Here is a 56,347-nt window from a genome sequence, read left to right on the forward strand (position 1 = left end):
GGGCCGCCGCTGTCGTCGGCGGCCCGTCCGGCGGCTGCTCGACGCCGGCCGACGTGAGCGTTGACTCTCACAAATCGTGAGAGGAGACTCTCACATCATGGACTCCAATAATCGCCTGGGCGATATCGAGATCACCGACCCGCAAGCGATGCGGGCCTTGGCACATCCCGTCCGGCTGGCGATCCTTGACCATCTCCAGCGGCACGGGCCGGCGACCGCGACGCAACTCGCGCCCGACGTAGGAGCGACCCCGACGGTGACCAGCTGGCATCTGCGCCACCTGGCGGGCTTCGGACTGGTCCGCGACAGCGAGCCCGGACCGGACCGCCGCCAGCGGCGGTGGGAGGCGGTGGCGCGCGGTTTCCGGTTCGAGGCGCCACAGGACCCGGCGGACGAGGAGGGTCAGTCAGCCGCACGGGTGCTGTCGCGGCAGATGTTCCTGCACTGTGCAGACCTTCCGAGCCGGTGGGCTGCCGAGGTCGAACCCGAACTCGAACCGGCGTGGCGCAGACTGGCCGGGCTGGCCCACACCCGCGTCGTGGTCTCCGCCGAAGAACTCGCCGCCATCGAGGACGGGATCGAGCGCATTCTCGCGCCGTACGTCACTCGTGACCCGGCCGAGCGGCCTGCCGACGGCCGTGGCGTCCGGCTGATGCGCTACGTCCTGCCGGAAGGTGCCGAGAAGCAGACCGGGCAGACGCCGTGAACAACCCCGACCGGACCACTGCGATATCACTGTGGCGGGATCGACGGTTCCGCCGCTTCTGGGCCGGCCAGTCGGTCTCACAGTTCGGCGACCGGATCACCGAACTGGCCCTGCCCCTGATCGCCATCAGCGCCCTGAACGCTTCGGCCAACCAGGTGGCTTGGCTGACCGCACTCATCTGGACCCCGAACCTGCTCGCAATCTTCCTGGGGGCCTGGGTCGATCACCGAGCCCACAAACGCCGCCTGATGATCCTCGCCGACCTGGTGCGCGCCGCAGTACTGCTCAGCGTCCCGGCGGCCTACCTGTTAGGGGTGGTGACGCTGGGACAGTTGTACGCCGTGGCGTTGCTGATGGGCGCCGCCGGGGTGCTGTTCAACACCGCCTATCCGCCGTTCTTCGTACGCCTCGTGCCGCGCGCGTCCTACGTCGACGCCAACAGCAAACTCAGTGCCAGCCGGTCCGCATCGTATGTCGCCGGTCCGGCCATCGGCGGCGCCCTGGTCCAGGCGCTGACCGCACCCGTCACCATCGCCGTGGATGCCCTGACCTTCCTGGCGTCAGCGTTCCTGGTCGGCCGGGTCTCGGTCCACGAGTTCCCGGCTGCCTCCGGCAGCGCAGCGGCACCCTCGCTGTTGCAACGTGCCCGAGAGGGACTGTCGTTCGTCGTCCGTCACCCAGTGCTGCGGGCCGCTCTCAGCTGCGCGGCGACCGTCAACTTCTTCACCTTTGTCGCGGGCAGTGGGCTGATCGTGCTGTTCGCCAACCGGAGCCTCGGACTGTCGGCGGGAGTGATCGGCATCGCATTCGGGATCGGCGCGACCGGTTCCCTCCTTGGCGCGGTGTTCGCCCCGAAGGTCTCGCGACGGTTCGGCGTGGGGCGCAGCATCGTCGTGGGCGCGGTGCTGTTTCCGGCGCCGATCGCCATCGCCGCCGCCGCAGACGGCCCGCTCTGGCTCCGTGCCGGAGCCTTGGCCGCGGCCGAGTTCCTGTCCGGCTTCGGCGTCATGCTGTTCGACGTCAACCTCAACTCCCTCCAGGCCGCTGTGATCCCCGATGGCATGCGCAGCCGCGTGGCCGGCGCGTACAGCACGATCAACTACGGCATCCGCCCCGTCGGAGCCATCGTCGGCGGGCTACTCGCTACCTTCATCGGCCTGAGGGCGACCCTCCTCATCGCCGCTGTCGGCGGAGCCCTGTCACTGCTCTGGCTACTGCCCTCACCGATACCCCACATTCGCTCCCTGGCCCCGAACAACACTGCGGATACAACGGGCGACACGGACGACGACAATCGACCAGTACCTTGTTGACCCACCGGTAACGGTCCGACCGGGATTCAGGCAGAGGCATACCGAACCCGACGGACCGGCACATCCATGGCGGCAAGCGTAGGCGCGGGACGCAGTCGTGCCTGGTTGCCGGCCTCGGATCGCGAGACGTGTCGGTCAGGCAGGCGACAAGCCGCTGGTGTCCAAGTCCACGCCGAACGGCTCCGGCAGGCGCGGCACCACGTCGACGGGCTGCGGGCCGTCGACGTGGTGCAACCGAGCCGGCCGGGTTCGGAGAGCAGGGTGACGCTGCCCTGGATCCGGTCGACGAGGAGGTGGAGGGGGCGCCGTACTCGGCGTACCGGCGGCGATTCACGACCATCGGCGAACGGCCGGCTCGGCGAGCGTCTCCGGGTCAGTGCCAGTCGCTGATCTTCACGTCGCGCGGCTCGGGGGCACCTTCTCCGGTCTCAAGGAGCTGCTTGAGGCTCATCAGGAAGGTGCCCCACTTGGTGCTGCAGTGGTGCATGAACTCGACCGGCTCGCGCCAGCCCTCGTGCTTGAACAGCACGATCGTGTAGTCGCCGTCCTGACGGAGGTTCCACTGCACGCTGGTGCCGATCCACTCCTGCGGTCCGTCCACGACGTCCCAGCGGACGAGCCGGCCCGGATCGAGCTCGGAGACCTTCATGTCGAACCCGCCCGGCCCGAACCGGAACTCGATCACGCCGCCGAGGTCGGTCTCCCCCGACGCCTTCTCTGTCCACCAGCCGGACAAGCCGTCGAGGGTGGTGAGCGCGTCGTACACCTGCTCCGGCGAGGACTGCTCGACGCCGATGCGGTGAAGGATGTCTGCCATCTCCGTGTTCCTCTCTACTGCTTCTTCTCGGTCTCGTTGTTCGTGTCCTGGCCGCGCTGGATCGTCTCGGCGATGCGCTTGATGCGCTGGAGACGGGAGCTCCAGGCACTTCCGACGTCGGCGAGTTGGGCGACGGCGCGGGCGAGCTGGGCCTGATCGACGCGGAACTGCTTCTCGCGGCCGGCGGTGGTGGCGTGCACCAGGCCGACCCGGTCGAGGACGACGAGGTGCTTGGCCACCGCCTGACGGGTCACCGGCAGGCGCTCGCTCAGACTGGTCGCCGTCCCGCTGCCTTCGCTCAGCAGCAGGTCGAGCATCCGGCGCCGGGTCGGGTCACCGACCGCCGACCAGAGGTCGTCGTCCACCATCACACTTATGCACCCACTCCGACCTTCGCGGCGTACGCCGGGAGCCGCGGCAGGTAGAAGTCCCAGCCGGTGACGTGCTCGGCGTACTTGGCAGCGGCCTTCGCCTCGTCCCAGCCGCGCTCACGGAAGCCGCTCTCGGTCATCCGTAGGAGCGTCCCGGTCCCGGCGGGCCTGAGTTCGAAGACGACCAGGTTCGAGTTGCCCGGGGCTGCCGACTCCCCCTCGTCATGGGTCCATCGGAAGGAGAAGCGCCGCGGCGGCACGGCGTCGACGACCGTGAACTGCACCCAGGAGCCGCCCTGCGAGAAGTCCCCGAAGCCGATCCGCCCTGCTCCCCCGGGCACGGCCGGGAACTCCGCCTCGTCCGGCCACCACTCGCGTAGGTGCTCGGGACTGCTCACCACGTCGAAGACGACCTCGGGTGAGGCGTCGATGTGAATCTCCCGCTCGATCGTTCCGAATTCCATGCCTGCCACCTTCTGCAACGTTTGGTTGCACATCAACCTAGCCGACCTCCCCAGGAATGTGCAACCACTGGTTGCGCAATGGTGCCCCGGCTCCTGCCCAGGGCTTCCGAGTGGGCCTGCACCAAGCTGATCCGGATCGCCACTCGCAAGACCCGCCCAACCAGTACACCCGGCCGCCGGGCGGGCCCATGTCTGGCCCGGTCGCCGGTCCCGGCGGCGATGTCGCGGGTCCGGCGACCGGGGGCGATGGCGTTGCGATAGGGGTCATGAGTGCTCCAGCCGGGATGCGTGTGATGCTCCGGTGCGGACCGCTGGTGTGGACAGCGGATCGGGTCCAGAGCGGACTGCCTGTGTTGCTGTTCGCGGGCCGTATCTCCACCTCGTCCGGCAAGACCAGGAGCAGTGCTTCTGAAGTGCCGTGGGTGCAGGGATGCCCGCGGGTCGAGCCCCGCGGGGTGACGCGTCACCGAGCAGCACCACCAGGTGGTCCAACGGACCCGGGGGTGAACTTGATCTTCGTGGCGCCCTCGCCGAACGACATGCCGTGGGTATGGCGGAAGCCTGTGACTGGACTGGTTCAGGGCTCCGTCCTGCTGGAACGGGCAACCCACGGTGCGCTCGGGTGGAGGGCTCGTCTCCTGCGACGTAGACCGGAACCGATGCCCGGCCGGCGTCGGCCCAGTCCGTCGTACATGGCCGGGAACTCAACAGGGCTTCGGCGTGCAGACAAGAGTCCATGACTCACGATTTGCTTGATTCAATCGTCAGAACAGTTGATTCGAGCGAACAGATCCGCCATTGTGCTTGAAACAGCAGCACGACTTGCCGTTCACGTGGAAGAGCGGGGTGGTTCATGGACGGCATCAACCGCGTCATCCCGCGGGCGTTGCAGGTCGACAACCGCATCCCGTACGCCGAACTGGGGCGCTTCTTCGGGGAAGTCGACCAGAGGCAACCGAGCGTCCGCCCACAGCCTGCCCACACCAGCCGAGGAACCCTGCATGCTGCACGACGAGTACCGCACCATCGACTTCTTCACCGAGGACGCCCTTCCCGTACCGCGGGTGACACCGGCCGAGGCAGAGCGCATTGCCGCCGAGCACCTTGGCCTCACCGCTCGAGCCCAAGCGCTGGGCAGCCAGCAGGACGCCAACTTCCTGCTGCGCGCCGAGGACGGGACGGCCTTGGCGATTCTGAAGATCACCAACCCCGCCTTCAGCGCCCTGGAGATCGACGCCCAGGACACCGCCGCCGGCCTGATCGCCTCGGCCCACCCGGAGCTGCGCATCGCCACCGTCCTGCGCCACCCTGATGGCTCCCCGCGTCGCACGACGGTGGACACCGAGAGCGGGCCGGCCATCGCGCGCCTGCTGCGTTACCTGCCCGGCGGCACGCTCTCGGGACCACGACACCTCTCCCCGACCACGGTGGCAGCCATGGGCACGATCGCCGGAAAGGTCAGCACCGCCCTGCGGGACTTCCGGCACCCGGGCCTCGAGCGCGTGCTCCAGTGGGACCTGCAGCACGCCGAACGCGTCGTCGCCAAGCTCGCCGGGCACATCGACGAGCCCGACAGGCGCACCGCCATCCACGCTGCGACCGCCGACGCCTGGGCACACGTCCAGAGGCTTGCCGACGTGCTGCCGTCGCAGCCCGTGCACCTCGACCTCACCGACGACAATCTGATCCGCTGTCCCGACGGCCGTCTGCCCATGCCCGACGGCATCATCGACCTCGGTGACCTGACCACGAGCTGGGCGGTCGGCGAACTCGCCGTGTCGCTCTCCTCGATGCTCCACCACGACGGGATCGAGCCCCACCACGTGCTGCCCGCCGTACGCGCCTTTCACACCGTTCGGCCACTCTCCCAGGAGGAGGCGGAGGCTCTGTGGCCGCTCGTCGTCCTGCGCGCCGCCGTCCTGGTCGCCAGCGGACGGCACCAGGCCGCCGTCGACGAGGACAACGCCTATGCCAAGGCCGCGCTCGACCGCGAATGGCGCATATTCGAGCAGGCCACCCGCCTGCCCCTTCCGGTGATGATCCACCTCGTCAAGGACGCGACCGATGCGACCGATGCGACCGCTCGGGCCGCTCGGGCCGCTCGGGCCGCTCGGGCCGCTCGGGCCGCTCGGGCCGCTCGGGCCGCTCGGGCCGAGGCACCGGTGCACTCCCTCCTGCGGGACCTCGCGGCCGCCGACATCACCATCCTCGACCTGTCCACCGGCGCCGACTCCATGGACCACGGAGCCTGGCTCGAAGCCGGCATCGAGGACCGCCTGGCAGCCACCGCACTCGCGGACGGCGCGGTCGCGGTCGCCACCCGGTACGCCCATGCGCGGCTCACTCAGGCACCGGCGCTGTCAGCCGTCTCCGCAGCCACCGTGCCCACCGGCATCGACCTGTGGCTCGGCCGGGATGCCGTGGTACAGGCCCCCGCCGCGGGGAAGGTCCTCGCCTCGGTGCCGGGCCGTGTGGAGATCACGTGCGGCCCGCAGGTGCTGACGTTGTCCTTCCCCCGCGCGGTCCACCCGATGGTCTCCACCGGTGCAACGGTCCAGGCGGGCGAGGACGTCGCCCACCTCTCCTCCGGAACCTCGTTCCACATGGCGCTGCGCGACGCCGACGGCCCTGCCGTCCCTCCACTGGTCCGCCCCGAGTACGCCGCCGGCTGGCTCGCGCTCAGCGCCGACCCTGCCCCGCTCCTCGGTCTCCCGGCCACCGGCCGTACGCAGCACAGGGACCTGCTCGACCGGCGCGACGCCGTGTTCGCGACCGTCCAGGAGCACTACTACGCCAACCCTCCCCGTATCGAGCGTGGTTGGCGCCACCATCTCCTGTCCACCGACGGCCGCGCGTACCTCGACATCGTCAACAACGTCACCCCGTTGGGCCACGCCCACCCCCGCGTCGAACAGGCGGTCTCCCGGCAGCTGCGACGGCTCAACACCAACTCGCGATTCCACTACGCCTCGGTGGTGGAGTTCACCGAACGCCTCGCCGCTCTCCTACCCGACCCTCTGGACACGGTGTTCCTCGTCAACTCCGGTTCCGAGGCGGTGGATCTGGGCCTCCGGCTGGCCATCGGCGCCTCCGGCCGGCACGACGTCGTCGCACTGCGCGAGGCATACCACGGCTGGACGTACGCCTCCGACGCGGTCTCCACCTCACTCCAGGACAACCCGAACGCCCTCGCCACCCGCCCGAACTGGGTCCACACCGTGGACTCGCCCAATTCCTATCGCGGCCGGCACCGCGGGGCGGATGCCGTGCGCTACGGGCCCGAGGCAGTCGCCGTGATCGACGAGCTGGCCGCTGCCGGCCACCCGGCAGGAGCGTTCATCGGCGAGACCTTCTACGGCAACGCCGGAGGAGTCGCCCTTCCCGACGGCTATCTCGCCGACGTATACGCGGCGGTACGGCGTCACGGCGGCCTGGCCGTCGCCGATGAGGTCCAGGTCGGGTACGGCCGCCTGGGACACTGGTTCTGGGGCTTCGAGCAGCAGCAGGTCGTCCCCGACATCGTCTGTGTCGCCAAGGCCATGGGCAACGGACACCCCCTCGGCGCCGTCATCACGTCCAAGTCGGTCGCGGACCGGTACCGCGACCAGGGCTACTTCTTCTCCTCCACCGGAGGCAGCCCGGTCTCCAGCGTCGTGGGCCTCACCGTCCTGGACGCCCTGCGTGACGAGGACCTCCAAGGCAATGCGGTGCGCGTCGGCGGCCACCTGAAGCGCCGGATGAAGGCACTGGCCGACCGCTACGGCATCATCGGCGCCGTCCACGGCTCGGGCCTCTACCTCGGCCTCGAACTCGTCCGGGACCGCGTCAGCCTGGAACCCGCCGCAGAAGAGACCGCCGAACTCTGCGACCGCATGCTCGACCTCGGCGTGATCGTCCAGCCCACCGGGGACCACCTCAACATCCTGAAGATCAAGCCACCGTTGTGCATCGACACCACCGCGGCCGACTTCTTCGTCGACACGCTGGACCAGGCCCTCGCCCAACTCGGCCACTCCCACTGACGTCGTAGGCGCGCGCAGACGCCGCCCTCCTGCTTGAACGGACCGCATACGAAGCGGGATGGCGTCTGCACGCAGGCCCTTACGTCAACTTCATTGACGGTATTCGCGGAGGCCGGTTCTCCTCAGCGGCACCTCCGAAGGACCCGCACGCCTGACTTCTCCACCACCCGAAGGAACCCCATGGATCCCCTGCTCTCGCTCCAGGACGCCGATCCCACTCCGTTCTGGCTCGACGACCCACGCCGGCCCCAGGCAACCCCCGCCCTCGTCGGCGGCACCAGCTGCGACCTGCTGGTCGTCGTCGGCGGCGGCTACACCGGCCTGTGGACCGCCCTCGTCGCCAAGGAACGAGACCTCTCCGCCGACGTCGTCCTCGTCGAGGCCACCGAGGCCGGCGGCGCCGCCTCGGGCCGCAACGGCGGCTTCTGCGAGTCGAGCCTCACTCACGGACTCGCCAACGGCCTGGCGCGCTGGCCCGACGAGATCGGCGTCCTCGAGCGCCTCGGTCGCGAGAACCTCCAGGCCATGGAAGACACCCTCGCGCGCCACTCGATCGACTGCGACTGGGAACGCACCGGCTCCCTCGTCGTCGCCACCGAGCCGCACCAGGTCGACTGGCTCGCCGAGGAGGCCGAGACGGCCGCCCGCTACGGCGCCACCATCGACGTCCTGGACACCGACGCCGTCCGCGACGAGATCGACTCCCCGACCTTCCTCGGCGCCGTCTGGAACAAGAATGACATCGCCATGGTCAACCCGGCGCGACTCGCCTGGGGCCTCAAGCGCGCCTGCCTCGAACTCGGCGTCCGTATCCACGAACACACCCCGGCCCTCGCCCTGGACGAACACGGTGCCATCGTCTCCGCCCGTAACCCCTACGGCCGGATCACCGCCCGCCGCGTCGCGCTCGCCACCAACGCGTACCCCTCCCTCGTCCGCCGACACCGCCTCTACACCGTGCCCGTGTACGACTACGCGCTCATGACCGAACCGCTCAGCGCGCAACAGCTCGCCTTGGTCGGCTGGCGCAACCGGCAGGGCTGGGCCGGCACCGCCAACTACTTCCACTACGTCCGGATCTCGGCCGACAACCGGATCCTGTGGGGCGGTTACGACGTCGTGTACCGCTACGGTGCCCGCGTCCGCTCCGAGCACGACCGGCGCCCCAAGACGTTCGCCACCCTCGCGCGCCAGTTCTTCAGGACCTTCCCCCAGTTGGAGGGCATCCGCTTCAGCCACGCCTGGGGCGGCGCCATCGACGCCAGCACCCGGTTCTGTGCTTTCTTCGACACCAGCCACCACGGAAAGGTCGCCTACACCGCCGGCTTCACCGGGCTCGGCGTCGGCGCCACGCGCTTCGGCGCCGAGGTGATGCTCGACCTGCTGGCCGGCGAGCACACCGAGCGCACCGCCCTCGACCTCGTACGACACAAACCGCTGCCCTTCCCGCCCGAGCCCGTCCAGTCCCTCGGCATCGGCATCACCCAGCGCTCCCTCGCCCGCGCCGACCGCAACAAGGGCCGCCGGGACCTGTGGCTGCGGTCCCTCGACCGCCTGGGCCTCGGCTTCGGCACCTGACACAAGACCGGGATCGCTCCCGGCCTTCTGCCCGGCGTCTCCGTGGTTCAGGCAGGGCTTGCGGTCGCATGGTCGAGCATGTCCATGGTGGTGTCGGCCGAGTCGACGACCACCGGGTCATGGGTGGCGACGATGGTGACGCAGCCGTGCCGGTGTGCGGTGCGTGCGATCAGGCCGATGAGGCCTTCTGCTCGGGCTCGGTCGACGGCGGCTGTCGGTTCGTCCACGAGGAGGAGTTCGGGCCGGGTGAGGAGCGCGCGGGCCAGGGCGACACGTTGGCGTTCGCCGCCCGAGAGCTGGTCGGCGCGGAGCCTCCAGCCGTGCAGGTAGATATCGGTGCCCGGTGCGATGTCGGTCGTCCTACCCGTGACCGGACTCCTCCACCTGTTGTTCTGCCGCTTCCTCGGCCTCCCGGCCGAGTGGCACACCATCGAAGAAGAAGGGTTGTTTGATCTTGCATATTGACCTGATCATCACAGGTGCCAGGGTCCGACGCAGGGCTCACCGGCGGAGCCGAACGGGACAGTGGTCCATGGGCGCCGGCGGGCGCAGCGGGTACGGTCAGGCAAGACCTTGATCTCAAGGGAGATCGTGGCGGCGGTGGCCGCGTTCAGGAACAGTGGCACGTCGATTGGCGGCGCAGTGAGCACGGAGCCGTCCGTGACGCTCGATTCCACTTTCGGCACATTTGATTCAAGTGTGAAGATGCGGCATTGTCCTTGGAACAGCTGTGCGGCTTGCCGTTCATGCAGAAGAGAGAGGTGCTTCATGGACGACATCGACCAGGCCATTCTGCGGGAACTGCAGGTCGACGGTCGCATCCCCTACGCCGAGCTGGGACCGAAGGTGGGGTTGTCGCCCTCGGCCGCGAGGCTCCGGCTGCAGCGTTTGATCGACAGCAAGGCGCTCCAGGTCGTCGGAGTGACCGACCCGATGACCATGGGCCAGCAGACCATGGCGCTCCTGGGCCTGCACATCGACGGCGATCCCCGGGCGGTGGCCGATGAGCTGTCCCGGCACGACGAAGTCGTGTACACGGTCCTGACCGCCGGCGGCTTCGACCTGTTCGCCGAGGTCGTGTGCAGTCATCCTCGTGATCTTCTCGACTTCATCAATGACGTCGTACGGGTCGTCGAGGGTGTCGCGTCCGTGGAGAACTTCCCCTACTTCGCGATTCACACCCACCGCTTCTTGTGGCATGCCGACTGAGACATTGGAGCGTCACAGTCTGCCCACAGCAGCCCGGTCTCCATCGTCGTACGCCTCACCGTCCTGGACTCCCCGCGAGATGAGGACCTCCGGGGCAGTGGGGGCGAGAGTGGGGGGCCTGCACTCACACCGAGTCGACGTTCAACGGGCAGGTGGGATGCGAGCACGACGGCTCTGCCTCCTCCAAGCTCCGCAGCGACGGCTCAGTCCCTGATCGGCCCGTCGCGACAGCACCGCCGTGACGACAACCGAGTCGGCTACTGGACCCCCGCGGCACTGTCGCGGCTCGCCGCCCTGACCAGTAGGGGCCCGTCCTCCCTGATCCACGCGATGCCTCCGCTCGGCATCATCTGTGACCTCCGTCCGCGGCTGCCGCTGTCCGCCACCGAGGAGGTCATCGAGCCGCGGCGCCGCCCGGCCTGCCGCCTCTGCATGGCCCGCCGTCACATCCGCGGTCTCGTCATCCGCAGCACCCCTCACCATGAAGGCGTCGTGGCCGCACAGCTCAACAGAGCGACACCTTGCCGTTGTAACAAACACCGAGCGAGCGATGGTCATGTTGCTCGACGGCGAAGGTGACCCGGGTGCACACGCGTCAGACCCAGGGGCCGAAGACTGGAGCGACGGCTTCATCCTGGAAAACGGGCAGAACGACGAGTATCCCGACGAAGACACAGTGCTCCTCAGCGAGGCGTTCCGGATCGTCCGCCACATCATCGTCAAAGGCACCCCGCCCGCGGACGCGGCATGGACCGTCGACGTTGAGCCACGTGCCGGATGGACTCGCCGCTGCGCCGAACGACGAGGCGTGAAGCAGCCGTTCGTCCTTATCCACGCGGTTACCGTATCCGTGCTGCTGGCGGTCGGCCACCCCTGGTGACAGCGGTCCAGGGTGACCGCCCGGGGGCACACCGTACAAGACGCGTCGTCGGAAGGTGCCGGAGGAGCGTGAGGGCTTGGCCGCAGAGCTGAGATGGGAGTAGCCGGCCGTGCGGCCGTCGGCGGGCGCCACGCCGCTCTCCGCACGGCAGAGCCGTGTGACAGTACCGATGCACGGACGTGATGTCCTCCTGGCAGGGTGATCCCGATGGACACGTTTGAGGGAGTCAAGTGCCGTCTCACGGTGGGACGAAAGAGAGCTGCCGCCCCAATCGAGCTATTCCGTGCGGCCGTCGGGCCGATTCTTCTCCTGGCCGCGGTGCTGGCGGGCCTCGTCGGCTGCGCGCCGCCTTCCGGGCCCGAGCTTGTCGCGCCATCGGTCTTCTACGTCTCGCGCGACCCTCACAGCACCACCGAGTTGCACGTCGAGGAGAAGCAGGCGGCCGGCGTCACGGTCACCTTCGACGCCGGCGACTTGAAGGGGATCGCGATCATCAAACCGGCGATGGACCTCTGTCCCGTCCATCTGCCAGTCTTCCATTGCAAGGCGCAGGACGGGGCCCCCGCCCGGGGAGGGAACCACCAGTACTTCCACCTGAGTCCCGCGGAGGGCACCACGGCGGGTGACTCGGCGGTGCTGCGCTATCGGGTGACCTCGCCCGGCCTGCCCACCGTCACGGGAAGCTCCCTCATCGTGATCGGCAAGCCGGCGTTGGTGGTCGATGCACACCCCAATCGACTCGATGTTGACCCAGGCGGCAGCCTCGCCGTCTCACTGACCATACGCAACACCGGCGACGTGCCCGCCCACGGAGTCGCGCTCTTCATGGACACGCGAGACGGCCTCGCGCCGACCGACAAGCACAGCAACTGCCGTTACCGGGGCAGCACATCGACGTGGTGCCGCCTGCCGGCTGCCGATGTCGTCATCCCCCCTGGCGCGTCCTACCGGCTCGGCGCGCCAGAAGTCCTCAGGGCCGGCCGTGACGCCACGTACCCGAGCGTCTCGTTCCAGGCCGCCGCCCTCGGGACCGACTACGTACCCCCGGACCAGCTGGCGTCTCAGTACAGACCTGGCGACGGATCCGCGCTCCGCCTGGTACCCGCCGACGCTCGGGGTGCGGGTACGGCGGACAGAAGCTCGTCAGAACTGAAGGTGTCGGTGCACAACGAGACCGACTTGGTCGCCGTCGCGGGCACCGCCAAAGGACCGATCGGCAGCCTTGCCACGGTGCGCATCGGCGCGCGCAACGACGGTCCCGGTGCGTTGCCCGCCTCGGTGCGGATCGAGTTCACGGTGCCGTTGGGCACCACCGTCGTGTCCTCTCCCTACGCTTTCGAACGCGAGGAGGAACTGGTTGACCAGGACTGCCGCGCTCTCGCCCCGGACGGCACGCCCCTGACCGCTCCGTCCGCGAAACAGCCGAGGGCACGTCGGTACGTGTGTACGGCGCGGGTCGGAGCGGTGGGAGCCACGACGACCTTCCCCTTCACCCTCCGCATTGACAAGGACGTCGCCCACCACAGTGGGCGAGTCACCGTCTCCGACGGCGAGGCCGGGCGTCCCAGCCATGACGCCACAGCCGCCAATGACACCGCCAAGGTAGCCGTGGCAGTCTGGCCGGGTCCCTCCTGGGCCACTCCCGGCCACTACGTGGCAGCGGCGATCGTCCTCGCGATACTCGTCCTCGCCGCGGCCCTGGGTGCGTGGCGCTGGAAGCGCTCGCGCTGACCAGGCCCACACCATGCCGTTACGGCATCTGCTATGCCTCTGGCGCATCCGCGCAGGCCGCATCGAGGAAGCGGCGCAGCAGGGCCGACTGAGTGCCCCTGGTCGGAAGGTAGGCCAGGCGTACGGGGACCGGCGGCGCCCCGGTCAGTGGGAGGAAGCGCAACGCCGGGTGGTGGATGCGGCGTTCGGCAACCTCGGGGACGATGCCGATGCCCCGGCCCGCGGCGACCGATTCGAGCCACTCGTCGAAGTTCGCCGTCTCCACGATCCCGCGCGGGCCGTCCCCGTCCGGCCAGGACCAGGGGCCTGTGGTGCCACTGGCGGCGTTGACCACCAGGGTCCAGTCGGCGGCATCGCGCCAGTCCAGGTGGTCGACGCCGGCCGGTTCGGCGTCGCGGCTGCAGACGGCGACGCGCTGCTCGTCGTACAGGTGCACCGTGTGCACGGGCGGCTCCACCGGGCGGGTGCCGCGCAGCAGGGCGATGTCGACGGCCTGGCGGTCGAGGGCGTCGAGCGGGTCGTCGCAGCGGATCAGGTCGACGCGGGCGCCGGTGTCGGCCTCGAAGCGGGAGATGGCGCGCTGGGCCCAGGGGTCGGGAAGCAGCCAGCTGAAGCCGAGACGCAAAGTGGACTCGTGGCGCGCGGCGGCGAGGGCCGCGTTGAACGCGGCGAGGGTGCGCTCTGCGTGTACGAGGAACTCGGCGCCGGTGCCGGTGAGTTCGACGTGGCGCGAGGAGCGGTCGATCAGGCGCACGCCGAGGGCGGTCTCCAGCTGGGCGATGGTGCGGCTGAGGGCGGGCTGGGTGATCAGCAGCTCCCCGGCGGCGCGCGTGAAGGAGCGGTGGCGGGCGACGGCAGCGAAGGCGCGCAGGTGCCGCAGCTCGATGTTGGCCGGGGTGGTCACCACTGCCTCCCGCTATGCGTGGGGAGCATGGATGCAGCGTAACGGGCATTTCCCCGCGCCGCGCGGGCTGCCTAGCGTGGAAAGGGAAGCCATCGTACGAGGGAAAGTGATCATGACCGACGTGCTCGCGCCGCCCACCCGCTCCCGCTCACAGGCCACGTCGCCCTGGCCCACGGTACTGCGGGGCGCTACGGCCCTGGCCGCCGCAATGGGCGTAGGCCGGTTCGCGTACACACCGATCATGCCGCTGATGCATGCCCGGGCCGGGATGCCGGAGAGCATGGGCGCCTCCCTCGCCACGGCCAACTACATCGGCTACCTCGCCGGCGCCCTGCTCGGCATCGCCGTCCCCCCTCTGCTCCGCTCGGCCGCCGCACTCCGTACCGGACTGCTGGTCCTCGCGGCGACACTCGCCCTGATGCCCCTCACCCACGACGGCAGCGCCTGGTGGGCGCTGCGGCTCGTGGCCGGCGCGGCCAGCGCGCTTGTCTTCATGACCGCGACGAGCTCCATGCTGTCCCAGCTTGCCGCGCACGCCGAGCACATGACCGGCTGGGCGTTCGGCGGGGTCGGCGCGGGGATCGCCCTGTCCGGCCTCACGGTGGTCGCGGTGCAGCAGGCCGGCTCCTGGCAGGCGGCCTGGCTGTCCTGCGCGGCGCTCACCCTGCTCATGACCGCCGCCGCCTGGGGTCTGGTCCCACGACGGACAGACATCGCACTCCCCGCCGCCGCGGCTCTGGCCGCCGAACGGCCGCGTACCCACCGCTGGTTCCTCGCCCTGCTCACCAGCTACACCCTGGAAGGCACCGGCTACATCATCGCCGGGACGTTCCTGGTCGCCGCGATCCAGCAGGGCGCACCCGGCCGGATCGGCAGCGGCGCCTGGATCGTCGTCGGCCTGGCGGCCCTGCCGTCGTGCGCGCTGTGGATGCGCCTCGCCCGACGCTTCTCCCGCCCGGCCCTGCTGATGATCTCGCTGTCCCTCCAGGCCGTCGGCATCGCGCTGCCCGCGCTGCTCACCGGCAGCGCCTCCGCTCTCGGCGCCGCCGTCCTGTTCGGCGCCACCTTCATGGGCGTGAGCACCATGGCCCTGGCCATCGGCACCCATCTACAGATCCCGCGCGCCGTCGCTCTCCTCACCGCCGGCTACAGCCTCGGCCAGATCCTCGGCCCGGTCCTGGCCGCACCGCTGCTGCGCCACGGCTACCACCAAGCCCTTCTCCTCGGCGCCGCCCTGGTCCTCGCCGCCGCCTGCGCCGCGGCCGCCTGCTGCCTCCGCTTCCCGCACCACCTCGCCCAGCGAGCCCGGACCGCCTGATCCCCCCCGCCTTGCCAGAGGAGTTTTCGCCGTGCCCCGCGACCTGACATCCCTCAACGCCGATCTGCCCGTCTGGGCCGCCCCGATGGCCGGCGGCCCCAGCACCCCCGCCCTCGTCGTCGCAGCAGCCCGCGCCGGAGGGCTCGGCCTCCTCGCCGGCGGCTACAGGACAGCCGCCGAGCTCGCCGCCCAGATCGCCCAAGTCCGCGCGAGCGGCGTGGTATTCGGCGTCAACCTCTTCGCGCCCAACCCCGTCCCCGTCACCGCGGACGCTTACCGCACCTACGCCTGCGCCCTCCAGCCGGAGGCCGACCGCTATGGCCTCACCCTCCCCGCCGAACCCGTCAACGGGGACGACGACGCCTGGACGGACAAGCTCGAGCTACTCCTGGAGACCCCCGTCCCTCTGGTCTCCTTCACCTTCGGCCTGCCCGGGACCGACACCGTCCGGGCACTGCAGGACGTCGGCAGCCTCGTCGCCCAGAGCGTCACCACCCCCGCCGAGGCCCTCGCCGCCGCGGAGATCGGCGCGGACCTGCTGATCGTCCAGGCCTCGGCGGCCGGTGGCCACTCCGCCACTCTCACACCGGACCGTCCTGTCACCCCGATCCCGCTCCCCGACCTGGTCAGCGACGTACGGCACACCGTCCCGCTGCCCGTGATCACCGCGGGCGGCATCGCCACCCCCGCCGACACCGCCGCCGCCCTGCGCGCCGGCGCCCACGCCGCCATGGTCGGCACCGTCCTCCTGCGCACCCACGAGAGCGGCGCCTCCGCACCCCACAAGACTGCCCTCACCGATCCGGCGTTCGCGGGCACCACGCTGACCCGTGCCTTCACCGGCCGCACCGCCCGCGCCCTGCGCAACCGCTTCACCGACCGCTACGAACCCCTCGCCCCGCTCGGCTACCCCGCTCTCCACCACCTGACCAGCCCGTTGCGCAAGGCGGCCACCGCAGCGCACGACACCGACCTGATCCACCTGTGGGCGGGCACTGGCTACCGCCAGGCCCGCGTCGAACCCGCTGCCCAGACCCTCACTCGCCTCGCCGCCGAGCGGTGACGACATCCGAGCTGCCCCCGTGGAACGGCTTACGGGAACCGTCCGCCCGGGGCTGGCGGCGGATCTGATCGTTCTCGACCGTGATGTGACGGAATGCCCGGTGGCCGACATCAGCGACACCCGTATCGAGCTGACCCTGATGGGCGGCCGGGTCGTCCACGACGTGCACTCATCGGCGGTCCGGGCCGCGGTCGCACGACTCGACGGGACCGCCGCTTCGCCCCTCCCGGCGGCATACGCGGCGGTGCACGGCGGACGACACGGGGCCTGCGGCCACGGCGGCGACCGACCGTAGCGGTCCGGCCCCCGGGTGGCCGCGTCCAGCTCTGCGGGCCCACTCCTGGGCCCGCTTGCGGCAGGCATAGAAGGTGGCCCCACCTTCCGCCCAGGACCGTGCCCTGACCTGACGGTGCCAGTGCTGCACCGTCAGGTCAGGGCCGGGGCAAGCTGCGCAGGTGTATGCCGTGCCGGGCCCGCAGACGGCCGATCTCCCAGGCCGCGATGGCGGTGGTGACGAGCGCGCCGCCCAGCGCCAGCCACAGGGGCGCGTCGTAACCGTTATCCACGACGTGGAACCTAAACAGCAGTCCCCCCAGCGTCAGCTCCCATCCCTGTTCTTGCGTGGGTATCCCCGGCTTCAGCCGGGGAGGGAAACGCGTCCTAAGCCCGGAGGCGCGAAGCGCCGGAGTTCGCTCCGCCTCTGTCGTTGCGGTCAGATAGGCCGCTTCTGGCCTTCGATGTACTGGCGGATTACGGTCAGCGGTGCACCGCCGCATGATCCTGCGAAGTAGGAGCGGGACCAGAACACTGACCCCATGCCGATCCGGTTGATGCGGCCGGTGTACTCGGCCCGCAGGTACCGGGAGCTTACGCCCTTGAGGGAGTTGATCAGTTTAGACAGGGCGACTTTCGGCGGGTAGTGCACCAACAGGTGCACGTGATCCGCCTCGCCGTTGAACTCGCGTAGCTCTGTCTCGAAGCTGGCGCAGACCTCTCGCATGATCTCCTCGCACCGTTTGAGCATGGCGTCATCGAAGATGTCACGCCGGTACTTGGTGACGAACACCAAGTGTGCGTGGAGGGTGTAGGTGACGTGCCGTCCGGTGCGGATATCGGGATTTGGCTTCCAGCGTGGTGACAAACGCCAAGCGTAGTATGATCAAGCGAGCCAACGTGGAAGGGGGGTGGGTCGGATGATTCGTGCGTACAAGTTCCTTATACGGCCCACCGTGGGCCAGACGATCGCACTGGGCGAGATGCTGCGCGATCACTGCTCCCTCTACAACGGTGCCTTGCAGGAACGCCGTGACGCGTACCGGCACGTGTCGAAGACGAGCATCAAGTACGGGATGCAGTCCGCGCAGCTCAAGGAGATCCGGGTGCACGACCCGGAGCGTCAGGGCCGGTGGTCCTTCTCCTCCCAGCAGGCGACGCTTCGCCGTCTCGGCAAGGCATTCGCCGCGTTCTTCCGCCGCGTCAAGGCGGGGGAAACGCCGGGCTACCCGCGCTTCCGTGGCGTGAACTGGTTCGACACGGTCGACTTCCCCAAGGACGGGGACGGCTGCCGCTGGGACTCCACTCCGCACGACCCGGTCACCCGCGTCCGCTTCCAAGGTGTCGGGCACGTCAAGGTCAACCAGCACCGGCCGGTGGTCGGCAAGGTCAAGACCGTGTCCCTCAAGCGTGAGGGCAAGCGCTGGTACGTGATCCTGACCGCCGAGCAGACCGCGCCTAAGCCGCTTCCCGCGACCGGCTCTGTGGTCGGCATCGACATGGGCATAGCCAACTTCCTTGCCGACTCGGGCGGCGAGTTCATCGAGAACCCCCGGCACGGGCGGAAGGCCGCCGCGAAGCTCGAAGCGGCACAGCAGGCTGTCGCTCGGTGCAAGCGCCGCAGCAACCGGCGTAAGAAGGCCGTCCATAAGGTTGCGGACCTGCACCGAAAGGTCCGCCGTCAGCGCCTCGATCATGCACACAAGACCGCGTTGGGCCTGGTCCGCGAACACGACTTCATCGCGCACGAAGACCTTAAGATCCGCAACATGGTCAAGGCCCCCGCACCGAGGCCCGACCCCGACCGGCCGGGCAGCTTCCTGCCCAACAGGGCCGCCGCAAAGGCCGGACTCAACCACTCGATCTCGGATGCCGGATGGGGGGTGTTCCTGACGATCCTGCACGCCAAGGCTGAAAGTGCCGGACGAGACGTGATCGCTGTGGACCCCCGCAACACCTCCCGGACCTGCCCCGAATGCGGGCACGTCGCAGCGGAGAACCGGCCCACACAGGAGAAGTTCCACTGCGTCTCGTGCGACCACAGCGCGCACGCGGACACGGTGGGCGCCCTGAACGTTCTACGGGCCGGGCTGGTCCGTCGCGAAGCCGCACCGGCATAGCGAGAAGCCCCCTCGTTCACGAGGGGGAGGAGTCACACCAGGACCACCGTCAGCACTGCGGGCAGCGCCTGATGGACCTCCATGGTGCGGAACATGTACCGGGCGACGCAGGGCACCGACATGCTCACAAATCCGATGGCCCGCAGCAGCAGCGGCAACCCAGCCAGAAAGGTCAGTCCGCCCACCAACTCACCCTTGTAGTGGCCGAGCCAGAACGGTCCGATGGCTGTGGCCACGAGCAGCAGCCAATGTGCCACGAACATCCCCAACGCGACGGACGGCCCGCGCAGGCGCGCGGCCATCCGCCGCCGGTGCCCGTCGCGCGCGACGCCGATGAAAGCCGCGACGGCAAGGGGCACGGTCGCCAGCAACAGGAACGGCACCGCCAGAACCCTGACCGCCCCGGACAGCAGCCAGTTGGCCAGCCAGTCGACGAGCGGAATGTCCCGGGCCCACACCTGAGGGATCTCTACGACCATCGAGATCGAGACACCGAACCAGAAACGGACCAGCTGGATACCCCGGATGGTGGGATCGTCCAGGATCCGGTCGTCCGGCGGCTTGAGAAAACGCTCGACGATCTCCCGGTCCTGTGCCATCAGCGCCACGCCTGCCCCCGTCCCCGCCTTGCCAAGCCGCCGCGCCCGCACCCCCGCGCCAAACCAGTGTCGGCATCGGCGACGTCAGGGAGTGTGCCAGGAGGTCCGTCAACGGACCAGAGGTGCTGCCCTGACAGCGGCCATCACGGGCAGAGGCACTGCCGCGTCCTCCCGATCGCGCCGCCGGCAGACGTGACCACCTCCTGGACAGCCAGCGACCTCAGCAGCTCCCCCTGCGGCAGCTCGGCAACTGCGCTCGCCCCTACGGATCACCCTGCCAGCACGAGCATGCCCGCTTCTCTGAACTACGCACGCGGCATGACTCCTGGGACGGCGTTCAGCGCTGCCAGAGGAACGCGGCCTCGCTGCAGGGCTGGCAGTTGAAAAGGTAACCGCGGCCCCCGCCGCCGAAGTTCGCGGAGGTGGCGAAGTCGTAGCCCTCCTCCAGCTCGGCCGTGAACGTCATGCGGGTGGCGCACAAGGGACAGTCCGGAGTCTCGTCGTCCTGGATCCAGTCAGGCTCACCGCCCAGCCGTCCGAGGACCGGCTCCTGCGTGGGTTTGTCAGCCGGATGGAGGCGCAGAGCGGTGACCGCGCCGAGAAGCGTCTCGCCGGAGGCCGGGACAGCGGCCGGGGTGAGCTCACCGGAGAACAGGTAGGCGCGGTTGGCGCCGGCAGTGGCGTCCCAGTCGTCGCACATCCCGGGATCGTTCTGGCAGAAGAACACCTCGACCACGCCGATGTCGAGGGGCAGATGGGCGAGGAACTGCATGACCCCAGCGCACTCGCGGCACCTCGGCCAGACGAATTCACTCGGGACGAGCGGGACTCCGCCGGTGCGCGGCGTGGGCGCGTCAGCAGTAGTCACCCCGTCGTAGATCAGCAGCATGGCCACAGCCTAAGGTCAGCCTTTTGTGTCAGGAAGCGGGGTCGGGTTTTCAGTGGTGGCGGCGATCTGTCCGAACGTCGGCATGCCGAGACTGACGGCCGTCGATCGACGGGCAGTTTCGGCGTCGGGCTGAGCCAGCTTGTCCTGGGCGCCGGCAAGCCTGACCTGTAGGCCCTCGATCTCGCTCAGCCAGCCTTCCCGCTCGGCCTCGGCGATCCGGGCAGTGGACCCATCGGTTCACCGCCCGGGTCGCTGTCTCAGGCAGGGTCGACCAGCCGGTAGCCGATCCCGCGGACGGTCTGGATCGGGTCCGGGGGACCGAGCCTGCGGCGGAGTCGGCCGATCAGCCTGTCGACCGCGTGGGATTCCGGCTGGTGCTGTTCGCCGGCGCAGCACTTGGCCAGTTGGTCACGGGTGACCAGCGCGCCGCCGGCCAGCATCAGAGCCTGAAGGACCGCAGCCTCCGTGACGGTCAAGGACAGCGGTACCCCGGCGCGGGTGAACCGGCCGTCGTGTCGGCCCCGTTGCAGGTCACCGACGCGTAGCCGGGATGCCTGGGCGGGAACCACGGGGGCGCGGCAGAGGATACGCATCCGGGTGGCCAGTTCGGCGGTATTGAAGGGCTTGACCAGGTAGTCGTCCGCGCCCTGCTCGATAAGGGCCGCCCGTTCGGCGTGCGAATCGAGCGCGGTGAGCATCAGGACCGGGCGGGTCCAGCCGGCCCGGCGGTGGGCTGCGACCAGGCGGAGGACGTCACCGTCGGGCTGCGCCCGGTCGGCCACAAGGCCGTGATAGGCGGTGCCACCCAACTTGTGGCCGGCGTCGATGAGGTCGGCGGCCACGTCGACGTCGAAGCTGATCCGGCGCAGGCACCCGGAAATCACTGCCGCAAGCTCCGAGTCGTGCTGCACGACGAGTATGCGCATGTCATCCGACACTAGGCGGTGAGCGCCAGGGGCGCATGCCCCGCGGTGAGCGGCAGGAGAATGTGGCTGGATCCGGCGCGGGCTCTGCGCAGGACGGCGGCGGCTTCCTCGATCTCGGCCGAAACGGGAGATCACGGCAGCTGCGGAACTCTCGTGGCAAGCAGTCTCGCCGGACAGCTCGGCGGTGAGCGTGCGCTGCTGCGCGCTGACGTTGCCCGGGGCCCCGTTCCGTCAGCGGACCAGGCCCGTGGCGCCGTTCGATGAGGGCGCCGGGTCGATCCGTATCGTCGCGGCGTGTGCCGCGGGGCTCGCGGCGAGGGGGCCGGCCGCCTGTCCGTACTTGTTCCGGTAGGCGGCGTCGATCTCGGAGGCGGGCCTGGTGTCACGGGTTTCCAGGAGGACGTCGCGGGTGACGGCCCCCACCCGGATCTGTCCGTGGCTGTGCTTCTGCGCCGCCTGGTACCAGCGGGACCGTACCCCTCGGTAGGCGCGGACATACAGCTCGCCGCGGACCAGGACCATACCGATCTCCACGCCGGGGTGACCGTCGTCCCCGGCGGTCAGGACGAGGGATTCGGACCCGGTGAGAAGGGCGAGATCTTCGGGTGTCCAGGTCGTCATCGCGTCAGGTCCTCCGTCCGGTCGGTGCTCGGTTGCCGGGTGGTCCATGAGGTGAGGATGCGCAGGGCGTCGTGGGAGGGGCTGCCGGGTTCGGCGGTCAGGATCATCAGGCGCTGTCCGGAGCCGTCGGGGCTGGTCCAGGTGTCGCAGTCGAGGGTGAGGTCACCCATCAGGTGGTGGCGGTAGTGCTTGGTGCCGTAACTGGCGGTGTTGACGCGGTGTTCGGCCCACCAGGTGCGGAAGTCGGGGTCCTGGAGGGACAGTTCGCCGACGAGCTGGGCGAGGTCGGGATCGTCGGGGTCGGCCGCGGCCTCCATGCGCAGCGCGGCGACGGCTTCCCGGGCGTCGTGGGCCCAGTCCTGGTGCAGCTGCCGGACCACCGGGTTCGTGAACAGCAGCCGCATGTAGTTGCGCCGGTGGGCAGGGATGGCGGCGAAGTCGGTGTAGAGGGCTACGGCGGCGGGGTTCCAGGCCAGGATGTCCAGGCGTTTGCCAAGGACGAGCGCGGGGGTTTCGGTGAGCTGGTCGAGCAGACGTCGCATGGCGGGACGCAGGCGTTGGGCGGGTCGGCGGCGGCGTGGGTGGGCGTCGGTTCGGCCGGCGAGTTCGTAGAGGTATCTCTGCTGGTCGTCGTCGAGGCGCAGGGCGCGGGCCAGGGTGGTGAGCACGGGTACGGATGCCCGGACGCGGCCCTGTTCCAGTCGTGTGTAGTAGTCCACGCTGATGGCGGCGAGCTGGGCGACCTCCTCGCGGCGCAGTCCGGCGACTTTGCGGGAAGAGTCCGTCTCGGGAAGGCCGCACTCCCGCGGTGTCAGCTGGGCCCGGCGGGCCTTGAGGAAGGCGCCCAGCGCCCGGGAGTCGGAGTCTGAAGTCATGCTCTCCAGTGTCATTGCGCCACGAGGACCACGGCACATGTTTGAGGGGGCAAGTTCTTTCCCAGGCAGAAACCTGGCTCTCCCGCTCGTGTGGAGACTGACGGAACGTGGATGTGTGCCCGGCAGGGTGCGGGCCCCGGGTCCGCCGCGCGGGTGCGTTACGACACATCATCACCGTCTCACGGAGAGTCCCTCATGGCCCAGACCACCGTCAGCTTCGACAGCGCCGGCATCCCGCTCGTCGGCCACCTCCACACCCCCGACACGCCGGCGTCGGGTCCGCGGCCGGCACTCGTGGTCGGTCACCCCGGCACCAGCGTGAAGGAACAGACCTCCGGCACGTACGCGCAGCTGATGGCCGAGCGCGGTTTCGTCGCCCTCGCCTTCGACGCCGCCTACCAGGGCGAGTCCGGTGGCCTGCCGCGCGGTTTGGAGGACCCGGCCCAGCGGGTGGAGGACTTCAAGGCCGCCGTCTCCTACCTCACCACCCTCGACGAGGTCGACGCCGACCGTATCGGCCTGCTGGGCATCTGCGCCTCCGGCAGCTACTCGCTGGCCGCCACCGGCGGCGACCATCGCGTCAAGGCCGTGGCCACCGTGTCCACCGCCGAGCCCGCCCGCCAGTTCCGTCTCGGCGCCGACGGCACCCAGAACCCGGCTGTCTTCCAGGCCCTGCTGGACGCCGCCGCAGCGGCTCGCAGCGCCGCCGCACGCGGCGAGGACCCCGGCACGATGACCATGTTCCTGGAGACCGCCGAGCAGGCCCGCGCGCTCGGCGGCCAGCACGGCGTCGAAGGCTTCGAGTACTACTGCACCCCGCGCGGCCAGCACGAACGCTCCGCGAAGACCCTCGCCTGGGAGAGCATCGACAGGATGGCCTTCCACGACGCCTTCTTCGCCGTCCCGCTGATCGGCCCCCGCCCCATCCTCCAGATCATCGGCGAACGCGCCGTCACCGCCTGGATGGCCGTCGAGGCCCACCAGCGCGCCACCGGCCCCAAGGAGATCCACTGGATCAAGGGCGCCAGCCACGTCGACCTCTACGACAGGAAGGAGTACATCGACCCCGCCATCGACAAGCTCACCGACTTCTACACCACCCACCTCATCACCGACTGATGAGCACTCCGCGACGGGTAACGACCTCGAGGATGTTGTCGGCCACCTGGAGACAGTCCTCGGGGGTGCGACGAGCGCCGGCGACCGCGTCGAAAGCACAGTGGCGGGACTGCCGTCGAGCGATCCAGCCGTCTATCCGGCGAGGGTCGGGGTGTAGGCGGGCGATGCCGAGCATGGCGTGATGGACGCCATCGCCTTCGAGACGGCAGTCGCGGAGGATCTTCCGGGTCTTCATTCGGGCAAAAGCGTGCTCAACGCGGGCTCGGATCCGCTTGTGCCGTGGTCACCGATCCCCGCCGGCAGGTGTCTGCTGGGTGGACGAGGGGTCCCCCATTCGGCCCGCAGTGGTTGCTGGTGCGGGTAGTTGGAGGTGGGCTGTCAGTGCGCCTGGCGATAGTCGCGGGCGCCAAGAGAGCGGGGCACCCCCTGCCGAACGAGCGGGGCCAGCCCCCCACCGACCCACATGAGACTTGGAGATTCCCATGCCTTACCGCAAGGGACAGCACGTGGAGTACCGGGACCAGCAGGACGAGCTTCAGCGGGGCGAGATCCGCAGCGCCGAGGGCAGCGGGGCGCAGGCTCGCTACGCCGTCCAGAACGAGGCGACCATGCGCGAAGACAAGGTCAGCGAGAGCCAGATCGAGCGGGAACTGTAGTAACGGCCCTGCCGACACAGCCCGCCGTTGCACCGAACCAAAGTGCAACGGCGGGCTGCTGGATGTCCTGCAACAGCGAACATTGAAGCTCCGCCATCTTGAAGTGGCTGGTCAGCGGGGTGGCGTGACCTCGTTTCGGGGTGCTCGTGCTGGTCGTGGGCGGCAGTCTGTGTTGTAGATCGTCCGGCGGGGTGGTTTTGCCGATGAGTTCACCGTCCTCGAACGGTCTACCCAGCGACACGACCGTTCTCGACAGGAGTGCCATGTCCACCATCCAGCCAGTGATCGTGACTGCCGACCAGGACGTTCTGCTCGGCTTCTATACGAAATTGTTCGGCGCTGAGGAGATCTTCCGGGTACCGGCGGAAGGCCCGGCCTTCTACCTCGGCTTGCGCATCGGCGACACCGACCTCGGGCTGGTGGCCAAGGAGAACCCGGGGACTGGGGCGGCGCCGCGGATCCTGCTCAGCATCGGTGTCGACGACGTCGACGAGACGCTCGGCCGGGTGGCGGCGCTGGGCGGCTCGGTCCGCAGCGGCCCCAACGACATGCCGTGGGGACAGCGCGTCGCCCACATCCAGGACCCCGACGGCAACCCGGTTAACCTCACTCAGCCGATCCCGGCCCGGTGACGCTGTTCCGGGGGCATGCGCTGATCGTGGGCTACCTGCGGTAGAGATCAATTGCCTGTAGTGGCCTCGATGTTCGTCAGGACGAGCAGCACGCGAAACAGGTGGGTGGCGCGGGCGGGGTCAGTACGGAGCTTGGTGAGGATCCGCCAGTTCTTCAGGTGGGCAAAGCCGCGTTCGACGGGGACACGTCCGGCGGCCAGGACCCGGTTGGCCTCCTTCTCGGCGGATGCGAGCCTGCGGGCGCGGGTGGCCTTGAAGCCGGTGACGACCACGGGATCGTCCCCGTCGTCGTCCAGGCCGAGGAAGCCCAGGTCGGCCAGGGCGCCGAGGCCGGCAGCACGCAGGTGGGCCAGGATGCGGTCGCGGCGGGCGGCGGTGATGTCGTGGGTGCGGCCGGGCCGGGCGGCCGATATCCACACCAGACGGCCCCGCTCGTCGGTCAGTGCGAGGACGTGCAGGCCGTGGCGGCGATGCTTGCCGGAGTAGTTCGGGCGGTTCGCCTCTCCGGTACGGCGCTGGGTGGGGATGAGGGTGCCGTCGATCAGGACGACCTCGCCGCCCCGCCGGGCGATCTTCTTCAGGGCGCGGTCCAGGCGAGGGGCCTTCGCGGCCAGCAGGTGGATCAGCTCGTCGCGCCAGCGCCGGATGGTGGTGGCGGAGATGTCGTTGCCGCCGCCAATGTCGGCCAGGCGCCGATCGTGCCGCAGCACGGCCAAGACGATCACCGCGATCCTCCCGGGCGGCAGCGCCCGCCACCTCGACCGTATCGCTTTGAGATGGCGTCGCAGCAGGTCGGTGAGGTAGTGCAGGGTGTGCGTGGACAGCGGCAGGCGGCACTGGTAGACCAGGGACACGGTGTCTCCGGCGTGCTCTTTGGTTTTCGTCACACAATTCCAACAGCCGCCGGGGGCACCTTGGTTACGCCCCGATCGCCGTGCGGACCGGTCACGGGCGGGTGGTGAACTTCCCGTCGGGTCGTTTGTGCAGCCAGCCGCGGTCGGCCAGCTTCGTGAGCTTCCCGCGCAGCGGCTCCAGCTTGCCCCGTACCCCGGTGTCCAAGCCCAGCACCTCGCCGATCTGCCGGGTGGAGACCGGGCCGGCGGCCTGCCGCACCGCGGTCAGGATGCGCTGGTACTCCGCCGGCAGTGCGGACTCAGCCACCCCCGGCCCACGGTCCGGGACCAGCCGTACCGCCCGACCTGCCACCTGGACCACCGGCGACCCGGCCTCCGTGCGCTCGTCGGCGAGCTGCTCGCTCATCCGCTGCCACACCCGCTCGGCCACGGCCAGCTCATCGCGCTCAGCTCGTACCTCCGACAGCTGCTTGACCAGCTGCTCTTCGAGTCCGTCCAGCTCCGCACGCCGCGCGGCGATCCGCTCCAACACCTCGGGATCCATCATGGGCAGGAGCGTAGGAGCGGCACCCGCGACGACGGACGGGAATCCACAAACCCACTCCTGCCGGACGATCTACACCCCAGACTGCCGCCCACGACCAGCACGAGCACCCCGAAGCGACATCACACCAGCACCTTGACCAGCCACTTCAAGATGGCGCAGCTTCATTGAGCAGTACCACTGTGTCCGCGCTCAGGTCTTCAGGCACGATCGGCTCCCGGGTGGGTATCGCGGCGGCGAGACCACGGCCTGTCGCAGGACGGGGCGCAGCGGCGGCAACCAGCACTCCGAGGCAGGCATAGCGGTGTCGAGGTAATCGACGTCGGTGAATTCCACGAGCAGGCCGTTCGTGCGTCGGCCGCTGCCCTTGACATACGCCAGGCCTCCTCGGCTCCGCTGTCAGCCGCGGCGACGCCGGTTGCGGTACCAGGCGGGTGAGTGCCTCGGCCCGCGAGCTGGCCGACGCTGCAGCTGAGGCTGGGGGCGGCCAGGGGGCGTTCCTTCCCCTTCTGTGCCCGGTACTGAGTGGCACAGGTCAGGCCTTCGACGCGGGCTTGCTGATAGGTGCTCAAGCCGGTGCCTGAGGCGGTTCGGTGGGCCCCCAGAAGGTGGTGAAGGTGTGGCGAGCGAGGGACGGCAACTGCTGGCCGTCCAGCGGGGCCGGGGTGATGTCACGGCAGTACGTGCAAAGGGCCGTGGCAACGATGGCGGTAGCGGTGCAGGGCTGGGTCGGCTGTCAGCATCAAAAGCAGTGTTTCAGGCGCCTTCGGACCGACGAGGGGGAGCACAAGCCGGAGACGACCGCCGCAGGCGCGCGCCGGACAGTGTTCCCCGAACCAGCCCCGGGTCCCGGCCCAATCGGCAGGCAGAGCTCCGACGCGCCTTCCTGTCAGTCGGCCTGTGTCCGTCGGCTCGGCCGGCTGCCGCTGTCCTGGATGCGGCCGGCAGGACGGGCACAGCAAGGTCCTGCAGCTGCCGATAGCGGAACGGCGGGTGGCGGCGTGCACGAAATTCCGATGCACGCAAGCCGGTCAACCGAGAGGATCCCGGAATGCAGAAGATTCCGACCGTGTTCGTCCGCGACTTCGACAACAACCCCGCGCACGTCCTGCCTGAGGTGACGCCCGGCTGCGAGTGGGTGCTCGCAGGTGAAGGACAGGCCACTCGCAAGTACGACGGCACCTGCGTGATGCTCGACGAAGCGGGCAAGTGGTGGGCGCGTCGCGAGGTCAAGGCCCGCAAGCCGGTACCGCCGAACTACATGGCCCTCTCCGTCGACACCGAGACCGGTAAGACCATCGGCTGGGAGCCAATCGGTCAGTCATCGTTCGCGAAGTTCCACGCAGAGGCCCTACAGGCGGTCGGCCCAAGCGAGCAGACCGCCGGGACCTTCGAGCTGATCGGCCCGAAGGTGAACGGAAATCCCGAGGAAGTCGACGTTCACCGGCTCGTCGAGCACGCCGCAGCGCAGCACGTCTCAGTGCCGGAGCTGACGTTCGATGGCATCCGGAGTACCGTGCTGGCCCTGGCCGCGGTCGACGGCTGCGAGGGGATCGTCTGGCACCACACCGACGGACGGATGGCGAAGATCAAAGCCAGGGACTTCCCGAAAGCATGACAACGAAGCGCGCCCGACCGATCTTGAGTTCGAGTGGTCGGGGGCACTGTCGTGCGTCCAGGGTCAGCGGTCGTCGGCGAACACGTGAACATGAACGTGCCCAGTCATGTACGGATGATCGGGCTCTGTCGCTGACCTCGTGACGTTACGCACTCACGTGGGATGGGTGCTGACACGCTTCGTGCGTTCAGGAGCCGATCACGGGATCCGCGGTCAGTACCAGCGGCTGAATGCGGTAGCGCCAGATCCGGTCTCCGCGGCGAACCGAAGAACCTGCAGTGGCGCGTCGATGAGCTCCGCCGCATCGAAATCGGGGGCGTCGCCCATCGCGGTCATCCAGGCGGTGATCCGGCTGAGGACCTCGCTTCGCTGTGTGGTGGCGAGGTGGAGGGCTTCCTCAGCTCGGGGCAGGGCGGTCCGAACCTCCTCGGCGGACAGCAGGAAGTCGCCGAACCAGCCTGGGAACATCGCCGATCGTTCCGCGCCGAGGCCGTAGCACAGGGCCGCGGCCGGCTTCGCCTTGCGGGCAGTCGCGACGAAGAGACCGGCGCCCTCTGCCTCGGGCGTGAGTGTCATGCTCGCGTCCCGCATGGCCTCCGTCGCCTCGATAGGCCGGTTGGCGTCGTTGAAGAAGTCCGCGAATCGCCGGGCGGTCGGCGTGGGTATCAAGGGTCCGGAAGGGTCCGCGGGGTGCTCGAAGAAGGGCTCTTGGTCGCCGCCGTTCGACCACCACGCAAGCGTCTCGCCAAAACCCGGCGGCCTCTGCCAGTCGCCTGGCCGTACGAGATGGATGTAGCGATCCGGCAGTGTCCGGGCCTCCTCGTCAGGGAGGACACCGACCACCCACAACCCTGTTGAACTCACCGGTCACACCTCTCAATCTGCTCGACGACTCTCTCTGGCGGCATCACAAGATCTGCGACGGAGCCGACGAACGTGCCCACTTCCTGACGTACTGAGGATTGTTGTTGGGCAGTCTGCCGCGGGCCTGTTCGGGGTGGCGGAGGGCTGCTGACCGTGGTCTTGGACCCGCAACAATGGATGGAGCTTCGACGTTTCCGCGAGCTGTTCGAGTCCGGGGCTATGAGCCTGTCGGAAATTGCGCAAGAGAATGGACTCAACCGCCGCACGGTCCGCAGGTACCTGTCTTCACAGGCCCGGGTCGCCCCGCCTCGGCGAGCTGCGCCCGGGCACGGCCGGCGGCGGAAGGTGGATGAGGTCGCGCCACTGATCAGGGCATCGGCAACGCCCGCCCACTGCACTCCTCGCCCGCGCCGACCACCGATCCGGGGCAGGTCGCCTGCCCCGAGATACGGAGACGGGAGCGGCTCGGCGGCATCCTCACATGAGTACCGCCATGTCGCCTGAACTGCCCGGATGACCTTTTCGGCTTGCGCAGTCCGGCAGATCGGCTGTCGCATGTGGCATGGATCACACTCCGACATAAGGTGCACCTGTACTGAATCTGCGCCAATCACATCAAATATGAATGAGGAGTCGATTGTCCGATGGCGAAGCTACTTTTCGTGATGACTGGTGCGGCGTACTGGACTCTCAAGGACGGCACCAGGCATGCCACGGGTTACTGGGCCGAGGAGTTCGCGGCCCCGTACAAGGCGCTCACCGAGGCCGGCCACCAGGTCGTGGTCGCCACCCCCAACGGGGTGGTCCCGACCGTGGACATGATGAGCCTGCGCCCCGAGATGGCCGGCAGCGCTCAGATCGCTCTCGATCTGGAGGCGATCATCCGCTCCGCAGAGGTAATGCGGCGGCCGATCCAATTGGCGGACGCCCGCTTGGAAGATTACGACGCCGTCTACTTCCCGGGCGGCCACGGCCCCATGGAAGACCTGTGCGTCGACGCGGATGCCGGACGGTTGCTGACCGCGGCGCTCGCCGCTGGCAAGCCCCTCGCCATTGTCTGCCACGCCCCGGCCGCGATGCTGGCGACCAGGATCCACGGCGTATCACCCTTCGCCGGCTACCGGATCACGGCGTTCACCAACGAGGAAGAGAACGCGGTCGGGCTTGGCCCGAAGGCCCGCTGGTTGTTGGAGGACGAGCTCATTGACCTGGGAGTCGAGTTCACCAAGGGCGAGATGTGGAAGCCCTATACGGTGGTTGACCGCAACCTGTTCACCGGGCAGAACCCTGCCTCGGCAGCCGTCCTGGCCGAACGTCTACTCAAAGTCCTTTGAGGAACGTCGCCGCGCTTTGCATACCGGCAAGGTCCTGCCTTGACCGCCGACAAGAACGCCAACGGAACCGACACGATGCCGGGGTTCGACAACGGGAAGGGAAGCGTCACCTGCGGCTGGAACAGTCCGGTCGGGCCGATCACCGTAGGGCTGAGCGCGACGAGCACGACACAGGACACGAGCCCTACCAGGGTGCCCGTGACGGCGCCGGCGGTGTTGAAGCGCTTCCGGTACAGGGACAGCACGAGAACCGAGAGGTTGGCGCTCGCTGCCAGCGCGAACACGACACCCATCCGAATTGATCACCCCAGGCCAGGCCGCCAACACTGCTCACGGGCAGCACGGCCAGGGCTCGGCTGGACGGCGTAGGAACCACGGGCGCCGTCACGTCCCCGAGTGCCGGTCCCGATCCGGGCGGCGCCCCACGGAACCACGCCATACACGAGCCACTCCTCATCCTGCCGGCCGCCGTACGGCAGGATGAGGCCATGAGCGTAGTCAAGATCAACGTACTGACCGTCCCCGCCGAGCAGCGGGAGACGCTGGAGAAACGCTTCGCATCCCGTGCCCATGCGGTAGAGAGTTCCGACGGGTTCGAGTGGTTCGAACTCCTCCGCCCCGTCGAAGGCACCGACAACTACCTCGTCTACACGCGGTGGCGTGACGAGGACTCCTTCCAAGCCTGGATGGAGGGCCCCATGAAGGCCGCCCACCAGGGCAGTGACACACAGAGCGACGAACGTCCCAAGCCGGCGGCAAGCGGGTCCACACTGTGGTCCTTCGAGGTCGTGCAGCAAGCGGCGCCGACAAGCGCGTAGACAGGTCGTCGCGCAAAACAGCTTCGGCATCGCAAGTGAGCCCCTTTGCCGCCCAGCACGGCCAGATGCGCGAAAGCGCGCCAGCCGATCCTCGGGATCCTTGCCTTCCTGTGACTCGACGTGCTCCGCCGGCAGCCGGCGGACCGTCTCTTCCCGCGAGGTCCCACGTCGGACCATGACGGCGGTCATAACACAGGGCGCAGGGCGGGAGCCGGACATTGGTCTCGGTATGACCAGGCTCCCTTCTGACCCCCGTATGCGCCGTGCCTCCGGAGCAGTGCGCTCCGGAGGCATGTCACCGAGGGAGAACCGTGGAGTTGCTGTGCCATCAGCAGCGCTGCCAGACCTCGGTGCTCTGGTCCGAGGACGTCGAGCACATGCTGAACACCCTGGTCCGCGCTGCCGCGGCCGCCAGGGAACGCACCTCACGCGCCGAACTACTGGCAGTACTGGTGATCGCCGTCGGGGTCGCTCCCTCCTCCGCCTTGCGATGCACCGCATCCGACGCAGATGATCACGTGGTAGCTGGCGATCCACCAGTCGCCAACCGCCGGCCCTCGTAGGCGTTCTCACCCTGCTTGCGGCATTCTCAACCAACGTGCAGGATCGCAGGTCAGACGCGCTGCGCTCCCCCGTAATCGGCCTCACACCCGCACATCTACAGGACCGCAAGCCAGAGACACGGCCCTACCTCAACGTGACTCCTCCCCCTCATAAATTGTGGGGGCTTTTCGCTATGCCGGTTGGGCTTCGCGACGGACCAGCCCGGCCCGTAGGACGTTGAGAGCCCCGACTGTGTCTGCGTGCGCGGTGTGGCCGCACGAGACGCAGTGGAACTTCTCTTGTGTGGGCCGGTTCTCCTTGGCGGTGTGCCCGCATTCGGGGCATCGCCGGGAGGTGTTGCGGGGGTCCACGGCCATCACTTCCCGCCCGGCGCTCTCAGCCTTTGCGTTCAGGATCGCGAGGAACACCCCCCATCCGGCATCGGCGATCGAGCGGTTCAGCCCGGCCTTCGCGGCGGCCCCGTTGGGCAGGAAGCTGCCCGGCCGGTCGGGGTCCGGCTTCGGGGCCGGGATCTTGCTCATGTTGCGGATCCTGAGGTCTTCGTGTGCGATGACGTCGTGCTCGCGGACCAGGGCCAGCGCGGTCTTGTGGGCGTGGTCGAGTCGCTGACGGCGGACCCTGCCGTGCAGCTTGGCGACCTTCTCGACCGCCCGGCGGTGATTGGCCGTCCGCTTGTCCCGTCGGACACGCGGAAACCTGGCGAGTGTCTGCTGTGCTGCTTCGAGCTGCGCGGCGGCGCTGCGTCCGTGACGCGGGTTGGGGACAAACCCGCCGCCTGAGTCAGCGAGGAAGTTGGCTATGCCCAGGTCGATACCGACCACGCTGCCAGTCCTGGGCAGTGGTTCGGGCTGGGGCTGCTCGGCGGTCAGCACGACGAACCACGTGCGGCCCTCGCGCTTGACCGAGACGGTCTTGACCTTGCCGACCACGGGCCGGTGCTGGTGCACCTTGACGTGCCCGACGCCCTGCAGACGAACGCGGGTGACCGGGTCGTGCGGGGTGGAATCCCACCGGCAGCCGTCGCCGTCCTTGGGGAAGTCGACCGTGTCGAACCAGTTGGCCCCACGAAAGCGCGGATACCCCGGCGTCCGGCCGGCCTTGACCCGACGGAAGAACGCCTGCATCGCTTTGTCCAGCCGGCGCAAGGTGGCCTGCTGCGACGAGAACGACCAACGGCCCTGGCGTTCGGGGTCGAACGCCCGGATGTCCTTGAGCTGCGCGGACTGCTGCCCGTACCTGATGCTCGTCTTCGAGGTGTGCCGGTAGGCGTCGCGGCGTTCCTGCAACGCCCCGTTGTAGAGCGAGCAGTGATCAAGCAGCATCTCGCCGAGCGCGATCTGCTGGCCCACGGTGGGCCGCATGAGGAACTTGTACGCACGGATCATCCGGCCCACCCCCCTCCTGGTCAGCTTCGGAGATCATACTGCGCTTGGCGTATGCCACCACGCTGGGAACCAAAACCCTGATATTCGTACCGGTCGTCATGTCACCTACAGCCTCCACGCTCACTTGGTGTTCGTCACGAAGTACCGGCGTGGTGTGTTCGATGACGACATGCTGAAGCGGTGCGAAGAGATCATGCGCGAGGTCTGCGCCGGCTTCGAGGCGGAGCTGCGCGAGTTCAACGGCGAAGCCGACCACGTGCACCTGCTGGTGCACTACCCGCCGAAGATTGCCCTCTCCAGGCTGATCAACAGCCTGAAGGGCGTCAGCTCCCGGTACCTGCGGGCCGAGTACACCAGCCGCATCAACCGGACCGGCACGGGATCCGTGTTCTGGTCCCGCTCCTACTTCGCCGGCTCCTGCGGCGGCGCACCGCTCACCGTGATCCGCCAGTACATCGAAGGACACAAGCGGCCCACCTGACCGTCACCGACAGAGACGCAGAGAACTCCGGCGCTCCGCGCCTCCGCGCTCAGGATGCGTTTCCCTCCCCGGCTGAAGCCGGGGATACCCACGCAAGATCAGGGGTCAACTTCTCGGCCGTAAACGACCGAGCTTGTTGGCTCGGTCGTCTATGCCTTGTCGCGCTCCCGACTGCCCCTACGACAGGGCGGTCACGGGTCGCATCTACCAGCCGGGGAGGTCAAGCCCTTTGTGGTACGGGTCCGTTGACGAGGACCCACGCCGAGCGTGCGCGGTTGCGCACGGTGACCCCGGCGACGTGATCGGCGGGGCCGGCGAGCCCGCACCGACGACAGGAGAAGGCGTCCCGGGTGGGACGGTTGTGTCTCGCTGTGTGTCCGCGACGCGGGCACATCTGCGAGGTGTAGCGGGCGTCCACCGCGATCACCGGTACTCCGGCCCGCCGGGCCTTGTACCGGAGATGTTCTTCGAGCTGGTGGAACGGCCAGGAGGAGAGCGTGGCCCGCCGGTCGCGGGAAGGCCGTACCCGGTCACGGATGCCGCTCAGTTCTTCGAGGGCGATCCCGCGTCCGGTGCGTTGTGCGACGGCCACGATCTCCTTGCTGATCCTGTGGTTGATGTGCGCGGCGTGCCGGGACTCGCGCTTGACCCGCCGCTTGGCGCGCCGGGTGGCGGAGCGGGTCCGCTTCGCCTGGAGTTCGGCGCGCTTGCGGGCGTGCCGGCGCCGGTAACGGCCAAGACGGCGGCCCTGGTAGTTGTCCCCGTCGGACGTAGTGGCAAGGTTGGCAATGCCCCGGTCCACGCCGATCCAGTCCAACGGGTCCGTGTTGAGCGGCGCTTCGGGGACCTCGCACGTGGAGATCAGGAACCACATACCGTCACGGTGGACGAGATCCGACTCGCCTCGCCGGTACTTCGCCGGCATCGCCAACTGGCCAAGGTGCCCGGTGTACCGGATGCCCTTGATCCGCCCGCCCACGGTCCAGATGCTGACGGTCTGCGCGTCGTGCTGCCACGACAGGATCCGGTCGTCATACGGCTGAGCCGCATCGGGACGGAAGACAATCGGCTTCGACTCCGCACGCCTGCGCCGCTTCGATCCCTCGGGGCCGAGGTTCCCGGCCCGGATGTTCGCACGCAACGTAGTGTAGGCGTCAACAACCTTCTTCACCGTGCGGACAGCCGGTTGGGCAGCGAGCCCGAACTCGGCCTTCACACGAGCGTAGACCAGCTTCTGCAACTCGTTGCGGGACGTGGTGCCCGTCTCGTGAGCCACCACCGATACGGCATCGGCCGCCCGGTTGCACGCAGGCAGGGTCACAGCCAAAACCCTCGCCACCTCGGGCGACGGCAGCAGCTTCACCTGCACCACAATCTTCACCCCTCCAACCTAGCCCCGACCACTGACAACACCCGAAAGCACAGGTCACCGCAGGTACGCAGAGAACTCCACCGCTTCACAGATCCGCTCCAAGGATCCATTCCTCCCCGACCCGAAGGCCGGGGCATCCTGGGAGAAATACAGGTGAAGTCGAGGCCGGCGAGGGGCGCGAGTTCCGTGGTGAACCACTCGGAGTTGTCGACGGATGGTGCGAGCCACAGGTCGAAGGCCTGCTCGTCCGCGACATCGTCCCAGTCGGTGAAGAACGTCCGGGAACGGGCGTCGGTGAAGACGTAGCGGGTGAGGTTCGGGTTGTCGGCGTCGAGCAGTCCGGTTCCGCTCGTCACCGACTCGAACGCACTGGTGTGGGCGAGGACGTCGCCCAGCCGGTTGGTCACCATGGCGATGCCCGGTTCCAGGACGCGGAGAGTCTCCAGGACAGAGGGGCGGACGTCGCGGCGCGGTGGTGCGGGCTGGGCATGACCGGAGCATGCGCCGGCGGTGACCTTCGAGAGGTAGCTCACATGGTTGCGCTCCGAGGGGTCGAGGCTGAGCGCATCGGCGAGCGCGTTCACCACCGCTATCGAGGGATTGCGGTCGCGGCCCTGTTCGATGCGGGTCAGGTATTCGATGCTGATGCCGGCCCGCGCGGCGAGATCCGAGCGCCGTAGACCCGGTGAGCGGCGGCGGCCACGATCCGGCAGTCCCAGCAATTCCGGCTGGATGCTGTCCCGCTTGGCCCGGATGAAATCCCCCAACGGCGTACCCATGCGCTGAGGATACGGCGCTGCCCACAGATCGCGGAGTGCTGAGGGTGGCCCTGCGGGGCCAGCCTGAGCACGGTCTGGCTGCGGCCAGGGCGCAGCTGGATCGTGATGGGCATGGACAACGACACGTACAAGCTGGTGGTCATCGTCGGAAGCGTCCGGGAAGGGCGGTTCGGCCCCGTTGTGGCCTCGTGGGTCGCCGAACAGGCAGGCATTCACGGTGGTTTCGATGTGGACGGAGTCGATCTGGCCGAGATCGACATCCCGCTGTCACTGCCTGCGGCATCGCCGAAAATCGCCGGTGACGGGTACCCCCGTCCGGCCGGGATGGGGGCACTGACATCGGCGCTGGAGGGCGCGGATGCGTTCATCGTCGTCACGCCGGAGTACAACCACAGCTACCCCGCGTCGTTGAAGGCGGCCATCGACTGACTCTTCACCCAGTGGACGGCCAAGCCCGTCGCCTTCGTCAGCTACGGCGGCGCGGCGGGCGGCCGGCATGCGGTGCTGCACCTGGAGAACGTGCTGACCGAGCTGCACGCAGTGACGATTCGCGATGGTCTTGCCTTCCCGAAATACTTCACGGCGTGGCAGGACGGTCGTCCGCTCGACTCCGAAGCCCCCGGGTACGCCAAGACGGTGCTCGACCAGTTGGCCTGGTGGGCGGGCGCACTCGGCTCGGCACGCGAAGCCGCGCCCTACCCGGCATGAGCGCGGCGACGGCGGAACGTCCCAACCACTGCCGGAAACCTGCCGTCGGCCGCCCGGCTATGCCTAGTAGGGGATTGTTGGGGGTGTCGTAGGGCTGCCATGGGGTGGGTTGTCGGCAGGTGGGGCAGTGCCGGGCCAGGTGGCCAGGAGGTGCTGCAGAAGGTCCAGCCCCCTTCAAGCAGCAGCGTTCGTCTGCCGGTTTCGGCAGCAATTGGCGATCTTGAGGCTCGTGATCACGGTAGATGACGTGACGTCAGGTTCTGATCTTGGTGGCTGACAGCCGCTGCCTGGCCGTAAGTCCTCGGCCGGACGAGGACTGCTGATCAGCTGCCATATCCTTCTGCCATGGCGAACTGGCGGCGGTCTCTGAGCGATGCGTTCTGGATCCTGGATCGGGCCTGGGGGGGTAGCGGCGTCCGACTCGGATCCAGAAATGGGCGGCCCGACACCCGATCGGCGCCGGTCTCTGCGTAGCCGTTCCCTTCACGCTCTTCCTCCTCACCCTGTCGCGTGAGGAGGAACCCGACGATCCCCTGTTCGCTGTGATCTTCGGGTGGCTATGGGCCTTGTCTTCGCCCTCACAGCTGCCTCGGAGCGGCTACGGCAGCGTCGGCTCAAGCGTCTGGGGATACGGGACAGAGCTTGAGAGGACTGGGAGCTGGAAGGGATGGATTCCCCCCTCCCAGCCCCCAGCCCTGACGGTGCCGATGTGCGTGGTGTCAGCCGGCCTTGGCGGGATCTGCGGCTCAGGCCTGGGTGCTGGCGAGCCGGTAGGCCGACTCATCCCGCGGCAACCGCGTCCACCTGCGAAAACGGAGCATCAAGGCGGTCATCCCGGAGAAGAGGGACCAGGCAGCCAACCGGGCGAAGAAGGGCAGTAGGGGCGGTAGGCCCGTCAGCCACGACGCCGCCCTCCACAAGGAACGGAACACCGTCGAGCGGCTGATCAACAAGCTGAACGCTTGGCGAGGTGTCGCAACGCGGTACGACAAGGCCCCGGAAACCTACCTGGCAGGCCTCCACTTACGTGCCTCGATGATCTGGATCAGAGACCTCACGCAGGCCACCTCTTGATCACAACTCAATACGCGCCCGAGACCGTTGTCACCGATCCCCGCCGGCAGGTGTCTGCTGGGTGGACGAGGGGTCCCCCATTCGGCCCGCAGTGGTTGCTGGTGCGCGTAGTTGGAGGTGGGCTGTCAGTGCGCCTGGCGATAGTCGCGGGTGCCAAGAGAGCGGGGCACCCCCTGCCGAACGAGCGGGGCACCCCCTGCCGAACGAGCGGGGCCAGCCCCCCACCGACCCACACGAGACTTGGAGATTCCCATGCCCTACCGCAAGGGACAGCACGTGGAGTACCGGGACCAGCAGGACGAGCTTCAGCGGGGCGAGATCCGCAGCGCCGAGGGCAGCGGGGCGCAAGCTCGCTACGCCGTCCAGAACGAGGCGACCATGCGCGAAGACAAGGTCAGCGAGAGCCAGATCGAGCGGGAACTGTAGTAACGGCCCTGCCGACACAGCCCGCCGTTGCACCGAACCAAAGTGCAACGGCGGGCTGCTGGATGCCCCTCAACAGCGAACATTGAGCAGTACCACTATGTCCGCGCTCAGGTCTTCAGGCACGATCGGCTCCCGGGTGGGTACCGCGGCGGCGAGACCACGGCCCGTCGCAGGACGGGGCGCAGCAGCGGCAACCAGCACTCCGAGGCAGGCATAGCGGTGTCGAGGTAATCGACGTCGATGAATTCCACGGTCCACCAAACTCATGGCCACGGCCTTCGTGTTGGTCCCGTTGCCTCTGTGACGGAGCACAGGATCAGGCGAAGGCCGCCTTCACGTCCGCCGAACCCCGCATCTGGGGAATCAAGTTCGGGGCCGCTCGAGGTCAAACTCTGGAGAGCAGGCTCGGGCCGCAGGTATCGGTCCCAGATTTGTGCCTTGCGATACGGGCCGTCCCCGTCGCTGTCGTACCGCGGCGCATCGAAGGTGACCCAGTACGCCAGCTCGCCGGCACGTGCATGAGAGCTCTCCACGGGCTCGGGCGCTCCCATGTCGTCGATCGTGCCCAGGAATTCGTTCCGCCAGGGACCGTCCCAGTCCGGATCACGGACCACAGTGACCTGACTGCCCGCAGCCAGCGCTGCGGCTGGCCAGTCCTGGCACAGAGGGCGGCCCATGATCTGTTCGACGGCCCGCCGGTCACCCGTGTTCGCCGAATCGGCTTGCCGTCCGAAGCTGAGCGAGGGCCTGTTCGCGGTCTTGGAGGAGGAGCTGGCCAAGGGCCCGGTCGCGCATGGCTGCGCCGCCCCTCCCGCCCCACGGGTGCCCGTGGGCCGGGAGAACGACTCCCCCGCCGGACTCACGCCTCTCACCAATGAGCCTTTCTCGGAGCAAGACCGCTTGAAGTCTGGAGTGAGGTCCCGGAGCCGGTTCGGTTCGCACAACTCGTTCTCACTCAAAAGCGATACCCGGCGGAGAACGCCGACGGGGCGGCGTACGCCGACGCGGTGTCGGAGTACGCCGCCCTGGGGTGGGACGAGCTGCTGGCCGCGGCCCGTAAGCTGCCGGCCCCTACTTCGGGTCGCGGTTGAACAGCGACTTGGACCAGGCGTAGCCGAGCACGGCCAGCCCCACGCACCAGACCACGGCCAGCCACCCGTTGTGGCCGATCTCGCTGCCGAGCAGCAGGCCGCGCAGCGTCTCGATGGCCGGGGTGAACGGCTGGTACTCGGCGATCGGCTGGAACCAGCCCGGCATTGCGTCGACCGGCACGAAGGCGCTGGAGAGGAGCGGCAGGACCATCAGCGGCAGGGCGTTGTTGCTGGCCGCCTCGGCGTTCGGGCTGGACAGGCCCATCCCGACCGCGATCCAGGTGAGCGCCAGGGAGACGAGCGCCAGCAGCCCGACCGCCAGGATCCACTCCAGGACGGTGGCATTCGTGGCCCGGAACCCGATCGCCACGGCGACGGCTCCGACGAGGACCACGCTCATCACGCACTGCAGCACGCTGCCGACGACGTGCCCGATGAGCACCGCCCCGCGGTGGATCGCCATCGTGCGGAAGCGGGCGATGATGCCCTCGGTCATATCCGTGGCGACGGACACCGCGCTGCCGATCGTGGTGCCGCCGATGGTCAGCATCAGGATGCCCGGGACGAGATACGCGAGGTACTCGGACCGGTCGGCACCGCCGTTCCCGATGCCGGCGCTCATCACATCGCCGAAGATGTAGGCGAAGAGCAGCAGCAGCATGACCGGTGTGAGCAGCAGGTTCAGTGTCATGGACGGGTAGCGCCGTGCGTGCAGCAGATTGCGGCGCAGCATCGTGGACGAGTCGCGTACGGCGAGGGAGAGGGCGCTCATCGGACAGCCTCCTTGGGCTGGTTCGGCTGGTTGGTGCTGCCGGTCAGGGCGAAGAACACGTCGTCGAGGTCGGGGGTGTGCACGGTCAGCTCGTCGGCCTCGATGCCGGCGGAGTCCAGCCAGTCGAGGATGGAGCGCAGCTCGCGCTGGCTGCCGTCGCTGGGGATGTGCAGCGCCAGTGCCTCGTCGTCCCGGGTGACCTCGCCCAGCGCGGAGGCGGCCGACTGGTACGCGGCCGGGTCGGCGAAGCGCAGCCGCACGTGTCCGCCGGGGACCAGCCGCTTGAGCTCCTCGGCGGTGCCCTCGGCGGCGATCTTCCCGTCGTTGAGCACGGCGATGCGGTCGGCGAGTTCGTCGGCCTCGTCCAGGTACTGGGTGGTGAGGAAGACGGTGACGCCGTCGGAGACGAGTTCGCGGATGATCTGCCACATGTTGTGGCGGGAGCGCGGGTCGAGGCCGGTGGTCGGCTCGTCGAGGAAGATGATCCGCGGGTTGCCGACCAGGGTCATGGCGATGTCGAGGCGGCGCTTCATGCCGCCGGAGTAGCTCTGGGCGGGCTTCTTTGCGGCGTCGACGAGGTCGAAGCGCTCCAGCAGCTCGGCGGTGACGCGCCGCCCCTCGCGCTTGGAGAGGTGGTGCAGGTCCGCCATGAGGAGCATGTTCTCCTCGCCGGTGATCAGCCCGTCGACGGCGGAGAACTGTCCGGTGACGCCGATCGCGGCACGCACCCCGTCCGGGGAGGTGGCGATGTCGTGGCCCGCGACCAGGGCCTGCCCGCCGTCGGCGGTGATGAGCGTGGACAGGATCTTCACGGCGGTGGTCTTGCCGGCGCCGTTCGGTCCGAGCAGGGCGAACACCGTGCCGGCCGGGATGTGCAGATCGATGCCGTCGAGAACGGTCTTGTCGCCGTACGACTTGCGCAGACCGACGGTGGAAACGGCGGCGGACGAGGGGTGACCGTCCGCACGCCTGGACGTGGGCATGACAGAAGAAGGCATAGGGCCCTCCGATCGAAGGGTGAAGTGACAGGAGCAGTGGGCAAGTTGAGGTGCCGTACGGGGTGGGGTGGCTCAGGCCTTGGCGCGGCGGATGTCGATGTTGCCGTGCCGAGTGCGGGCGCGGACCTTGACGGTGTCCTCGGTCTTCTCGGGGGTCTCGGACGCGGTGAGCGTGTTGCGCACCTGGCCGGAGCCCGAGCTGACGTCGAGCCAGGCGGCCGTGCCCTCGCGGACGCCGACCTCGATGGCGCCGTAGGAGGTCTCCAACTGGACGGTGCCGCGTGCCACTTCGCCCACGCGCAGGGTGCCGTGGGCGGTGGTGGCGGTGACCGAGTCCTCGGCGCGCCGGATCTCGATGTCGCCGTTGGCGCCGCTCACCCGCAGCTCGCCGGTCGCGGCGCCGACGGTCGTGGTGCCGTGCGAGTTCTTCAGGACGGCAGGGCCGTCGACGAGGCCGACGCGCAGGCTGCCGGAGCTGGTGGTGATCTCGGCCATGCCGTCGATCCGGTCCACGGTGATCGAGCCGTGCGACGCGGTCAGCTTCAGCGGGCCGGTCGCATCGAGGCGGACGTCGCCGGACGAGGTTTTCACGCGGACCTCGCCGAGCCGGCCCTCGCCGAGCACCTGGGCCCAGGCGCCGGTCATGTCGATGCGCGAGCCTGCGGGCAGTTCGACTGTCACGTCGACGGTGCCGGTGCGGCCGAACAGATTGGACTTGGGCGTCCTGATGGTCAGTACGCCGCCCGCGTACGTGACCTCGGTCTGGTCGGCCGCCCGTACGTCCTGATCCCGCTTCGGGTCGCGGGGTTGCACCTCGACGACGGTGTCGAGGCGGTCGCCCGCGGTGAACTGGATGGAACCGGCCTCCACGTGAGCCGTGGTCGAGATCGGTTCGGGAGTGTCGAAAGAAGGCATGGCTGTCCCGTCCTCTTGAGTCTTTGGGTCGTCCCCGCTGGTGGGACGCGGTGTGAGTGAAGTGGTGCGGGCAGGGAGCGCGGTCAGCGCACCCAGCCTGTGAAGCTCTGTCCGACGGTCTGGGTCTTCTCCGTCGTACGCGGCCGGGTGCCGCCGTCGACCGCGGCCGACACGGCGCGCACCAGCCACGCGTTGACCGACAGGCCCTCGCGGGTCGCGGCCTCCTCGGCGCGGGCCTTGAGGTGGGCCGGCAGACGCAGGTTGACGCGGGCGGTACCGCCCTCGTCGCCGTCGGCCGGGGTCTTGAACGGTTCGACGGGCGCGGCCGGCTCCGCGGGGGCGCCGCCGTCGGTGGGCGGCGGTGTCACCACGAAGTCGGGGTCGAGCCCGCGCAGCCGTACGTCGACCGAGCCGGGGGCGAGTTCGCGGGTGATCTCGTCCATCGCGGCGGAGAGCACGTTGAGCATGGTCAGCCGGGTTGCCGACTCCAGGGGAGCGGTGAGCCTCTCGGCCAGCTCGCGGGCTTCGTCGCCGCCGGCTTCGGCGGCCACCGCAAGTTCGCGGCGGAGGGTGTCGACATACGGGGTGAGGTCCATGACGCCATCATGGCACCACGATGGCACCATGCGCAAGCCCGGATGGCACCTTATGGGGGGTGAACTCAAGGGAAGCCGTCCTACCTGCGGAAACGTGAAGAGGGAGACCCGAGTCATTGTGGCGCCATGCGTGCTCATGCGCTCTTGCGGGCATGGAATGACATCACGTGGCGCCAGGTGGCACCGGATGGCGCCAAGCGGTGCCACCTGGCGTCACATGATGCCAGGTGATGTCTCAAGAAGGTGACCCGCCTCGCCTCGCCGCATGGGCGACCGGCGCGACACCACCGCCCGCAGGACCCGCCGCCCCTCCGTGGACGCGTCCATCGCGCGGCGCAGTCCGCCCATGTGAGGGCCGCGGGCAGCTCCAGGACGGTGATCTGGCGGCGCAGTTTCTGCGGCGACGAGGGGCGGATGCCCTCCATACGGCCTTCGCGGCGGGAGTCTACCGAGCCGGTGGCCTCGGCCTTGCAGTAGCGCCGGTGCTCGAAGCGGCTGGCGTCGGCGACGCGGATCTCGTGCAGACGCACGGAGTGCTCCTCCGCGGCCGCGTAGAGCCGGATCGGCAGCGCGACCAGCCCAAACTGCAGCGTCCCGGACCAGGTGGCTGTCGTGTATCCAGCGTCATCCGCCAGCGGGCGGGGCGCGCGGTGACCACCGGGCAGCCGGCAGGCTGACCCCGGCCACTGGAGGAGGGCCGCCAGGACGCGTGGCGTCAGGGGTGCCTCGGGCCTCCGTTCTGAACCTAGTAGTCCAGCTCCACGTAGTCGATGTCGGTGAACTCGACCACGAGACCTTCGGCGCGGCGGCCGCGGTCCTTGAAGTACTGCTCCTGGAGGCCTTCGGCGATGACGGCCTGGAGTTGCTGGTCGGTGGCGCCGGCGGCTTGTGCGTCGAAGAGGCGGGCGGCGTACTGGGGTGGGAGGTGCTGGGTGATGAGCCGGATGCGTCCGTCGTCGGTGCTGCCCGGTGCGGCGGTGAACCCGAACCGTGCGCGGGTCTCGACGACGATGCCGGTGGAGGTGGCGGCCTGCTTCTTCGCTTTCTCCTTGACCCGGGGCTGCCACCGGATGCGGACCTGATCGGCGAGCCGGGCCGCGAGGTCGGCGTGCGGCTTCTTGAACTGGTCCTTGACGTACCGTTCGACGGTGCGCTGGGAAATGCCCAGTAGTTCGGCCACGGCCCGTGTTCTCTTGTATTGCTTGACCAGGAACCGCATCTGCGCACCGGCCGACTTCGGGATCGGCCGGGTCGCCGTGCCGGCGGTGGCTTTGTCGAGGCTGTCTCCAAGGATGCCCACCGAGTGCTCCTACTCTCCGTCGATCGCCGCGTCGGTGCCCTTGATGTGCCGGGCCGGGTTATGTCCTTCGTCGAGCATCGCGACGGCCCACAGCATCTCCTGGGTCCCCTCGTGCTTGACCATGCCGGGGCTGACGCCGAGCCGGAACGTGCCCGGGGCCGGCTTCCCGTCAGCGGTGTGCGGCAGGACGTCCAGCGGGGACGGCCCGTCGGAGAGGTAGACGGCGCAGTCCGACAGCAGCGCGATCGGCAGCAAGGCGTCCTCGCCGAGCATCAGGTGTCCGGCAGGGGCCGGAGCCTGCTGGGTGGCGAGGGCCGTCTTCAGCAGTTTGCGGTGCATGTTGACGCGGGCGGTGGAGATGATCGCAGCGCGGATGTCGGGGCGCCACGTCGGGCGTTCCAGCGCCGGCCACCGCTCGCCGAACTTGTAACTGGCGCCCTGCGGGCCCTCGCGGAACTTCCCGATGCCGCCCTTGACCGTGGACTTGATCGCGGACAGGACTGCGGCCATGCCGGGATCGGTCTGCTTGTGGGTCTCCATGGCGGTCAGGAACTTTGCTTCGGTCATGCCGGAGACGACGCCCAGGTCGGCCATCGTCTGCTTGTACGCCTCGGCCAGATGCTTGTACCAGGGGTCCAGGTACGCGCCGGAATCCGTGCGGATCCATGCTTCCAGCGGCCGCAGAGTGACTGGCAACTGGTAGGTGCTGATGAGTTCGGCGGCGTAGGCGACGGTCGGTGTCGCGTACCAGGCAGGCCCGTCGGGGCGGGTGCCGTGCGGGGTGAAAGGGCTGGGCAGGCGCGGGTCCAGTTCGATGCCGGACAGGTCGACGAGCCAGCTGCCGGGGGTTCTCTTGTCGAACACCGGCTGCGTGATGTGAACCGGCGCGCCCAGGCCCACGATGAGTCGGTTCGCGGCGGCGAGGAACGCGGTGTTGACGTCGATGCCGACCGCGAAGCTGCGGGTGCACTCAGCGTCCGTGAGCAGTTGCGGGTCACGCGTCCACTCGTACGCCTCCTCGTCGAGGACCTCGTCCGGGGTGCGTTGATGAGTACGCGGGTAGAGGGCGGCGACGACCGGGTGCTGATCCGGGGCTTCCACCGGTGCCGGGTCGACGGGTTCGGTGAGCGAGCCGGGGACCGGTCCGGAGACCCAGGTGCCGGTGTCTTCGTCGCGTACGGCACGGGTCGGCGGGCGCAGCGCCGTCATGGTTTCCAGACCGGAGACGGCGGTGGAGCCACGGGGGGTGATGACGCGGGTCGCGTAGGCGCCGAGTACGTCGGCGATGGCGGCCGGGTCGAGGTGGTCGGTGGTGCCCCAGGAGCGGGAGTCGAGAGCGCCCCAGGGCAGGACCGCGAACTGCACACACTGGCGCTGCCCGTGCTGCGCGGGGCGGTAGATCCGCGCCCAGGGGCCGAACCCGCGCCGGGTCAGCTTCCACTTCGCCTTGGTGATCTGCTTGACGACCTTGTGGTCCTCGGGCAGCCGCAGGCCGCGCCGGTCCTCCAGCCGCTCAGGCAGGCCGAGGCGTTCGGCGGCCGAGGCGGTAAGGACGATCAGAGGGTCGGCGTCCTTGCCCGACGGGTGCAGGCGCGGCGCACCCAGGTGCGCTTCGGTCAGGGTCCAGTCGACCAGCGCCGGGATGGTCCTGGCGGGACAGTCCAGGACGAGTCCGCCGATGCAGTACAGCGAGCCGTCGCCGTCCAGCACACCGAGCGGACCGTTCGCGTAGCGCGGGTCGGCGGCCGCCCGGGCCGTGGCCGGCCGCGGGGTTGACCGCTTCACGGCCGGTGGCGGCGACGTCGGCCTTGAGGTCCTCGCGGAACGGGCCGGTGTGGCATCCTGCGCCGGCGTCGGTGCCTGCATGGGGGCACGGGACTGTGGTGGGGCGTCGGGTTCAGCCGATGGCCCCGGGGACAGGGGACGGGCTTCAGCAGCCGTGTCTGCCGGTTCCGCATCGGTGACGTGGATGGGCGTGGTCGCGTTGACGGGGTAGAGGTCGGCGAGCTTTTCCAGCAGGCGGGCGTATGCCTCGCGCTGCGGGGGCCGCGGTTCGGTCTTCCCGCTCTCCCACGACACCACCGTGGCCCGGCGCACCTTGAGTGCCTTGGCGACCTGGTCCTGCGTCAGCCCATGGGCCCTGCGCAGTCGTTCCCGCTCGGCGGGCGCGGGCAGCGGGGACGCGGACGCGATCAGGGCGTCGACCGCGTCGAACAACTCGGACATGAGCACCTCCGGTTCCATCATACCGCGAGGAACGCACATTACGCGTACATACTCCGCACAATGAGCGTATATTAATGACGCCTCTGACCCGTCGCTCTCAGGCGGCGCACCTGCTGGGTCACCTGTGTCATCGAACTTTGATCTTTGCCATCGAACGTTGATCATCAGTAAGTTCGTGCCATCGAAGTTTGATCAGTACGGAGTACGGGTGGTCAAGGTGGCGGCGGGGGAGCTCGCGGAGGCGTACACGGATCCGGATCTCGCTGCGTTCGAGCTGAGGTTTCGGGAGGACGCGGTACAGGTTCGGCGGTCGTTGGGGGCCTGCTGGAATGTGCGCTTCGAGTACGCGGTGCCTGTGCGTCCGTTCCGTTGGCCCAAGGGCGGGGAGAGCTTCGCGGGCTGGTACTTCTGCGCCACGACCGGCGGGCACATCGGCTACGAGTCGTGGCTGGAGCGGGACCGGCTGATCCTCCTGGATGCCGACCCGCAGGTCAGAGGAATTGCATCGCAGCCGTTCTGGCTGCACTGGCATGACGGCGTCCGACGGCGACGGCACGCACCGGACTACTTCGTGCGCCTTGCGAACGGACGGGGCAGGGTGGTCGACGTCCGAGCCGCGGACCGCGTTGATGATGCGGCAGCCAAAGCGTTCGCGGCCACGGAGAGGGCCTGCCGCGCAGTGGACTGGAGTTTGACCGGGCCGGAGTTCCCGATCCGGTGCTGATGGCGAACATGCGGTGGCTGTCGCGCTACCGCAGGCCTCGGTGTCTGCGTCGGCAGGTCGCGGCCGCCTTGCTGGAGGTGTTTGCCGAGCCAGGGCCGTTGCGGTCGGGGGCCGGGCGGGCGGGTGATCCGCTGATCGTGCTGCCGGTGCTCTTTCATCTGCTGTGGTCCGGCGCCCTGGTGACGGACGTGACCACACGGTTGCTCGATTCCGACGCCGTGGTTCACGCGGCAGAGAGGGGATCACGGTGGGACGTCTGATGCGGCCGCAGGGGCTGGCCGTTGGTGAACGCGTCCGGTTCGAGGGGCAGGTCCGCCTGGTCCTGGCCGTCTCGGGCTGGTCGGTCACCCTGTCGGACATGGGTGGCATGCCGCGGGCTGTTCCGCCGGCGGTGCTGTTCGCCGACGACGACTCGAGGTCGTTGAGAGCGCGGGCCGGGTGCCGCTGCCGCCGGTGTCCTTGCTGGAGACCCTGCCGCAGGCCGCGCTGGAGAAGGCCCTGTGGTGGGAGGGGCACATTCTGGAGGTGTTGCGTGGGCTGCCGCCGGAGGCCGCCGCGGGCTCGGACTCGAAGCCGCAGTACGCCCTGTCCCGATCGCTGACCGCGCGGGAACGGGCGAAGGCGGCCGAACTCACCGCCGCAGGCCACCGGGTGACTGCGGGCACGGTCGCCAACCGGCGCCGCCGCTATGAGAAGAACGGGGTGATGGGGCTGGCCGATCATCGGCCGGTCCGCCGGACGCCGAAGTACGGCACTGTGGACGATGCGGTGGTCGCCGCGATGCGGCAGGCGATCACGGAGGCGACCGACGCCTCGACCCGCACGGGCACCTTCCTGCTCTGGCGGACCGAGCAGATCCTCAAGGTCGGCGAGGACGGCACCGAGGCGAAGCTGCCGTCGCGGCGCACGCTCTACCGGCTGCTGGACAAGCTCACCACCGGCACCCACACCACAGGATCGGCAACCACCCGCAGGTCGCGGGCGCACGGGGCAGCCGCACCGTTCGGTGAGCTGCCCGCATTCGCGCCGGGTGAGGTGATGCAGATCGACTCCACGCCCATGGACGTGCTGGTCCGCCTGGACGACGGAGTGGCGGGCAAGGTTGAGCTGACCGGCATGGTCGACGTCGCGACGAGAACGGTGACCGCAGCCGTGCTGCGGCCCACAACGAAGGCGGTCGACGCCAGCGTGCTGCTGGCCCGCACGGTCACCCCGGAACTGATGAGGCCGGGCTGGACCGACGCCCTGCGGATGTCCCGCTCGGTGCTCCCGCACCGGCGGCTGCTGTCCCTGGACGAGCGGCTGGAGCACGCCGCCGCCCGGCCGGTGATCGTCCCGGAGATGATCGTCTGCGATCACGGCAAGGCATTCATGTCCCGCAGCTTCCTCGCGTCCTGCCGCTTCCTGCAGATCGATCTCCAGCCCGCACACAAAGGCTCACCCTTCGAGAAGGGGCACATCGAGAAGACGCTGGGCTCGGTGGGCACCCTGTTCACCCAGTTCCTGCCCGGATTCACCGGCCGCAGCACCGAGCACCGCGGCCGGGACCTGGACAAGCAGCCCCTGTGGTCCCTGCTGGAGCTTCAGGAACTGCTGGACGAGTGGATCGTCGCCCAGTGGCAGAACCGCCCGCACGACGGGCTGCGCGACCCGGCCATGCCGGGCCGGTCGTTCACGCCGAACGAGAAGTACGCGGCGCTCGTCGAAGCCTGCGGCTACGTCCCGGTTGCGCTTTCCGGCGACGACTACGTCGAACTGCTGCCCACGTGCTGGCGGGTGGTCAACGACTACGGAGTCAAGATCAAGCGCCGCACCTACGACAGCCCCGCCTTGGCCGGACTGAGACGCCAGCACTCCGGCGTCAGAGAAAAGAAGGGCTTGTGGGAGATCCACCACGACCCCTATGACATCGCCCGGATCTGGGTCCGCAACCACCACGCGGGCAGCGGCTGGATCGAGGCCACCTGGAAGCACCTGCACCGGGTTCCGTTGCCCTTCGGCGAACTGGCCTGGGATCACGCTGCCCAGGGCCTGCCCAAGGCGACCGAGGCGGAGATCGCCGACGCCGTCGCCGCCCTGCTGGCCAAGGCCCACGTCGGCCCCGACCAGCCGACCAGACCGAAACGGTCCGCGCGGGACAAGCAGGTCGTCGCCCGCACCGGCTCCGCGCACTCCCTCACACCGCCTCCCACCGTCCCGCCCCCGCCGGCAGTCACGGACGCAGGCCCCGACGAACCAGATGAGGACACCAAGCCTCTCGCCGAGGTAACCCCCCTGGGACTGTTCAACCCGCTCGAAGATCCATGGAGACGCACGTAATGTCACTCGGCCACATAGCCGACGCCGCCGAGGACACAGCGGATGATCAGGCCGGATATCAGCTGACCACCCTTCCAGGATGGCGCCGCTTCACCACCGAACCACCCGCCCCGCCAGAGCTGCTGAGCGAGGGCGAGTACGAAGGGCTTCAGCCGTTCCAGCGGGAGCTCTACGACGAGGAACGGCTCGATCACCATGCCCGATTGCGGGTGGTCGCCACGTCCACGGTCCGGCACACCGTCACCTGCGGCCGGCGCCTGGTCCTGCTCAACAAGCACGCGATCAGCGCCCGCCGCGGTCTGATCGTCTCCGGCCCCGCCGGCACCGGCAAGACCATCGCCATCACCCAGCTCGGACGAGCCCACGAACTCTTGGACCAGGCCTGGCACCCAACAGTCCCCGGCCGCATCCCGGTCGTCTACATCACCGTCCCTCCGGCCGCGACCGCCCGCATGATCGCCGCCGAGTTCGCCCGCTTCCTCGGCTTGCCGGTCCGGCGCAGTTCCAACATCACCGACCTCATCGAAGCCGTCGTCGGTGTCTGCACCGACACCCGCACCGGCCTGGTGCTGGTCGATGAACTCCACAACATCTCGCTCACCAGCCGCACCGGCGCGGAAGTCGCCGACACGCTCAAGTACTTCTCCGAGCGGATCCCGGCAACGTTCGTCTATGCCGGCATCGATATCGAGCACTCCAACCTTCTGTCAGGCACACGCGGCCAGCAGATCACCGGACGCTTCACCCTCGTTCCCACCGCCCCATTCCCCTACAACATGGAGTGGAAGGGCCTGGTCGCAACGCTGGAAAGCACCCTGCTTCTCCACCGGCACCGGACCGGCACCCTCACCAGCCTGGACCGCTACCTGCACGACCGCACCGGCGGGATGATCGGCGCGCTGTCCCACGCCATCCGGGGCGCGGCGATCGACGCAATCCTCACCGGCACCGAGGCCATCACCAAGAAATCACTTGCCGCGATCCCCTTGGACCACTCCGCACAGTCCTTCTCCCACCTCTCATCTGGGACGCGTCAGTGAGCAACAACTTGCCAATACCGCCGCTCGTCCCTCTTCCCATCGACGTCCGTCCGCGGCTCGGCGAGACAACGGTCAACTACGTCCAACGCCTCGCGCGGGCCAACCACCTCAAGCCCAGCGAGTTGATCCGGATTCTGGCGCCACCACCGCACTCGGTCGGCCAGAAGCCTGCCCTGAAGCGCGTTGCCTGGGCCAGTGGCCGCTCGCCAGAGGTCCTGGCCCTCACTCTCGTGGACGCCAGCCCGGCATACCTTCCGATCTGGACGAAGCCCGATCTCCGGCTTCGACGCCATGCTTCGTTGCCGCATGACGGCTTCAACAAGATTGGGCTCATCAAGCACGAAGCCAGCTGGAGCAAGCAAAGCCTGCGCCAGATCGCCCATCGTTGGCAGATTCCTCTCTGGCTGCTCAAGCGGATCCTCAGCCCACGTTTCCCCAACGAACGACCAGTGCCGCGGCCGACCATGCCGGAAGACACGCACCAACGGCTCAAGGACCACTACGCGCGGGGCCTCACCGCGACGCAGTCGTGGCGATCGGTCCTCGACGACCACGACACCTGGCTCACGCTGTCGGCCGTCACGCAGCTCTACCTCAGCTTTCAAGACTCCATATCAATCAAGCCGCGCCGCACTAATTAAGCCGGAGCCTCGCTGCACCAACAGCTGCACGTTCGAAACGATCGTATAAAGTCCGGTGATCGACATCGGGCGTCTGGTGTCCGGTCACGCCGGGTGGTCGGGGCGGGGCGCGGGGGGCGATTCACATGGGTGGGACACGTGGACGAAAGAGTGCTCCGGCGGCCGGGCGCTCGCGTAGGCGAGCGGGCGGGAAGTCGGACGGGCTGACGCGGCGGGGCCGGATCGTTGCCTGGACCGCCGGTATCGGCGCCGTGTGCGTCCTCGGCGCCGGCGGCGCCAGTGCGTGGATCTACAACGACCTCGACGGCAACATCCATGGCGCCCACCTCGACGGCAAGCTCGGCGACGACCGCCCGGAGAACCTCAGTCCCGGGTCGCGGAACATCCTGGTCGTGGGCTCCGACAGCAGGTCCGGGGCCAACGCCCGGTACGGCGGCATGGAGGGGGGCACCATGCACTCCGACACGCTGATGGTCCTGCACATCCCCGCGAACCGGAAGTGGGCCGCGGTCGTGTCCATACCCCGCGACTCCTGGGTGCGAATACCGGCCTGCGACAAGGGCGACGGTACGACCTCCGAGGTCCATCACTTCAAGATCAACGAGGCGTTCTCGCTCGGCGGCACAGGCGGCGAGGTGGCCGACGCCGCCGCTTGTACCATCAAGACGATCGAAGCCAATACTGGTCTGCGCATCGACAACTTCATGTCGGTCGAATTCCAGGGGTTCAAGGGCATGGTCAACGCCCTGGACGGCATAGAGGTCTGCCCTGAGCAGGCCATCCACGACAAGAAGGCCCACCTCGATCTGGAGGCCGGCTGCCAGACGATCAGGGACGAGAAGGCGCTCGGCTACGTGCGTGCCCGCTACAGCGTGGGCGACGGCTCCGACACCGGACGTATCGGCCGCCAGCAGGAGTTCATGTCGGCGTTGGCCGAGAAGGCCAAGTCGAAGATCACCGACCCCGTCGCTCTCTACAAGTTGCTGCAGTCCCTCACCAAGTCCCTCACCACGGACGACGAACTGGCCGGTGCGAAAGCCCTCACCGGCCTCGCGTCCGAGCTGAAGGGCGTTCCCGAGGACCGGTTGACGTTCCTCACCGTTCCCAGCTATCCGCGCGAAGCCGACGTCCCGACGGACAAGGCCAATGTGGTGTGGCAGTACCCGCAGGCCGCCACCGTGTTCACCGCCCTGGCCAAGGACAGGGAGATCGACAAGAAGAGCCTGGAGGCGGACGCGAAAGATCCGCTGTACGCGTCCTCCGTGCACGTGCGTGTCCTCAACGGATCGGACGCCGAGGGGAAGGCCGCCGCGGTCGCCGAGAGACTGCGCGAGGCCGGGTTCACCGTCACGGGCACCGGCAACGCGCCGCACCCCGGCCGCACCACGGTTACCTATCCCCCGGGCCTCGCCGACCGGGCCGCGGTCCTCGCGTCCCAGGTACCCGGCGCGCACGCTGTCGAGGACGCCGCCGCCCCGGCGGGCGAGGTCACCCTGGTGGCCGGCGCCGAACTGGACGTCGACGACCTGCGATAGGCCACCACATCGAGAGACCGAGCGAGCTGTGCTTCCGCGTCTGCGACAGGACGCGGGAGTACGGACTCCGCGTCCGTACCGGATGCCGTCGTGCTGCGGCGGAACCAACGGTGCTGCCGGCCGCGGATTCGCCCGCTGACGTCGACGCCGACAATCGAGCGCACGATCTCGTGGCTGTCCGGCTACCGCAGACTCAGCCCCCGCTACGAACGCAACCCCCGCAACTACCTGGCTTTTCTCGGCCTTGCCGCTGCCCTGTGCTGCTACAGGCGACTCCTCAAACTCACCACATAGGACACCGCCTAAGTGACCCAGGTCACTCAAACTTCGATGACACCCGCTCAAACTTCGATGGCACAGGACACTGGGATCCAGTCGCGTTCGGACAACGAGCGCGGCACTCGTCCCGTGGCGTTCAGCGTTCAGACCGCGGCGTTGAAGGCGGTGGCCAACGAGCGGCTGCGAACGGTGCTGACTTTCCAAGGCCGAAACGATGGCCGAGGGCCTGCCGGCGGCCGCGTCCCGGCTGTGGGACGGGGACCCGGAACCCTATCGCGGTCCCGGAGCGGGAGTGGGCGTCATGGCTGGCGGTGAGCACTCCCCCGGCCACCGGCAGGCGACCCTGCAGGAGTTTGCGCCCGATGGCATCGAACTTTCCGAGAACCGGTGGGAGCAGGATCTGCTGGCTCGGGCCGCGAGGGCACCTGCGACCATTCGGCTGTGAGCCAGAGGCTGCCCGGGCAGCTGGCCTGCGCATGCCTCCACGATGAGGCGACTCGGCGTTTTCTGACAGGACCGCGGTCCAACGCGGACAATGAACAGGCCCGAACCCTGCCCATAATTTCGGGTCGCACCACCAGCCCGGCCCCTCCGGCAGGACCGGTACGGCACGGGCGAGCGCCACTTGGATGGGAACTCCACGAACCAGGCCTGCGAAGACCGCCCCACGCCAGCACCCGGAGCGGTCCGTACGGCCCTGCGTCAGTGCTGCATGTGGTCGCCGTAGCCCTGGCCGGTGTCGGGAGTGCCGCCCATCATGTGCAACATGGTCAGCCCGCCGGTCCGCAAGAACCGCACCAGGAGCACGGCTGCGAGGATGAGGAAGGCAATGTTGAGCCAGGTGGTGTAGTTCCAGCTGACGCCTTCCATGGGGACCTTCGCGTCGGCCTGATCGGGGATCAGACCGAGGCCGCCGAAGGCGAACTCCACGATGTATCCCGCAATGACCATCGCGAGGTAGAAGGTGCCGATGAGGAAGGCGGCCATCTTCGCGCCGTAGTACTTCCGGTAGATGTTGAGGATCGGCAGGATCAGCAGGTCGGCAAAGATGAACGCCACCACGCCGCCGAAGCTGATCCCTCCCTTCCACAGCACCACTGCCAGCGGCACATTCCCGATGGAGCACACGAACGAGGCGATCGCCACCAGCGGGCCGACGATGGGCCCCCACAGTTTGGCGGCGAGCGGGTGGCCGTCGAAGAAGAAGGTGCGCCAGAACGAGTCCGGGACCCAGGCGGCGATGGCGCCGGCGATGAGCAGACCGACGACCAGGTCACGCAGGATCGCCGCCCATTCCATGACGAACACATGGCTGGTGGCGGTGAAGCCCTCGCGGGAGAACAGGCGCCGGGTGAAGGTGCCGTTGCGCTGCACGGACATGTCCATCGCGGCGTGGCCCTCCATCGACCCGGCAAGGCCCCGCTTGGCCTGTTCGCGGGCCTGGCGCAGGAGCCCCGTGCGCAGGAACAGCCGAAACAGGACGGCCAGCACAATGATCATGATGGGGCCACCAACGAACTCTGCGGCGGTGAACTGCCAGCCCATCAGCAGCGCCAGGATGACACCGAGCTCGACGACGAGGTTGGTGGAGGCGATCTCGAAGGCCATCGCGGCGGTGAAGTTCGCGCCCTTGCGGAACAGCGAGCGGGCCAGCGCCACCGCGGCGTAGGAGCAGGACGAGGACGCCACGCCCAGGCCCGCGGAGACGGCGAGGGTGCGGGGCCGGTCGTCGCCGAGCAGAGAGACGATGGTGGACTTGCGGACCACGGCTTGGACGACGGCGGACAGGGCGAAGCCCAGGATCAGGGCCCAGGTGATCTCCCAGGTCATGGACCCCGTGATCGACAGTGCGTGCAGTACGGCGTGCATCCGTGAAGCCTTCCCTCCGAAGTGCGGCGTACGGCCGGCGGACACGCCCAATGGCAGGCAACCCTCCTGTCGGCCGGGGTGCGGGGCGCCGCCGCAGGGAGCGGCGGCGCCCGCCGGGGTCAGCCGACGTGCAGGGTCAGGGCGGCGGTGTGGAGCGTGCTGCCGGTCTGGAACTGCAGGAACACCCGCCAGCCCGTGTCCGTGCGCAGGTGCACCCGCCGCGGTGCAGCATCGCCGTGTCGCCGGTCCGCCGCGGCTTGATCTTCCAGAACTGCTCGGCCCGCGCCCCCTCCTGGCGCCGCTGCTCCGGCTGCTCCTGGATCTCCAGCGAATCCGGGGTCTGGCGCAGCGAGCATTCCGGCCACTCGGCCGGCGCCCGGTTCTTGTCCAGGTCGGACAGGGAGCCGGACTACGCCGCCCCTACCCCGGTTTCGTGGGTGTGCTTGAGCGCCATCCGAGCTAGGACATTTCGGCAACGCGGGAAGCGCGCTTGCCAGGGCGTGGCCGCCCGATCAGAGGTCACCCGACAGGCTCTCAGTCGTCTCCGGGCAATTGATGAAGTGCCTCGCTCTTCTCCGGTACGCCGCTCTGGCTCTGTCGACGGTCGTTGCGCCCGGTCGGCGTCGTACCGGAGGCCTGGATGGATGTGTGTGAGGTATCGGCGGAGGACGTCGAGCTGGAGTACGTCAGCACGTCCGGGTCGCGCGAGCGTCGTCCGCTCTTCCCGCTCGGGGTCGTTTCCGGCGCCCTACCCGTCATGTTCTTCGGGGCCGCCCCCTTTTGCCGGGCCTGCTCCTCGGCAGTGGCCTTCTCCAGAGCGGTGATGACGTCCTGGCCCAGGTGCATCCCGGCAGCGTCGTGGTGGGCCCGGGCAGTGGTGGAGTCCACGCTGACCAGGGACAAGTCCACCTCACCCCGCTTAACGGCTTCCGCGATCAGGCCCTCCGCCAGGGCTTCGAAGACACCTGCGTCCCTCCACTGCCGGAAGCGGTTGCGGACGGTCGGCCAGGCACCGAACTCCCCCGGCTTCTCCCGCCACTGCCCGCCCGTCCTGAACCGCCAGATCACGCCCTCGAACTGCTGCCGCAACCGCTCGGGGTACGGGCCGAACCCACCGATCGGCAGGTAAGGCTCGATGAAATCCCACCCGTCATCCGTCAGTTGCAGCCGCGTCATGCAAGACGATGACCGGATCAGGCCCCGTCAGAGGGCCAATCCCGCAGATTGATCGCAACCAAATACGCACCCTATTCGGGCAGGTGGTAGACGGCGAGGGCCGCGGTGTCGTCGTGGAGGCGGTTGTTGCTGTAGGTGAGGAGGTCGTGATGGAGACGATCGAGGAGTTCCCGGGGCTGGAGGGGGCCCCAGGAGAGGACACGTTGACGGAGGGGGTAGAAGGTCCCGGTGGGGTCGCGTGCTTCGGTGACGCCGTCGGTGTAGAGCAGCAACTGGTCGCCGGGGCGGAAGGGGTATTCATCGACGTGGTAGGCCTCCGGGAGAAGCATGCCGAGGTTGAGGGGCGGTGCGGGGTCGGCCGTCTCCAGCTCAGTGACTCCGTCGGGGCGGATGAGGAGGGGCGGCGGGTGGCCGCAATTGACGATGCGGACCACGTGGCGGCTGGGGATCTCCGCGAAGACGGCAGTGACGAAGCGCTCGCCCATATCGTTTCCGGCTAGGTGGGCGGCCCTGCGGTTCATGCTGGCCTCCACCCGGCGGGCAACGGCGACGAGGTCGGGTTCGTCGTGGGCAGCCTCGCGAAAGGCGCCGAGGAGGGTGGCGGCAGTCTCCACGGCGGGGAGTCCCTTGCCGCGGACGTCGCCGATGACAAGGCGGAGTCCGTAGGTAGTGGGGACGGCCTCATACAGGTCACCGCCGATGCGTGCTTCCGCGGCGGCGGATAGGTAGAGGTCTTCCACCAGAAGGGGGCCGATGCGGTGAGGGACCGGGCTGAGCAGGACACGCTGCGCGATCTCGGCCACGGAACGCACGGTGGCGAGAGTGCGTTCCCGGCGGATGCGGTGGGCAGCCAGGATTGTTCCAAGGACGCCGACCAGAGCTGTGCACAGGTAGGCAGCCACGTAATGGCGCTCCCACACGTATTCCACCGGGCGGCCCGCGCAGCACGGGGTACCGGC

General features: G+C 68.7%; 50 protein-coding genes and 9 pseudogenes (1 of these 59 cut by a window edge). 28 read left to right on the forward strand and 31 right to left on the reverse strand.

Translation table 11 applies throughout. The features are described from left to right. The first annotated feature begins 97 nt into the window (after positions 1-97). Together OG972_RS45800 and OG972_RS45805 are read left to right on the forward strand one after the other, a co-directional pair. The gene (locus OG972_RS45800; RefSeq protein ID WP_266992633.1) at positions 98-706 is read left to right on the forward strand and encodes a helix-turn-helix transcriptional regulator; all 609 of its coding nucleotides are present in this window, start codon (positions 98-100) and stop codon (positions 704-706) included. Further along, positions 703-2,019 (forward strand): MFS transporter, encoded by a 1,317-nt coding sequence (locus OG972_RS45805; protein WP_266992635.1) that lies wholly within the window; start codon positions 703-705, stop codon positions 2,017-2,019. The genes OG972_RS45800 and OG972_RS45805 overlap by 4 nt, the downstream gene beginning before the upstream one ends. Positions 2,020-2,392: 373 nt before the next feature. Here OG972_RS45805 and OG972_RS45815 read toward each other — a convergent pair whose 3' ends face one another. Genes OG972_RS45815 through OG972_RS45825 form a run of 3 tightly spaced genes read right to left on the reverse strand, consistent with a single transcriptional unit; the run spans position 2,393 to position 3,671 of the window. Then, positions 2,393-2,836 carry an SRPBCC domain-containing protein gene (locus OG972_RS45815; RefSeq protein WP_266992637.1) on the reverse strand — a complete coding sequence of 148 codons (444 nt, stop codon included), beginning with the start codon at positions 2,834-2,836 and terminating at the stop codon, positions 2,393-2,395. A gap of 14 nt (positions 2,837-2,850) precedes the next feature. After that, on the reverse strand, positions 2,851-3,213 hold the full coding sequence (locus OG972_RS45820) for a winged helix-turn-helix domain-containing protein (protein WP_266993030.1): 363 nt from the start codon (positions 3,211-3,213) through the stop codon (positions 2,851-2,853). Further along, positions 3,210-3,671 (reverse strand): SRPBCC domain-containing protein, encoded by a 462-nt coding sequence (locus OG972_RS45825; RefSeq protein ID WP_266992638.1) that lies wholly within the window; start codon positions 3,669-3,671, stop codon positions 3,210-3,212. The genes OG972_RS45820 and OG972_RS45825 overlap by 4 nt, the downstream gene beginning before the upstream one ends. A 1,001-nt stretch (positions 3,672-4,672) precedes the next feature. Between OG972_RS45825 and OG972_RS45830 the strand changes: the two genes are divergently transcribed. Both OG972_RS45830 and OG972_RS45835 read left to right on the forward strand, forming a co-directional pair. Further along, complete coding sequence (locus OG972_RS45830) at positions 4,673-7,693, forward strand: aminotransferase (protein ID WP_266992639.1); 3,021 nt, start codon at positions 4,673-4,675, stop codon at positions 7,691-7,693. 180 nt (positions 7,694-7,873) lie between these two features. Further along, positions 7,874-9,271 carry an FAD-binding oxidoreductase gene (locus OG972_RS45835; protein WP_266992640.1) on the forward strand — a complete coding sequence of 466 codons (1,398 nt, stop codon included), beginning with the start codon at positions 7,874-7,876 and terminating at the stop codon, positions 9,269-9,271. A gap of 47 nt (positions 9,272-9,318) precedes the next feature. Here the strand turns inward: OG972_RS45835 and OG972_RS45840 are convergent. Further along, a pseudogene (locus OG972_RS45840) lies at positions 9,319-9,585 on the reverse strand (ATP-binding cassette domain-containing protein); the annotation flags it as partial. 159 nt (positions 9,586-9,744) lie between these two features. Continuing rightward, positions 9,745-10,041, reverse strand: a complete 297-nt coding sequence (locus OG972_RS45845) for a hypothetical protein (protein WP_266992642.1) — start codon at positions 10,039-10,041, stop codon at positions 9,745-9,747. Here OG972_RS45845 and OG972_RS45850 point away from each other — a divergent pair. The 3 genes from OG972_RS45850 (at position 10,040) to OG972_RS45865 (ending at position 13,091) form a co-directional block, all read left to right on the forward strand. After that, positions 10,040-10,480: an Lrp/AsnC family transcriptional regulator gene (locus OG972_RS45850; protein WP_266992644.1), complete on the forward strand. Its 441-nt coding sequence runs from the start codon at positions 10,040-10,042 to the stop codon at positions 10,478-10,480. The two genes, OG972_RS45845 and OG972_RS45850, sit on opposite strands and share 2 nt — an antisense overlap. Positions 10,481-11,030: 550 nt before the next feature. Beyond that, positions 11,031-11,360 (forward strand): hypothetical protein, encoded by a 330-nt coding sequence (locus OG972_RS45855; RefSeq protein WP_266993070.1) that lies wholly within the window; start codon positions 11,031-11,033, stop codon positions 11,358-11,360. A gap of 318 nt (positions 11,361-11,678) precedes the next feature. Then, a complete protein-coding gene (locus OG972_RS45865; protein WP_266992646.1) occupies positions 11,679-13,091 on the forward strand; it encodes a hypothetical protein in 1,413 nt (470 codons plus the stop codon). Positions 13,092-13,122: 31 nt separating this feature from the next. Here OG972_RS45865 and OG972_RS45870 read toward each other — a convergent pair whose 3' ends face one another. Beyond that, a complete protein-coding gene (locus OG972_RS45870) occupies positions 13,123-13,995 on the reverse strand; it encodes a LysR family transcriptional regulator (RefSeq protein WP_266992648.1) in 873 nt (290 codons plus the stop codon). Positions 13,996-14,107: 112 nt separating this feature from the next. On the opposite strand from OG972_RS45870, the gene OG972_RS45875 reads away from it, so the two are divergent. Genes OG972_RS45875 through OG972_RS45885 form a run of 3 tightly spaced genes read left to right on the forward strand, consistent with a single transcriptional unit; the run spans position 14,108 to position 16,671 of the window. Beyond that, on the forward strand, positions 14,108-15,313 hold the full coding sequence (locus OG972_RS45875) for a YbfB/YjiJ family MFS transporter (protein ID WP_266992650.1): 1,206 nt from the start codon (positions 14,108-14,110) through the stop codon (positions 15,311-15,313). A gap of 31 nt (positions 15,314-15,344) precedes the next feature. Continuing rightward, a complete protein-coding gene (locus OG972_RS45880; protein ID WP_266992652.1) occupies positions 15,345-16,376 on the forward strand; it encodes a nitronate monooxygenase in 1,032 nt (343 codons plus the stop codon). 19 nt (positions 16,377-16,395) lie between these two features. Continuing rightward, positions 16,396-16,671, forward strand: coding sequence for an amidohydrolase family protein (locus OG972_RS45885; protein ID WP_266992654.1), 276 nt, complete (start codon positions 16,396-16,398; stop codon positions 16,669-16,671). Between the two features lie 136 nt (positions 16,672-16,807). On the opposite strand, the gene OG972_RS45890 is transcribed toward OG972_RS45885, so the two are convergent. Together OG972_RS45890 and tnpA (OG972_RS45895) are read right to left on the reverse strand one after the other, a co-directional pair. Beyond that, positions 16,808-16,942: a hypothetical protein gene (locus OG972_RS45890; protein ID WP_266992656.1), complete on the reverse strand. Its 135-nt coding sequence runs from the start codon at positions 16,940-16,942 to the stop codon at positions 16,808-16,810. A gap of 146 nt (positions 16,943-17,088) precedes the next feature. After that, positions 17,089-17,487 carry an IS200/IS605 family transposase gene (gene tnpA / locus OG972_RS45895; protein ID WP_266993032.1) on the reverse strand — a complete coding sequence of 133 codons (399 nt, stop codon included), beginning with the start codon at positions 17,485-17,487 and terminating at the stop codon, positions 17,089-17,091. An 82-nt stretch (positions 17,488-17,569) separates the two neighbouring features. Between tnpA (OG972_RS45895) and OG972_RS45900 the strand changes: the two genes are divergently transcribed. Beyond that, entirely contained in the window at positions 17,570-18,769 is a 1,200-nt protein-coding gene (locus OG972_RS45900) for a transposase (RefSeq protein WP_266992658.1), read from the forward strand. A 32-nt stretch (positions 18,770-18,801) separates the two neighbouring features. Here OG972_RS45900 and OG972_RS45905 read toward each other — a convergent pair whose 3' ends face one another. From OG972_RS45905 to OG972_RS45925, 5 genes are all read right to left on the reverse strand, one after another. Next, positions 18,802-19,377: a hypothetical protein gene (locus tag OG972_RS45905; RefSeq protein ID WP_266992660.1), complete on the reverse strand. Its 576-nt coding sequence runs from the start codon at positions 19,375-19,377 to the stop codon at positions 18,802-18,804. 328 nt (positions 19,378-19,705) lie between these two features. After that, the gene (locus tag OG972_RS45910) at positions 19,706-20,257 is read right to left on the reverse strand and encodes a hypothetical protein (RefSeq protein ID WP_266992662.1); all 552 of its coding nucleotides are present in this window, start codon (positions 20,255-20,257) and stop codon (positions 19,706-19,708) included. Between the two features lie 257 nt (positions 20,258-20,514). Continuing rightward, on the reverse strand, positions 20,515-21,183 hold the full coding sequence (locus OG972_RS45915; protein WP_266992664.1) for a response regulator transcription factor: 669 nt from the start codon (positions 21,181-21,183) through the stop codon (positions 20,515-20,517). 231 nt (positions 21,184-21,414) lie between these two features. Continuing rightward, positions 21,415-21,804, reverse strand: a complete 390-nt coding sequence (locus tag OG972_RS45920; RefSeq protein WP_266992666.1) for a DUF2255 family protein — start codon at positions 21,802-21,804, stop codon at positions 21,415-21,417. Next, entirely contained in the window at positions 21,801-22,679 is an 879-nt protein-coding gene (locus OG972_RS45925) for a helix-turn-helix domain-containing protein (protein ID WP_266992668.1), read from the reverse strand. The genes OG972_RS45920 and OG972_RS45925 overlap by 4 nt, the downstream gene beginning before the upstream one ends. Positions 22,680-22,874: 195 nt before the next feature. Between OG972_RS45925 and OG972_RS45930 the strand changes: the two genes are divergently transcribed. Then, positions 22,875-23,798 carry an alpha/beta hydrolase gene (locus OG972_RS45930; RefSeq protein WP_266992670.1) on the forward strand — a complete coding sequence of 308 codons (924 nt, stop codon included), beginning with the start codon at positions 22,875-22,877 and terminating at the stop codon, positions 23,796-23,798. A gap of 151 nt (positions 23,799-23,949) precedes the next feature. Here the strand turns inward: OG972_RS45930 and OG972_RS45935 are convergent. Then, positions 23,950-24,075: pseudogene (locus OG972_RS45935) on the reverse strand (IS5/IS1182 family transposase); the annotation flags it as partial. Positions 24,076-24,280: 205 nt separating this feature from the next. On the opposite strand from OG972_RS45935, the gene OG972_RS45940 reads away from it, so the two are divergent. Both OG972_RS45940 and OG972_RS45945 read left to right on the forward strand, forming a co-directional pair. Next, positions 24,281-24,454: a hypothetical protein gene (locus OG972_RS45940; RefSeq protein WP_266992672.1), complete on the forward strand. Its 174-nt coding sequence runs from the start codon at positions 24,281-24,283 to the stop codon at positions 24,452-24,454. 263 nt (positions 24,455-24,717) lie between these two features. Continuing rightward, complete coding sequence (locus tag OG972_RS45945; RefSeq protein ID WP_266992674.1) at positions 24,718-25,086, forward strand: VOC family protein; 369 nt, start codon at positions 24,718-24,720, stop codon at positions 25,084-25,086. A 47-nt stretch (positions 25,087-25,133) separates the two neighbouring features. Here the strand turns inward: OG972_RS45945 and OG972_RS45950 are convergent, their stop codons facing one another. Together OG972_RS45950 and OG972_RS45955 are read right to left on the reverse strand one after the other, a co-directional pair. Continuing rightward, on the reverse strand, positions 25,134-25,973 hold the full coding sequence (locus OG972_RS45950) for a transposase family protein (RefSeq protein WP_266992676.1): 840 nt from the start codon (positions 25,971-25,973) through the stop codon (positions 25,134-25,136). 58 nt (positions 25,974-26,031) lie between these two features. Continuing rightward, complete coding sequence (locus tag OG972_RS45955; RefSeq protein WP_175313542.1) at positions 26,032-26,487, reverse strand: hypothetical protein; 456 nt, start codon at positions 26,485-26,487, stop codon at positions 26,032-26,034. A gap of 1,048 nt (positions 26,488-27,535) precedes the next feature. On the opposite strand from OG972_RS45955, the gene OG972_RS45960 reads away from it, so the two are divergent. Next, on the forward strand, positions 27,536-28,102 hold the full coding sequence (locus OG972_RS45960) for a DUF5565 family protein (protein ID WP_266992682.1): 567 nt from the start codon (positions 27,536-27,538) through the stop codon (positions 28,100-28,102). A gap of 213 nt (positions 28,103-28,315) precedes the next feature. Here OG972_RS45960 and OG972_RS45965 read toward each other — a convergent pair whose 3' ends face one another. After that, complete coding sequence (locus OG972_RS45965; protein ID WP_266992684.1) at positions 28,316-28,966, reverse strand: hypothetical protein; 651 nt, start codon at positions 28,964-28,966, stop codon at positions 28,316-28,318. Between the two features lie 153 nt (positions 28,967-29,119). On the opposite strand from OG972_RS45965, the pseudogene OG972_RS45970 reads away from it, so the two are divergent. Both OG972_RS45970 and OG972_RS45975 read left to right on the forward strand, forming a co-directional pair. Continuing rightward, positions 29,120-29,341: pseudogene (locus OG972_RS45970) on the forward strand (IS21 family transposase); the annotation flags it as partial. Between the two features lie 269 nt (positions 29,342-29,610). After that, a complete protein-coding gene (locus OG972_RS45975; RefSeq protein WP_266992686.1) occupies positions 29,611-30,300 on the forward strand; it encodes a type 1 glutamine amidotransferase domain-containing protein in 690 nt (229 codons plus the stop codon). Here OG972_RS45975 and OG972_RS45980 read toward each other — a convergent pair. After that, complete coding sequence (locus OG972_RS45980) at positions 30,213-30,593, reverse strand: hypothetical protein (protein ID WP_266992688.1); 381 nt, start codon at positions 30,591-30,593, stop codon at positions 30,213-30,215. The genes OG972_RS45975 and OG972_RS45980 overlap by 88 nt on opposite strands. Positions 30,594-30,788: 195 nt before the next feature. Here OG972_RS45980 and OG972_RS45985 point away from each other — a divergent pair, with 195 nt between their 5' ends. Next, positions 30,789-31,118: an antibiotic biosynthesis monooxygenase gene (locus tag OG972_RS45985; RefSeq protein WP_266992690.1), complete on the forward strand. Its 330-nt coding sequence runs from the start codon at positions 30,789-30,791 to the stop codon at positions 31,116-31,118. Between the two features lie 734 nt (positions 31,119-31,852). Here the strand turns inward: OG972_RS45985 and OG972_RS45990 are convergent. Further along, the gene (locus OG972_RS45990) at positions 31,853-33,067 is read right to left on the reverse strand and encodes a transposase (protein WP_266992692.1); all 1,215 of its coding nucleotides are present in this window, start codon (positions 33,065-33,067) and stop codon (positions 31,853-31,855) included. 82 nt (positions 33,068-33,149) lie between these two features. Here OG972_RS45990 and tnpA (OG972_RS45995) point away from each other — a divergent pair, with 82 nt between their 5' ends. Beyond that, positions 33,150-33,548 carry an IS200/IS605 family transposase gene (gene tnpA, locus OG972_RS45995; protein WP_266993034.1) on the forward strand — a complete coding sequence of 133 codons (399 nt, stop codon included), beginning with the start codon at positions 33,150-33,152 and terminating at the stop codon, positions 33,546-33,548. A 220-nt stretch (positions 33,549-33,768) separates the two neighbouring features. Here tnpA (OG972_RS45995) and OG972_RS46000 read toward each other — a convergent pair whose 3' ends face one another. Then, a complete protein-coding gene (locus OG972_RS46000; protein WP_266992694.1) occupies positions 33,769-34,929 on the reverse strand; it encodes a transposase in 1,161 nt (386 codons plus the stop codon). Then, the gene (locus OG972_RS46005; RefSeq protein WP_266992696.1) at positions 34,926-35,699 is read right to left on the reverse strand and encodes a helix-turn-helix domain-containing protein; all 774 of its coding nucleotides are present in this window, start codon (positions 35,697-35,699) and stop codon (positions 34,926-34,928) included. The genes OG972_RS46000 and OG972_RS46005 overlap by 4 nt, the downstream gene beginning before the upstream one ends. 111 nt (positions 35,700-35,810) lie before the next feature. On the opposite strand from OG972_RS46005, the pseudogene OG972_RS46010 reads away from it, so the two are divergent. The 3 genes and pseudogenes from OG972_RS46010 (at position 35,811) to OG972_RS46020 (ending at position 37,907) form a co-directional block, all read left to right on the forward strand. Beyond that, a pseudogene (locus OG972_RS46010) lies at positions 35,811-36,407 on the forward strand (NADPH-dependent FMN reductase). A 780-nt stretch (positions 36,408-37,187) separates the two neighbouring features. Further along, positions 37,188-37,481: pseudogene (locus OG972_RS46015) on the forward strand (transposase); the annotation flags it as partial. Positions 37,482-37,733: 252 nt separating this feature from the next. After that, positions 37,734-37,907 carry a hypothetical protein gene (locus OG972_RS46020; protein ID WP_266992672.1) on the forward strand — a complete coding sequence of 58 codons (174 nt, stop codon included), beginning with the start codon at positions 37,734-37,736 and terminating at the stop codon, positions 37,905-37,907. 1,071 nt (positions 37,908-38,978) lie between these two features. On the opposite strand, the gene OG972_RS46025 is transcribed toward OG972_RS46020, so the two are convergent. The 7 genes and pseudogenes from OG972_RS46025 to OG972_RS46055 form a co-directional block, all read right to left on the reverse strand. Further along, the gene (locus tag OG972_RS46025; RefSeq protein ID WP_266992698.1) at positions 38,979-39,770 is read right to left on the reverse strand and encodes an ABC transporter permease; all 792 of its coding nucleotides are present in this window, start codon (positions 39,768-39,770) and stop codon (positions 38,979-38,981) included. Then, positions 39,767-40,753 carry an ATP-binding cassette domain-containing protein gene (locus OG972_RS46030; protein ID WP_266992700.1) on the reverse strand — a complete coding sequence of 329 codons (987 nt, stop codon included), beginning with the start codon at positions 40,751-40,753 and terminating at the stop codon, positions 39,767-39,769. Before OG972_RS46030 ends, OG972_RS46025 begins: the two co-directional genes overlap by 4 nt. An 87-nt stretch (positions 40,754-40,840) precedes the next feature. Further along, positions 40,841-41,683 carry a DUF4097 family beta strand repeat-containing protein gene (locus OG972_RS46035; RefSeq protein ID WP_266992702.1) on the reverse strand — a complete coding sequence of 281 codons (843 nt, stop codon included), beginning with the start codon at positions 41,681-41,683 and terminating at the stop codon, positions 40,841-40,843. Positions 41,684-41,766: 83 nt separating this feature from the next. Then, entirely contained in the window at positions 41,767-42,279 is a 513-nt protein-coding gene (locus tag OG972_RS46040; RefSeq protein ID WP_266992704.1) for a toxin-antitoxin system HicB family antitoxin, read from the reverse strand. Positions 42,280-42,492: 213 nt separating this feature from the next. Next, positions 42,493-42,728 (reverse strand): annotated as a pseudogene (locus OG972_RS46045) (hypothetical protein); the annotation flags it as partial. 296 nt (positions 42,729-43,024) lie between these two features. Next, positions 43,025-43,579 (reverse strand): AlpA family transcriptional regulator, encoded by a 555-nt coding sequence (locus OG972_RS46050; RefSeq protein WP_266992706.1) that lies wholly within the window; start codon positions 43,577-43,579, stop codon positions 43,025-43,027. A 9-nt stretch (positions 43,580-43,588) separates the two neighbouring features. Beyond that, on the reverse strand, positions 43,589-45,805 hold the full coding sequence (locus tag OG972_RS46055; RefSeq protein WP_266992708.1) for a helix-turn-helix domain-containing protein: 2,217 nt from the start codon (positions 45,803-45,805) through the stop codon (positions 43,589-43,591). Between the two features lie 217 nt (positions 45,806-46,022). Here OG972_RS46055 and OG972_RS46060 point away from each other — a divergent pair. From OG972_RS46060 to OG972_RS46085, 6 genes and pseudogenes are all read left to right on the forward strand, one after another. Then, positions 46,023-46,789 (forward strand): annotated as a pseudogene (locus OG972_RS46060) (TnsA-like heteromeric transposase endonuclease subunit). 193 nt (positions 46,790-46,982) lie between these two features. Further along, positions 46,983-48,848 (forward strand): Mu transposase C-terminal domain-containing protein, encoded by a 1,866-nt coding sequence (locus OG972_RS46065; RefSeq protein WP_266992710.1) that lies wholly within the window; start codon positions 46,983-46,985, stop codon positions 48,846-48,848. Beyond that, positions 48,833-49,888, forward strand: a complete 1,056-nt coding sequence (locus OG972_RS46070; RefSeq protein WP_266992712.1) for an ATP-binding protein — start codon at positions 48,833-48,835, stop codon at positions 49,886-49,888. Before OG972_RS46065 ends, OG972_RS46070 begins: the two co-directional genes overlap by 16 nt. After that, positions 49,885-50,529, forward strand: a complete 645-nt coding sequence (locus OG972_RS46075) for a hypothetical protein (RefSeq protein ID WP_266992714.1) — start codon at positions 49,885-49,887, stop codon at positions 50,527-50,529. Before OG972_RS46070 ends, OG972_RS46075 begins: the two co-directional genes overlap by 4 nt. A 125-nt stretch (positions 50,530-50,654) precedes the next feature. Next, on the forward strand, positions 50,655-52,064 hold the full coding sequence (locus OG972_RS46080; RefSeq protein WP_266992716.1) for an LCP family protein: 1,410 nt from the start codon (positions 50,655-50,657) through the stop codon (positions 52,062-52,064). 153 nt (positions 52,065-52,217) lie between these two features. Beyond that, positions 52,218-52,358: pseudogene (locus OG972_RS46085) on the forward strand (IS5/IS1182 family transposase); the annotation flags it as partial. Between the two features lie 687 nt (positions 52,359-53,045). Here OG972_RS46085 and OG972_RS46090 read toward each other — a convergent pair. The 3 genes and pseudogenes from OG972_RS46090 to OG972_RS46100 all read right to left on the reverse strand — a co-directional run. After that, positions 53,046-54,212, reverse strand: coding sequence for a permease (locus tag OG972_RS46090; protein WP_266992718.1), 1,167 nt, complete (start codon positions 54,210-54,212; stop codon positions 53,046-53,048). 777 nt (positions 54,213-54,989) lie between these two features. Continuing rightward, positions 54,990-55,388 (reverse strand): annotated as a pseudogene (locus tag OG972_RS46095) (transposase); the annotation flags it as partial. Between the two features lie 71 nt (positions 55,389-55,459). Next, positions 55,460-56,347, reverse strand: the 3' portion of a protein-coding gene (locus OG972_RS46100; protein ID WP_266992720.1) for a PP2C family protein-serine/threonine phosphatase. The gene runs 198 nt beyond the window's last position; only the last 888 of its 1,086 coding nucleotides appear in the window; the start codon falls outside the window, past its right edge; it ends in the stop codon at positions 55,460-55,462.

The organism is Streptomyces sp. NBC_01669 (genome assembly GCF_026339735.1).
Lineage (GTDB): Bacteria > Actinomycetota > Actinomycetes > Streptomycetales > Streptomycetaceae > Streptomyces > Streptomyces yanii.

What these genes read in the sequence shown, in the direction of transcription:
- OG972_RS45800 (WP_266992633.1), top strand. Translation starts at nt 98, where the DNA reads ATGGACTCCAATAATCGCCTGGGCGATATCGAGATCACCGACCCGCAA.
- OG972_RS45815 (WP_266992637.1), bottom strand. Translation starts at nt 2,836, where the DNA reads ATGGCAGACATCCTTCACCGCATCGGCGTCGAGCAGTCCTCGCCGGAG.
- OG972_RS45825 (WP_266992638.1), bottom strand. Translation starts at nt 3,671, where the DNA reads ATGGAATTCGGAACGATCGAGCGGGAGATTCACATCGACGCCTCACCC.
- OG972_RS45830 (WP_266992639.1), top strand. Translation starts at nt 4,673, where the DNA reads ATGCTGCACGACGAGTACCGCACCATCGACTTCTTCACCGAGGACGCC.
- OG972_RS45835 (WP_266992640.1), top strand. Translation starts at nt 7,874, where the DNA reads ATGGATCCCCTGCTCTCGCTCCAGGACGCCGATCCCACTCCGTTCTGG.
- OG972_RS45850 (WP_266992644.1), top strand. Translation starts at nt 10,040, where the DNA reads ATGGACGACATCGACCAGGCCATTCTGCGGGAACTGCAGGTCGACGGT.
- OG972_RS45845 (WP_266992642.1), bottom strand. Translation starts at nt 10,041, where the DNA reads ATGAAGCACCTCTCTCTTCTGCATGAACGGCAAGCCGCACAGCTGTTC.
- OG972_RS45855 (WP_266993070.1), top strand. Translation starts at nt 11,031, where the DNA reads ATGGTCATGTTGCTCGACGGCGAAGGTGACCCGGGTGCACACGCGTCA.
- OG972_RS45875 (WP_266992650.1), top strand. Translation starts at nt 14,108, where the DNA reads ATGACCGACGTGCTCGCGCCGCCCACCCGCTCCCGCTCACAGGCCACG.
- OG972_RS45900 (WP_266992658.1), top strand. Translation starts at nt 17,570, where the DNA reads ATGATTCGTGCGTACAAGTTCCTTATACGGCCCACCGTGGGCCAGACG.
- OG972_RS45910 (WP_266992662.1), bottom strand. Translation starts at nt 20,257, where the DNA reads ATGCTGCTGATCTACGACGGGGTGACTACTGCTGACGCGCCCACGCCG.
- OG972_RS45915 (WP_266992664.1), bottom strand. Translation starts at nt 21,183, where the DNA reads ATGCGCATACTCGTCGTGCAGCACGACTCGGAGCTTGCGGCAGTGATT.
- OG972_RS45920 (WP_266992666.1), bottom strand. Translation starts at nt 21,804, where the DNA reads ATGACGACCTGGACACCCGAAGATCTCGCCCTTCTCACCGGGTCCGAA.
- OG972_RS45925 (WP_266992668.1), bottom strand. Translation starts at nt 22,679, where the DNA reads ATGACTTCAGACTCCGACTCCCGGGCGCTGGGCGCCTTCCTCAAGGCC.
- OG972_RS45930 (WP_266992670.1), top strand. Translation starts at nt 22,875, where the DNA reads ATGGCCCAGACCACCGTCAGCTTCGACAGCGCCGGCATCCCGCTCGTC.
- OG972_RS45940 (WP_266992672.1), top strand. Translation starts at nt 24,281, where the DNA reads ATGCCTTACCGCAAGGGACAGCACGTGGAGTACCGGGACCAGCAGGAC.
- OG972_RS45945 (WP_266992674.1), top strand. Translation starts at nt 24,718, where the DNA reads ATGTCCACCATCCAGCCAGTGATCGTGACTGCCGACCAGGACGTTCTG.
- OG972_RS45955 (WP_175313542.1), bottom strand. Translation starts at nt 26,487, where the DNA reads ATGATGGATCCCGAGGTGTTGGAGCGGATCGCCGCGCGGCGTGCGGAG.
- OG972_RS45960 (WP_266992682.1), top strand. Translation starts at nt 27,536, where the DNA reads ATGCAGAAGATTCCGACCGTGTTCGTCCGCGACTTCGACAACAACCCC.
- OG972_RS45975 (WP_266992686.1), top strand. Translation starts at nt 29,611, where the DNA reads ATGGCGAAGCTACTTTTCGTGATGACTGGTGCGGCGTACTGGACTCTC.
- OG972_RS45980 (WP_266992688.1), bottom strand. Translation starts at nt 30,593, where the DNA reads ATGGGTGTCGTGTTCGCGCTGGCAGCGAGCGCCAACCTCTCGGTTCTC.
- OG972_RS45985 (WP_266992690.1), top strand. Translation starts at nt 30,789, where the DNA reads ATGAGCGTAGTCAAGATCAACGTACTGACCGTCCCCGCCGAGCAGCGG.
- OG972_RS45990 (WP_266992692.1), bottom strand. Translation starts at nt 33,067, where the DNA reads ATGATCCGTGCGTACAAGTTCCTCATGCGGCCCACCGTGGGCCAGCAG.
- OG972_RS46005 (WP_266992696.1), bottom strand. Translation starts at nt 35,699, where the DNA reads ATGGGTACGCCGTTGGGGGATTTCATCCGGGCCAAGCGGGACAGCATC.
- OG972_RS46020 (WP_266992672.1), top strand. Translation starts at nt 37,734, where the DNA reads ATGCCCTACCGCAAGGGACAGCACGTGGAGTACCGGGACCAGCAGGAC.
- OG972_RS46025 (WP_266992698.1), bottom strand. Translation starts at nt 39,770, where the DNA reads ATGAGCGCCCTCTCCCTCGCCGTACGCGACTCGTCCACGATGCTGCGC.
- OG972_RS46030 (WP_266992700.1), bottom strand. Translation starts at nt 40,753, where the DNA reads ATGCCCACGTCCAGGCGTGCGGACGGTCACCCCTCGTCCGCCGCCGTT.
- OG972_RS46035 (WP_266992702.1), bottom strand. Translation starts at nt 41,683, where the DNA reads ATGCCTTCTTTCGACACTCCCGAACCGATCTCGACCACGGCTCACGTG.
- OG972_RS46040 (WP_266992704.1), bottom strand. Translation starts at nt 42,279, where the DNA reads ATGGACCTCACCCCGTATGTCGACACCCTCCGCCGCGAACTTGCGGTG.
- OG972_RS46055 (WP_266992708.1), bottom strand. Translation starts at nt 45,805, where the DNA reads ATGTCCGAGTTGTTCGACGCGGTCGACGCCCTGATCGCGTCCGCGTCC.
- OG972_RS46070 (WP_266992712.1), top strand. Translation starts at nt 48,833, where the DNA reads ATGGAGACGCACGTAATGTCACTCGGCCACATAGCCGACGCCGCCGAG.
- OG972_RS46080 (WP_266992716.1), top strand. Translation starts at nt 50,655, where the DNA reads ATGGGTGGGACACGTGGACGAAAGAGTGCTCCGGCGGCCGGGCGCTCG.
- OG972_RS46090 (WP_266992718.1), bottom strand. Translation starts at nt 54,212, where the DNA reads ATGCACGCCGTACTGCACGCACTGTCGATCACGGGGTCCATGACCTGG.